This window comes from Bacillus sp. ok061, from assembly GCF_900108285.1.
In the GTDB taxonomy this organism is placed as follows: Bacteria; Bacillota; Bacilli; order Bacillales; family Bacillaceae_G; genus Bacillus_A; species Bacillus_A thuringiensis_S.
Map to the genome: position 1 here is coordinate 288,358 of NZ_FNUW01000003.1, position 44,996 is coordinate 333,353.

The window sequence follows — 44,996 nt, forward strand, 5'->3', positions numbered from 1 at the left end:
CATACCTATATGAATCTGATGCAAAAGGTAATTTAATACCGATGGATCAACTTCCAGCATTAACAAATAGCGGTTTCTCTCCTGGTATGATTGCTGTTGTTATCTCTGAAAAAAATACAGATCAATCTAACTTACAAGTCGCTTATACAAAACACGCCGACGACTACCAACTTCGTCCAGGCTACACATTCGGAACTGCAAACTGGGTTGGAAACAACGTAAAAGACGTTGATCAAAAAACATTTAATAAATTGTTCACACTAGATTGGAAGAATAAGAAATTAGTAGAGAAAAAATAAAGTAAAAAAAACGAAGGGCTATTTAAACTCTTCGTTTTTTACTTATTCATAATAAGATCCCGCGAGTAATACCGTCGCTATGAAATTCCATGATATATTTTTAGGCATCTCTTCACCTTTATTTTGAAAAGCATCCATTAAAATATCAATGCTTTCATCACTTATAATCAATTTATCCCCTTCTATTTCCTCTTTATAAAAAGACATATTTTCTCTCCTTTACTCTCTTATACATATCCCTTGAAGACTCTCTTTTTCTTTCTATCACACTAAACCACGCACCACTTCTTCTAATAATAAATTCAACCATTCATCCAATTTGTTTCAAAACACTCTAATACATTCAGCCTTCTTTCCATAGTACTATTTCAAGATCATACTCATTCTTTAGAAAAGTAAAGCCACTTCTCATAGATGCATCTACTACAATAAGGCTAGAATAAATTAATGATCTTTGAGCATCATTATATCCAATGAAATGTAATACTTCTTTTATATATAACATGAAATCTTCCAACTCTATTTGCACACCAAAGTCCCAGTTTTCATGTGCATACCATAGAATAATCTTCTTAGACAATAAACTGGTTAATTCACATTCAAATTCTTTTATTTCATTGATAGCTTGTTCAGCATTTAATTTACTCATAACTTTGATAGGATTCGGTGTTTCATCAATTAAAAAGTTTACTAATGAAGCAATTTTCTTCCCGCTAATAATCTCAAATTCTTTTATAGACGGACATAACATCAAAAACTTTTCTCTAGTAGCCTTTTCCTCGACCTTTTCTCTTAACATTGCAATTTTCTTTAAACTTTCATTCACATTTATCACCTCATACATTCAGTAAATTAACATAATAAAGCGTATCATCCGTTTGAAAATACATAACCGATCCACGGCTATAATAATTAACAAATTGAATCGGCCCTCCAAAATGTTCATAGTACTTTTTCTGAATGTCACTTAATTTATTTTTCCGAAAAAAATTCATTTATGCTCTACAACCCTCTTCCTACTATACAACTTTGTTATTAAAGATAGATTTCTTCTTTCCAACTACTAGATTTAGATTGGACTACTATTAGATTTTCACTTTCCCATTTTAATGTACCCAAAAATCTTGCATACACCATTTCATTCCCTACCTCTTCCACCAATAGTTGGTCTCGAATCTTTAATCCCTTTTCATCATACACTTCACATCGTAGTTGGAAACCTTTAACGCGATGAATCCCTTTTAGTATTGCTATTTTCTTACGGCTTGGACTTTTCTTAGGTGTCTTTCCAACTAAAAATATTCCTTCATAGTTTTGCTTCACAATTTCTTCTAAAGATTCTTCTGTATACCCTTTAACAATAGAGGGTGAAAGGATAGAGTTTTCTTCAAGTCCAGGGATAACATATTGGCGTACTAATTTACAAAACTCTTTGTATTTCTCTTCAACTGAATTTAATGCTAAAAAGTCCATAAAATCATATGGAACATATATACGAATTTCACCCAAAGCTCTATTCACTTCATATGAAATATCAGTGTTTTCGTTAGCTAAACAAAAGACAGTTACTTTTTCAATCTCTCTTAATCCCATCTCAAACTCGCTAACTTTCTTTGAGAAAATTAGCTCAAAAATTCTAATTTCATGTACAAGCAAATAATGTTTTTTAGGACGTTTTTTTTCCAATCGTAAAACTTTACTTCAAGCAATATAATTCACTCCTTTAAATTTATCACCATGCATCGAGGACCTATGATACCTTTTATTAATTTATTAAACTGTACTCCTTTTTCATTCTACCTTATCTATATTTTTCATATGCTCTACTCACAATGCATGCGGTGACATAACAGCCATAAATACATCACTTCTCTCACCTGGTGCCATATACACTCCTTCTGCATCTAAATATTCAATGGAAAAGGCTGCTAGCTCATACGCCATTTCTTGATCACATTCAAAAAGTGGATTTATAAAAACTTCATTTCCTGTAATATTTTGTAGATCTTTCAAACAGTTAGACTTACTTCTTGCATAATCAGCCACATTCTCATTAGCCCAAGACCACATCCAACTGTTACTCTTTCCAGACCAAGACCCTATAAAAACAACACTAAATTCAAGTAACACTTGACCATTTTTTTTAAACTGTAATATACATCGATCTTGATCATACCAATACTCATCAAAGTTATAGATATTATAATCCGAAATGAATTTTTGCTGTTTACTTTCTAATTTGTCATAACACATAACAAGATAATTTTCGAATTGTTCATCCGTCATTGCCAATTATCACACGCTCCCTTCATTCAAGATCTCCACTACAAACAATATATCTTATATCTTACTCTCTCAAAACCTATATAAAGTGAAACTTTAATTAGTCCTTACCAATCGGGCTTTTACCGGTAGCCCCCCGCCCACATATCATATACCTTTCTACCACTAAGATATCTTAATATATACAAAGAAAGAAGAACTTATATAAGCCCTTCTTTCCATAAATTGTTTCTTTACTCCATCTAATTTATTTTATCACGATAAATAAATTCACTATTACACAAATGCACCCCAACCGTCTGTATATCCATCAAACTCTTCACCCAGTTTATTCAATTCCTTTTGCATCTCTACAATATCCTCATAAATTAAGAACATTTCTTTAGAACAAGTACATGTCCAATCTTCAAATTCTTCATTATAATCTAATTCACAATTTAAGCCCAGCTCTTGTAGTCTGCCAATTATTTTTTCTCCATTACCTTGATCAGGAATTGCAATAAAGAAATCTACTATATGTTTTTTATTAAAATCTATACCTTGTTTATATAACATATTTAATACTTGTCCATCTTCATCTTTTGGGAATTTCATTATAATAACCTCCTATTTACCATTAAAACTCTTATTTTTATGCGAATAATGCCTCTTTTCCATAAAGCTACCAAATTCTATCCCTTTACAGACACTAAAATTATCATCTACAACATTACTTTCTGTAAAAGAGAACTACTTTAATCTACACAATGTTTCTATAAAACTTATTGTAGGTACATCCCCACAACTAAAAATATTTAGGACCTCTAAATATTACATAGCAGAAAAATCTTCACCTAGACCTTGCAGTAGCTTTAATTTTAATTCTTTTTTGTTCATATAATTCCTTCCGCTCTCTATTTTGATTTGTCCCACGAGGATTAGATACATGTCCTATCCTATATATAAAGAAAAAAGAGCCTATATTCGCTCTTCCTTCATATACACATTTAACAAATGCATCTTTCTAACCACTAACTTTTCTGGTGATATATTAATAGCCTCTAAAAGCAAACTGAATATACATGTATGTACCAACACCATAAATAACAAAAGCAACTATAGTAATTAGCCAATTTTCACGAGTTTTTTGTACATACTTCGAACATGCCCAAAAAAGAAGTAAAATAATTAATTGAATTGCAGTCACTTTTGAGACAGCAATTATAGTAGTTTCTGTAACAAATACTATCCACATTCCCATTAAAATACGTGTGACTTGAATAATTAACAAGATCCTATTATTGGTAATACTTTCTTTAATATCAAACAGATAATTTTCTTGAAAAAAAACGACCAATGTTAATATAAGACTTAAACTCAAAACTATAATAAACTCTAAAAATTCTAGAAACGCTATCCACATCAACAATTCCCTCTTTCTTTTCCTATAGCATAAGGTTCATTGTAAATTTTTAATGCAGCTATTCTATTTTCACTAGAAAGATTCGACAATCATTTTGCATCTACACCATACTAATATGTAACATTGTCATGTATCCTAAACTATCATTTAATAGCTTAGAAACTATCCTCTTGTATCTCCTTGCGCTAAAAAAATCATTTAATTACATCTTATTATTTTCATGTTGCACAAATATCAAAATTATTACTAGCAATCGTTAAAAGCGCACCATCATATTGAATAAATGCACACGCCGATGATGGAACCAATTCGATTTGTGGTACAAAACATTCTCCCATTAAACGCTCCATCAATTCACTTTGATTTATTTTCTCTAGTTTAATACCAACGCTATTTCCTAAACTGATAATAGCAAAAGTATTTTCTATACTTACACCATAAAAATACTTGATTAAATATGATACTTCTGTCCTTGGTATAGAATCAAAAACAAAGAAAATGTTCCTTCTTCCCGAATCAAAAACTGTGTAGGAAATGTTTTTAGACTCTATTTCTTCTTTCACATTTTTTTCCTCAGATTTATCTACATGTACAATAAACTGATTAATCCTCTCTTGAACAAGTAAACTTAAATTATCAACATTACGATTATCATCATCAAATAAATCTATTTCATAAATATCAGTTACATTACTAACACGATATATATTTGCATCTTCAATACATTGAACCTTTTCGAATGTAAACTCCATAATACACCTTCTTTTCTCTCAAAGTTATATTTATTCCCATCCTATTCTTACTTAATAATATTAAGTTTATTATTCCTAATTGTTTTTATAAATCAATAATAATCTAATTCTCCTCACAGAGAATCCGCTTTTCACCTTATAATACGCTACTTGTAAAGTATGCATACCGTTCCCTTTTTCATATCTGTTTCGTATAACGGATTAATGTTGTCTCCATTAAAATCAAAATTCCGAATTATAGGCATTTAAATCTCTAGCTTCTTTAAAGTAATTTCTAAATTTATCATCAATATTTATATCGTTACTTAATAACAACATCAAACTGGAATCCCAACAAACAATTTCAAGTTTTGCTTGAGGGTGCTGAATATTTGGACTTGGTACCCAGAGTTCTTCGTTTCTATTTGCATAGGGTTCTACAAGCAAATTATTAATATCAATGTTTATAGACTTATCAAACGCAGATAGTACACCCCAAATAAATTGAGGATTATATTTCTTTACGAGATTTGAAAGATCTTCACCTGCTATCCAAACTATTGGATGCGACATTTTAGGATAATCTCGGATAAGTTTCTCTTCCTGATGTGCGACAATCTCCATGTCTGTTATAAGCCAATTAAACTCTTTTTCCCTACCTTGAAATGAGTCAAAAACGGAAGCTAAAACTGTATATTTAGATCCATGTAAAATGAAGTTCATCCAATCCCTCCAATTAGTAACAATCGATAAGTTAGCCTTCTTGAACTTATTATGTGTAGATAATTAAACAAATACCAATGAATACTGTTACTATACACAATATAATAGTTGTTGCAGTATCTAGCAAAATGCTTACGACTAGGAAAATTATTGATTTAAGAGCAAAAGAAGGCCCTTTTTCTTTCCATTGACGATAGATTTGCATCATTGCATAAATTAATGGAATCATACCACCTATAATCAGAATAATCCCTATTATTTTCCCCATGTTCCCCCTCCTTTTAAAGATTCGAATCAATAGATATAATATATAATCATACGCCCTCAAAATATATCCTTATATTTTTGGAGTTATTTTACACATGCAAAACTCTCTAATCATAGCTACGCTCGTATTAAGCGCATTGTTAAAAGTTATATAATCTTTCATTCTGTAATTAACGGAACTTTCCATCTGCTAAAAACTTTGCAATACAGCTTAACATTTTCTAAGGTATTAAATTTCCTAAGATATCAATTAGCTCTTCTAATGCTCTTCCCAAATTGTTTATATTGTCTCGTTCATCAAAACCTTTCTCCATTAATTCATCTGCTATAATATCTCTCAATTTATTTATTTTTTCAGTTTCTATCATACTTAAGTCTTCATAAACATTTAACCATAGTAAATGTTTATTTTGTGATTCTAATGTCTGTTTCAATAAAATGTGCATCTCTTTATTTAATTTAAACAACCTTATTTTTTCCTTTCCTTATGTATTTTGAACCTTTAGCAAAAGTTGTAATTACTTTGCCTTTTTTATTTAAAACTACTACAGCCTGTTTACTAGTATATTTAGTTCTACCGCACTTTGTATAACTTTTTCGCCAGTTTTAACAGCATTTAAAATCACCTTAGATGATACTCCTACACCATCACGACTAATTGCCTATACCATTTCTTTTCTTTCATAAACTCACCTCGCTGAAATATTTTTCAACACAATAATGTTACATATCCAAATCTAAATAAAAAAAGAGTAAAGTAAATACAGTTTAAAAATAAATACATCTATCATAAAAAAGAAAAAACGATTTCTTATCTCATTAATGCTTGTAGTATCCCAACCCATTTAACGATTGATAAAATAAGACAAGGGCTTTTTTGGAATCATCGGTTAAACTTGCAATTTAGTTGCAAAAGGAACAAACTGATGATGCGGAAAAACGTAGTATATAGAAGACTATGTAAGGAGTTTGTCATATGATTGATAACAGAATTTCGAAAGATTATGACCATGAAATAGATGATTCTTTAAAAGAAATTACAGATACAACCATCTTACTTAATTTTCAAAAAGCGATTGTAAGTTTATATCCTCATCTAATACCAATTCATGCTTTTGCCTATGACGCATGGGATGATATTGTAATGCCATTGTTTTATGAAATGGTATATAAAACCTTTGCTTTTAAATACGGGATAGATATTAACTTTAAAGAAACTCATACCTATATGTTTTCGCTTAATAGTTATAAAGGGATACATCACATCGAGTGTGTTCCAAAGTGCACGACATTTAAGATTTATATTAACGAAGAATGGATTGAAATGGATAATAAAAGTTTGAAAGAAAATGTATTTGTATTTAAGTCATTTGGGGATGGATTGCATTTTCTAACTGGTGGAATTGAAATTGCAGATGCTTATCGTGTAGGATTTGACCTTGTTGAGGTTGATATTGTTTCTACCATAACAGGTCTTCCATCTAAAACAAGTATTTTTATTGATAAAGAGCATGTAGACTTTGTGTTTGTTGCAGAAGCATATGATACAAATATCCAAAATTAAAAATTTTATGTAAGAAAGTAGGAAGAATATCTTCATTACTACTCATATCAAATAGTTGTTCGAACACGCTCCGCTATTATATATACAAACTTCCTACTACATTTCATATGAGCAAAAGTTATTACGATAAACAAAGAAAAGGTCTCCTAAAAGATATTTTAGGAGACCTTTTCTTATTAATAGATTTTGTGATTTAAGAGTAAACACTCTTAAATTACAAAATCCTCTGGAATAAACACTTTCACTTCTTTCGGCTGTACGTATACGAAATCACCCGCTTGAATGTTCAGCTGTTTGAACTGTTCTTTCGTAATTTCTGCTTCTAAATATTCATCTGTTTCGTCTCGTTTTAATTCTACATATACGACAGGTCCGACTGCGTGAGAATAAGATACTTTTGCCGGGATTGCATCTATGCTTTGTTTCGTACGAGAGATTGATAAGTCATGTGGCCTTACGTAGGCTATTCCGTCTACGTTGGAAACGTGCTTATGCTCTGGTGCTTCTAGTTCGATAGATCCTACATTTAGCTTTCCTTTATGAACGCGGCCGTGAAATAAATTTACATTTCCTAAAAAGTCATATACAAACGGACTTGCTGGGTTTTCATATACTTCTTCTGGTGTTCCCATTTGTTCAATGCAGCCCTCATTCATTACAACGATGCGGTCTGCAACGTCTAACGCTTCTTCTTGATCATGCGTTACGAATACGCTCGTAATTTGAAATTCGTCATGTAATTTTCGGAGCCATCTGCGTAATTCTTTTCTCACCTTTGCATCAAGTGCACCGAACGGTTCATCGAGTAATAAAATTTTCGGTTCGACTGCAAGTGCCCGTGCTAGTGCAATACGTTGACGTTGTCCACCAGATAATTGCGCTGGATAACGTTTAGCAAAGCCATCCATTTTTACGAGCTTTAATAATTCTGTTACCTTTTCTTCTATCGCTTCTGCTGACGGTCTTAAGCTTTTCTTTCTTACTTTTAAACCGAAAGCGACATTCTCAAATACATTCATATGCTTAAAGAGCGCATAGTGCTGGAAGACGAAACCGACTTGCCTGTTTTTCACGTGAATGTCTGTTAAATCTTCTCCATCAAATGAAACAGAGCCTCCATCCGCTTCTTCTAATCCTGCAATAATGCGTAATAACGTCGTTTTCCCAGAACCAGACGGGCCTAATAAGGCAACAAGTTCACCTTTTGGAATATCCAAATGAATGTCTGTTAGTGCTTGAAATGTACCATATTGCTTTGATACACCTTGAATTTGAATACTCACCGTAATCCCCCTTATTGTCGTTTTTCCATTCGCCATTCAATCCAGTTTTTTATAACGAGTGTAAACACTGCAATTAATGACATTAACGTCGCTACTGCAAATGCTGCTGAAAATTGATATTCATTGTACAAAATTTCAATATGGAGCGGCATCGTGTTCGTAATGCCACGCACGTGACCTGATACGACAGAAACGGCTCCAAACTCACCGATAGCACGGGCATTACATAGAATCATGCCGTATAAAAGACCCCACTTTATATTTGGAAGCGTAACGCGCCAAAACATTTTCCAGCCACTTGCGCCAAGTGATAAAGCTGCCTCTTCTTCACTTTTCCCTTGTGCCTGCATAACCGGAATTAATTCACGTGCAACGAACGGGAAGGTTACAAAGATTGTTGCGATAATAATGCCTGGTACAGAGAAAATGAGTTTCACTCCATGTTCAAGTAACCATTCGCCAAGAGCACCCCTCGGTGTGAAAAGTAAAACGAATACTAATCCTGCGATAACTGGTGACACAGCAAACGGCAGTTCAATAAGAGAGAGTAATACTTGTTTTCCTTTAAACTGAAACTTTGTAATAAGCCACGCGGCCGCTACCCCAAATATCGTATTAAGCGGCACAACGATTAACGCAACGAGAAGCGTTAATCTAATTGCTGAAAATGCTTCTTGATCTGTAATAGCGGCAATGTATACATCCATCCCTCTTTCAAAGGCTTTTAGAAAAATAGTTATGAGTGGCAGTAATAGAAAGAGAGATAAAAATAAAACTGTAATCGTAATTAATACGCCTGGTACAAGCTTAGATTCTTTTTTAGCTGATACGCTTTTTACTATTTTCTTTTCTAACAATGTTGGTTCCATTTTCTCTCCTCCTATTCACTTTTTAGTTCATGCCTTCTACTCCAGCTTTGAATCATATTAATAAGAAGAAGGAAAAGGAGGGAAATAATAAGCATCACGGTCGCTACAGCTGTTGCCCCCGCATAGTCATATTGTTCTAGTTTCGTCATAATCATCAGTGGTGCAATTTCTGTTTTCATCGGCATATTACCTGCGATGAAAACGACAGATCCGTATTCTCCTAATGCTCTTGCAAATGCAAGTGAAAAACCGGCAAGAAGAGCGGGAAAGATTTCTGGTAAAATGATTTTCACAAATATTTGCAAGCGGGATGCACCTAAACTCGAAGCCGCCTCTTCTACTTCTTTATCAATATTTTGCAGCACTGGTTGCACCATTCGAACGACAAATGGTAAACCGATAAAAGTAAGCGCAACGATAATTCCGAGTGGTGTAAAAGCTACTTTTATATGAAACAGACTAAATATTTTCCCAATCCATCCATTTTCCGCATAAAGCGTTGTAAGTGTAATACCAGCTACAGCTGTCGGAAGTGCAAACGGTAAATCAATGAGTCCCTCTAATAGTCGTTTCCCTGGAAATTTGTAGCGTACGAGCACCCAAGCTATTAATAAACCGAAAATGGCATTTACAATAGCAGCTGCAAATGAAGTTGTAAAACTAACTTGATAGGAATGCAACACACGCTCGTTCGTTATAACCCCAGCGAACTTCTTCCAACCTAACTGTGAAGTTTGAATAAATACGATAGAAAGTGGTATAAGTACGAATAAACTCATGTACAACATTGTAAATCCAAGAGATAATCCAAACCCTGGTAAAACACGTTTCTTCCTCATCCTCTTTCACCTCATCCCCCTTTAGCAGCGTTCATTATTTTTGATAAATTTTATCGAATACGCCGCCGTCATTAAAGTGTTTCTCTTGTGCTTTTTTCCAACCACCAAATAGTTCATCTACTGTAAATAATTGAACTTTCGGAAATTGGGATGCATATTTTTCGGCTACTTTTTCATTACGCGGACGATAAAAGTTTTTCGCCGCAATTTCCTGTCCTTTTTCTGAGTACAAATATTCAAGATACCCTTCTGCTACTTTTTTCGTTCCTTTTTTATCAACGACTTTATCTACAACCGCTACTGGTGGTTCTGCAAGTACACTAATAGAAGGGGTTACAATTTCAAATTTATCTTTTCCAAGCTCTTTTTGAGATAATAACGCTTCATTTTCCCACGCGATTAATACGTCTCCAATTCCTTTTTCAACAAATGTTGTCGTTGCTCCGCGCGCTCCTGAATCTAATACTTCTACGTTTTTATAAATTTGGCTAACAAACTCTTTCGCCTTATCTTCACTATTATTATATTTTTTCAGTGCGTATCCCCACGCCGCTAAATAGTTCCAACGTGCCCCGCCTGATGTTTTCGGGTTTGGTGTAATGACAGACACACCTTTTTTCGTTAAATCATCCCAGTCTTTAATGCCTTTCGGGTTTCCTTTTCGAACAAGAAATACAATTGTTGACGTGTATGGAGTGGAATTATTCGCAAGTCGCTTCTGCCAATCTTCTGCTAGTTGTTTTTTCTTGCTAATGGCATCAATATCATAAGCAAGTGCTAGTGTAACAACGTCTGCTTCTAAACCATCAATAACAGATCGCGCCTGGCTTCCAGATCCCCCGTGTGATTGTTTTACATTTACTGTTTGCCCGTGCTTCTCTTTCCAATACTTCGCAAAATCTTTATTGAAATCTTGATATAACTCCCTCGTTGGATCATAAGAAACATTTAAAAGCTCAACTGTTTTTTTATCTCCACTTCCTTCAGAATTACTAGTGGATGTTGCCGAACCACACCCTGATAAAAGTACAACTGCTGATAATAAAACACCTGTACTTTTCATAAACGCTGTCTTGCCCCACTTTTTCATCGTTAAGCCCCCTTAGTTTATACAATAGAAAAAGGCACACAATATATTCACAAATGTGAACATTGTGCGCCTTCAGTTTATCTGATTAGCTTCTAATGTATTGTATTCGATTTCTTTTCATTTTAATTCTGTAATTCATATGTGTCAACTTGGAATTTGAATTTTCTTACTAAACTAAAATATTGGCATACTTTGAGCCCAATGATTTTTCAAATCAGCAAATTCTTTTGGTAACTTACTATTTTCATTCCATTCTAATTTATATGCATTTACTAACACCGTAGCCATTGATTCACGGTTCATTACTCCATTTGGATTAAACTTACCGTTCTTATCACTTTCAGAGTTCATTTCATCCATAATGTCATAAATAAAATATTGCACCCGCCGTAAGCGTTAATTCCTTCTGTTCTACGTATATCTCCTCCTTGTTGGTCATATGAAGGTTTAAATATATGGCACCACCACTTAATCAATACACAAAAAATGAGGCAACCACCTTCAAAGATGGTTGCCTCATTTTTACACTTGCATCGCTTTCTCTCTCAATGCTCTTCTTAACAACTTACCAGTCGTATTCTTCGGTAATTCTATTAAAAACTCAATGCTTTTCGGCACTTTATATTTCGCTAAATGTAACGTGCAGTAATGCATTAGCTCTTCTTCTGTTACGTTTGCTTGCTTCAAAACGACGTACGCTCGCACAGCTTCTCCTAAGTTTTCATCAGGAACACCGATTACGACAACTTCCGCTACTGATTCGTGCGTATATAATACTTCTTCTACTTCACGAGGGTATACGTTATAACCGCCAACTAAGACGATATCTTTTTTACGATCCACGATATAGAAGTAACCTTCTTCATCCATTTTCGCCAAGTCACCTGTATATAGCCAGCCGTCTTTCAATGTCGCAGCTGTATCTTCTGGTGCATTATAGTATCCTTTCATAACGTTAGGTCCGCGAACAATTAATTCACCGACTGCGCCGACAGGTACTTCTTCCCCAAGTTCATTTACAATTTTATTTTCTACATGCCAAATATTTGTGCCAATTGATCCTGGTTTACGAGGACGATCTAGCGGATTGAAACAAGTAACTGGTGATGCTTCTGATAAACCGTATCCTTCTGAAACAATAACGTTAAAACGTTTTTCAAAGTTTTGCAGAAGAGCAACAGGCATCGATGCACCACCGGAAATACAAAGGCGAAGCGTCTTCACATCTTCTGCACTTGCTTCTTCAAATAAATATAAATAATTGTACATCGTCGGTACGCCAGCAAAGATCGTTGGCTCGTACGTGCGACAAATACGGAATACTTCTTTCGGACTAAATTTCGGTAACATTAAAATCGTTGCCCCGTTCACAATCGGTGCATTTACCGCAACTGTTAAACAGAATACATGGAACATAGGCAGTGCCGCAACAACGCGGTCATCAGCCGTATATTGTAAATACGACGCCACATCGTTCGCATTACTATATAAATTTTTATGTGTTAACATAGCGCCTTTCGGTTTTCCAGTTGTGCCCGATGTGTATAGAATAACCGCTACATCTTCTTCATCTAGTTCAGGACCTTCGTAAGTTGTATCTCCAGTCCCCACAAAACTAGTAAACGTTTTCATTTTTTCGGTTTCTGTATGGTTAAAATCTGATGAGGTTTCGCATATGATGATGTTTTCTAATGAAGGAAGTCTTGTTGTAAGAGATTGTATAACAGGTAGAAGGACGTCGAGTACGATGATTGTTTTTACATCTCCATTTTGTAAAATATAATGCATTTCGTCTGCTGTATAAATTGGATTAACTGGAATAACAGTTGCTCCAGCTTTCATTGTTCCGTATAAACCGACCAAAAAATGTGGTGAGTTCCCAACAACTAATGCGACATTGTCCCCTTTTCCAATGCCCATTTCTGCTAAATTGCTAGAAAACCTTGTGACCATTTTGTTTAATTGGTCATATGAGACCGACTGATCCATAAATATATAAGCCGGTTTTTCCCCCTTCTTTTTTGCCGTTTCAGCCAAAGATTGAACGAGATTCACAAAAACCCCACCTTTATAAAATTTAGAATATTTAAAAATTCTAAATTAATTATATTAAAAGAAAATTAAAGTAGCAAGTGATATTCTATTAACTGCATATAGACAGATCACCTTCTCTTAGTTTACTTTGGAAAAATAAGGGGATTTTGTTTACAAGTAATTTATGAAACTAGACCAAAAATCATTTTAGGATAATATGCACTCATCTTTTCTCTAAGTTCATCAAGTTCTTCTTTATGTAACGTCGTATGCTCTCCAAACAAGTTAAGAGCATCCGCTCCCTCTTCATGAAAATAAACTGTAACATACAATGTCGGTAACTCTGTATTGTCTTCATCTATTGATAAGACGACATCTGGTGTTTTATTAACAGTGCTGAATGTTTCATTTCTTTTCCACTTCTTATTTTGAAACATGTCTTGTATATCATGTATCTTTCGTTTGTTATCTGTATGCGTAAAATATATAACATTATCCTCCGCTGGTTTTCCGATAGACAAAATTGTACGACTTGAGGGCGATTCACTGTTACACGCCGTCATTCCGACGACGAAGCTGAGTAATAATACAACGTACATTACCCTTTTCATATCAATCCGCCTCCTTTTGAATATATATATTCCTTTATAAGAGGCAGATGTCCTGTAATTTTATGTTTTGTGGTAAATGAAATTATATGAGCGATTTTTCAGTTATATCAGCGCAGCTCGATTTATATCGGCGATTTTCCAAATATATCAGCGCAACTCGGTTTATATCGGCGATTTTTCAAATATATCAGCGCAACTCAATTTATATCAGCGATTTTCCAGTTATATCGACTTACCGACAAAATCTGAAAATCTACACAAAAAGAAAGAGGCTGCCCGTGATGGCAGCCTCCCTCATTTTTAGAAGAATAAATGTAAGAAATCTTCAGTTGTAATGTTACCGAAGTAGCGTGCGATATCTACGCCTTCTAAAGCTGCAGTGAATGCATCTTTATCGAACTGAACGCCTGTTAGACGCTCTTCGATATCATGAACATCTAGTGAACCGAAGAAGTCGCCGTAAACTTTACATTCTGTTACTGTTCCTTTTTTCACTTCAAGACGAACGTCAACTTGTCCAACTGGGAAGCGGTGTGAATGTTGTAAGTTGAACTTCGGTGATTTTCCGTAGTTCCAGTCCCAATTTTGGTAGCGCTCTTCAGAAAGTTTGTGGATTTCTTTCCAATCTTCTTCTGTTAATTCGTACGTTGGAATTTCTGTTTCCCCTTCGAAAATTGTTTCTAGAAGAAGTTGTCTAAACTCTTCTGTCGTCATTTCTTCGTTTAGGAACTCTGTAATGTTCGCAACGCGGCTACGGATTGATTTAATACCTTTTGATTGAATCTTATCCATTTTTACTTTTAACGCTGATACGACGTGATCGATTTCAGAGTCAAATAGTAACGTACCGTGGCTGAACATACGACCTTTCGTTGAGAACTGCGCGTTACCTGAAATTTTTCTACCTTCAGCTAAAATGTCGTTACGACCACTTAGTTCTGCATTTACACCTAATTTACCAAGCGCTTTCGTTACAGGCTCTGTGAATTTTTTGAAATTGCTGAAACTGTCTCCATCATCTTTCGTAATAAAACTGAAGTTTAAGTTTCCTAAATCATGATATACTGCGCCTCCACCTGATAGACGACGAACGACATGAATACCTTTTTCTTTTACGTAATCTGCATTAATTTCTTCTACTGTGTTTTGGTTTTTACCAATGATAATCGAAGGCTCATTAATGTAAAACAGTAAATATGTTTCGTTAATATCTAAATTCTTCACACAATATTCTTCGATTGCTAAGTTTATTCTAGGATCTGTAATTCCTTTATTATCAATAAATAACATCGTATCACCTCATGAGTTCCATACGTAACCACTATGCGCTAGCGTAATATGGCCACTGAAAATTTGTTTTGCTTCTGTTACTAAATCAGATGGGTTGCCTGTATGTGGTAAGTGCGTTAATAAAAGTTCTTTTACATTCGCATCTTTCGCAATACTTGCTACTTCTGTACTATTCATATGCCCTGCTTTTGCAGCCTCTTGATGTGCATACATATTACACTCACAAATGAAAAGATCAGCATCTTTCGTGAATGGAATGAATTCAGGAATATAACTGGAATCAGCGCTGTATACTACAGCATCATCGCCAGCTGTAATACGCATCGCAAAGCATGTAACAGGATGAACAGTTTTTAAGAACGAAATCGAGAATGGTCCAACTTGAAGTGTTTCTTCTGGGTTGTACGCGATTCCTTTCGTATGTGGTTCATGTGTTAAAGAATGGAATCCATTCTCGTCAAACGTATGACCGTATATTGGTAATTCCGGTAGTTGCCTTGTTGTCGCACTCGTAATTAATCTCGCATATTGCAATACCCCAATGTCCGCAACATGATCGTGATGATAGTGTGACAGTACAACTGCATCTATATCAGATGGTGTTATATATTTTTGAAGCTGTGCTAGTACACCACTACCACAGTCTACAAGTAAACGAAAACCATCGTGTTCAAACAAATACCCCGACGTTGCTTCTCCCGCTTCTGGAAAGCCGCCCCAAAAGCCGACAACAGTCATTTTCATATGTATCCATCCTTTCTAAAACCGAGTAGGAATGCAGTTTTTCTCCGTACTTGAGAAAGTTTTTTACTTACATCCTACATTGTTAACTATAATCCATTTCCTAAACTTTTTCATTAATTTTCAATTTTGTTATAAAACAGTTGTTGACTTTTATTTTTTGTACTAATACAATGATAGTAAGAAATGGAAATGGAGGGATTGACATGATCGATCAACCAATGGAGTTTTTCAGAAATTTACCGACGAAAACTTGTGCGCACTGCGGGAAAGAAATTGATGAGCAACACGAAGCATACCATAACAAATGTGACGATTGCGTTCACGAAGAATAGTAGTTTGTGAACATAAAAAAACCTAGCAGACATAGTCTACTAGGCTAATAACATCTTATCCTTCATCGTTGAACCTTTCACCAAGAGCTCCAGTTCAAACTCATACAATTCTTTTTTTCGATAATTTTTCGTATGGATTTTATCCATCATCAGGTCGACAACTTTTCGGGCCATTTCATCAATTGGCTGTTCAATTGTCGTAATACCTGGTTCTGTAATCTGCGATAATATTTGATTATCAAAACCGATAACAGCGAGATCATCTGGAATGCTCCAGTTATGGTGCTTCGCCTCTGAGATAATTCCAGCTGCTACCTCATCGCCTCCTGCCAAAATCGCGGTAGGATTTTTTTTGTCCTTTAATACTTCATGGAATATTCGTTTTCCATCCTCCCAAGAGAAAGCGTTTTCAAGAAAATCAATCGCTTCTACTTGGCGGCTCTTCTCAGTTATTGCACGTAAAAAGCCCATTTTTCGCTGCTGGCTAACTAATTTGGTTTCGTTACCACGACAAAAAATAAGATTACGATACCCTTGATCTAACACATGCTTCGCAGCTATGTATGCTCCTTGCGCATGATCAAACTTCACTGTTGGAATATTTGCTTCCTCAATATATTCATTACATAACACGATTGGACCGTGCTGTAAGTATGGCTCTACATCTTCCCACGGATTTTCTAGTGAACATAGAATAATCCCATCTACTTGTTTCGTAGATAATAATTGTAAATACTCCATCTCTTTTTCCGGTAAATATCTTGTTTGACAAATAATCAGTTTATATTTATGTTCAGAAGCAGCAATCTCGATTGCTTCAATAAATCTACTGAAGAAAGGATTTGTAATCCTTGGAACTAGCACCGCAATTGTTTCCGTTTTTTGTTTACGAAGCCTTCTCGCCGCAGAATTAGGAACGAAGCCTAAATGCTTCATTGCTAATTGAACCCTTTTTTTCTTCTCATCTGAAACATATGGATGATTATTAATCACCCTAGAAACCGTTGTCCTTGATAACCCCGCTAATTTCGCCACGTCCTCTATAGTCGACACGAAATTCTCCCCCTTTGCATGAAAACGTTTTCTTAAATTGATTATATAGTATATTATTGGAAACTGCAATATCGGTTGTTATGATTTTACTATATTAATATTATACATAGAAAAAAGTCTGTTAATGCAGGGGCAATATACTACTTTTAGAAATTTACGTTATGTACATTCCTTTTCTTAATACCATATATCCTTTATTCAATATAAAACCCCATCAATACGTCATCTCCATATGATCCATCTTCATACTTTATTTGCTTTCGTTGTCTCCCTTCTTCTACAAAACCCATACGTTTGTACACTTTAATTGCCCGATCATTAACAGAAACTACACCTAAGCAAATTTTCTCTAAACCTTTCTGCCCTTTAGCCCAACTAATAAGAAATTCAATTAATTTCGTGCCGATGCCTTGATTACAATACGCCTCTTTAATCCCCATTCCCATTGTGCCTGCATGTTGTAACCGTTCTAGTTCATATCGGTTGAAAAGTAAAAAGCCTACCACCTTATAATCTACTTCATACACAATATAAAGATTACCTTTCTCATTACTTTTCCGTATCTTTTCTCTTTCTGCATCAATATCATTCGGTAATTTCTTTGGAGATACTATGAAAAACTTTGTAGTATTTTCCGATAATATAATTTCTTTTCTAATGTTCATTATTGCTTCTGCATCAGCCTCTTTTGCTAATCGTATCATTGAATCACCTCGTACTTTTTCTTTTAAAAAATAATATTAAAACTATAAAACGTCCAATATGCAATATTGCATATTGAGAATCTTTTTACTCTTGATACAATATTCATACATCAAAATAAAAGGAATGTATGCAATGAATCCAATCTTAACAGCTGCAAAACAACTATTACATAAAGAAGAAAAGATTTTATCTACTTTAAAATGTTCACTTACTGGCTATATGATTACGCATAAAGTCCCATATCCTGGCATGTTACTTGCTACTAATAAAAGACTTCTCTTTTTTAGCCAATATAAAAACACATTCATTGCCGAATTTGATTATGAAAAAATTCTATCCATAGAAACGAAGAGAAGAATCTTTGACAAAAAAATAATATTTTACTATGAAGATGAATATATAACGCTTGGATACATTACAAGTTCGAATGTTGAAGCGTTCATAGACTTACTACAAAGAAACAGCAAGACTAGCACAGGCTTATAATCAGCGGGGATCCCCTCGCTGATTCATTATTTTAACTCCTCCCACTTCGTCCAAACTTCTCTCCCGTTTATACGGTACATATTATCCTCTCTATCCATAAACCTATGTACAATAAATTCACGTCTAATTGTACAAAAATCATCGTGATATTGTTTTATAAATGTATTCATTTCTTTTTCCGTATATTGATTTTCAGCGTTTAATTTGCTAATTAAATGCTCTAACAATACTAGTTTTTTCTTCTTTTGACCTGGAATCGATTTTAAACGATCCTCTTTATCGAAAAAGTTACGAATGGTCGTATCCCTAAATTTCATGTCACTTTCAGTCATTTTATTGTCCTCCATTAATTTTTATACAACAAAACTTTATTGTTTGTCCTTACTATTCTTCTTCATTCTTTCACTTACAACATCCATAAAGTAATACCCACTAATAAGCACATAGTAAACTACAAGTATTCCTAGTGCATCTTTCATATTTATATATTTTTCTTTATGAAACAAGATAGGTGAAAGGGCGTAAACAAGAAAGATGATTAGCGGATTTAAGATAAAATAATAAGTAAGATTTCCTTTCATCATATCAACTCCTCTATTCTAGTTTTCTCTGTAAATTGTTGTAAATCCTTTTCTTTCGTCTCTATAGCTTTTAAAAAGGTTCATATATAAACTACAGAAAAGACCCCCTACATTAAAATAAAAAAGCACCAAAAAGGTGCTTTTATCTACGCTTCAACCGATTGATTTTCAGCAACATTTTTAAATTGTCGTTTGTGCATCAAAGTTAAGGAAGCGATTGTTCCAAGTGATAATACAACGATAAAGATCATGAGCATTCCTATGTTTTGCCACATGAAGTCAAAGTCTCCACTCGATACGACTGCTTTCAATCCTGATACAGAGTATGTCATCGGTAACCAAGCATTGAATGGTTGTAAAAACTTCGGAATCAACTCTAACGGGAATGTTCCAGCACTTGTTGTAAGCTGCATAATTAATGTGATGATGGCGATAAAACGGCCCGCATCACCGAATGCTGTTACTAAACATTGAATTAATGCAATAAACGCTAAACTTGTAACGATGCTAAAGAGTATGAAGTACGGAATACTTTGTACTTCTACACCTAATCCGAACAGTAATATAACATCTGCTACTATCGCTTGAATAATACCGACGGATAGTAAAACACCGAACTTACTAATAAACCAGCTAAACCCTGATTTTGGAACACCGACTGTATCGCGTAATGGGTATACGATAGATAGTAGTAATGCCCCAACGAATAAACCAAGTGATAAGAAATATGGTGTAAATCCAGTTCCATAGTTTGGAACTTCCGCTATTTTTTCCGTCTTCACTTTTACAGGACTTGCAAACATATCATACGTTTTATCCGTTCCTTTTACTTCCCCAGTTTTCTCTGCCCCTTCGCCAAGTTTCTCTGCAAGTTCACCTGAACCGTCGTTTACTTTTACGAGACCATCTGTTACTTTTCCTGAGCCATCTGCTAGTTTATTTACGCCGTCGATTAGCTGGGTTGAGCCATTTGACATTTGATTTAGGCCACCATTTAGAGTACCTAAGCCCGTTGTTACTTGACCAGATCCGTCTGCTAAGTGATTTACTCCACCTGCCATTTGATTTGCTCCTACAGATAATGTACCTAAACCGCCTGTTACTTTACTCGAGCCATCTGCTAATTGATTTACTCCACCTGCCATTTGGTTTGCTCCTGCAGATAATTGACCTAGGCCGCCTGTTACTTGACTTGAGCCATCTGCTAATTGATGTACACCACCTGCCATTTGATTTGCTCCTGCAGATAATGCACCTAAACCGCCTGTTACTTTACCCGAGCCATCTGCTAATTGATTTATCGCATCAATTAATTGACCGGATTCATTTTTAAATTTATTTGCGCCTTCTTTTGCTACATTTAAATTCTTACCAAACCCTTGGAAATTTTCAACAAATCCTTTTTGTGCACTGGCTAATTTCTCAATACCCTCTGTTAAAGAGTCCAATTTCGCTGTATTCGGTAGTTTGTTTTGTGCATCACTTGTTTTTTGATTTATTTCACCTTTTAATTGTTTTACTTCTTCATTTAATTTATTTGTTCCACCTGCTACTCCGGCAGCTTTTTGCTGAACTGTCGCTGTACTTTTTACAGCACTTGTTATGAATGGTTGTAACTGCTCTTGATATTCTTTTGGTAAACTTTCAATTTGCTTTTGTAAATTCGCTACATCTTGCGTTGCAGTTTTGGCATCTCCTGCTGTTGATTGCGTGAGTTCATTTAACTGATTTACATTCGCCCCAGCTCCATCTATTTTTTCATTTACTGTATTCAATATAGAAGGAACTTTCGACTGCATTTCCTCTAAGTCCGCAGCAGACTTTTGTACGTTACTATTTAAATCTTGCAATCCCTTTTGGATCGCTTGAGAACCTTCCTCTAATTGACTTTGCCCTTCAACAAGTTTTCCCATACCATTTGATAGATCAGTTGTTCCTGTTTTTAATTCACCGGATTTACTTACTAATTTGTTCAAACCACCGGTCACTTTCTCAGATCCATCATGTAATTCACCAATTCCTTTTTGCATTTCACCCGTTTTGCTATTTAACGTATTTAAACCGTCTGTTACTTTTCCAGATCCATCTATTAATTTTCCGATACCTGTCTGCATCTCACCTGTTTTACTATTTAACGTATTTAAACCGTTCGTTACTTTTCCAGATCCGTCTACTAATTTCCCTATACCTATCTGCATTTCACCTGTTTTGCTATTTAGCGTATTTAAACCATTTGTTACTTTGCCTGACCCATCTACTAATTTATTAGATCCATCTGCTAATTTCTGAGCTCCATCCTTCATCTCTCCAGACTTCCCTTGAAGTGTATGAAGGCCATCCGTCACTTTACTTGAACCATCATGCAGCTCACTTGATCCGTCGTGTAGTTTATTTGCTCCTTCCGCCCCATCTGCTAATCCTTTTGAGACGTCTTGAATGGAATCAAACATTTTCTCTGCATATGTTTTCGTTAACGTACTTGCTACTTCATCTTTAATTTTTTCAATGGCTGTTCCTCCAATTTGTGAAGATAAGAAGTTTAAACTTTCGTTTGGAATGTACTCTAAGTTTAATGGCTTTGGATTGTCTTTTAGTAACGTTGTAGCGTTACTTGAGAAGTCATCTGGAATGCGCACTAACATGTAATACTTTCTACCTTCCATTCCTTTCTTTGCTTCTTTTTCACTTACGAACTCCCATTTAAAACTTTTATTATCTTTTAAATTATCAACGAGCCCTTTTCCGACCTCAATTGGTTTCCCATCAAATACTGCGCCTTTATCTAAATTGACTACTGCAACTGGTAAGTCATCTAACTGCTTATACGGATCCCAAAAGGCCCACAAAAACATCCCTGCATATAAAATCGGTACGAATAAGACCGCAATAATTGGAATTAATATTTTTTTATTTTTTATAATTTCCGTGAACTCTTTCCGAAGTAACTGATTCCCTTTCATAATTTCTCCCCCTTTTATAAAATGACCAAAATGTTCATATAGTCATTTTTACCCAAACAAAAAGGCTATACTTGTTCATACATATGCCTTATCCCCGAATTTATTACTATGCAACTTTTTCTCATTATGATTATAATTTTTCTATACCCCTCCTTAACTTAAAAAATGACCATATTGTTCATTCGGTCATTTTTTTATAAAATTAAAAGGATTATCTTAGTTTGACAATCCTTTTAGTAAATAAAGTTCAAATAACTCTGCAATTTTTTCTTTTTCTAGCGGTTCGTGATTTTTTTCCCAATCAAAAATAAGCGATACATATAGACGAAGCATAATAAATGCTGTAATTTCTGGATCACATTTGCTAATTTCACCTTTTTCAATCGCAATCTTTAAATACGATTGAATAACAGAAACGATTTCCACATCAACTTGTTGCATAACTTCTTGTACTTCTTTCGTTCCCATATCGCGCTCTTCTTGAATTAATTTAATCATGAGCTGATGTTCTTTTCTAAATTCCAAGATGCTATATAATGCTCTATGTACATTTTCAAAAAATGAAACATCTGAACGAATTGCATTTTCTGCAACTTGCTTCATTTCTGTAATTAAATTAGAAATAATTTCACCAAATAGCTCTTCTTTATTTTTGAAAAAAGTATAAATCGTTCCTTTTCCTACATTCGCTAACTTCGCTACTTGATCCATCGTTGTTGCTTTATAACCGAACGCTGAAAAAGACTTTGTTGCAGCTTCAATAATAGAACGTTTTCGATCTATCGCCACATTGTCACCTCCAAAAATGACCAATTGGATAATATAGTCAATCAGTACATCTTTGATATTACCACACGCTTACATTCTATACAAGTTCTCTTTTTATTATTTCCAGTATAAAAGATTTCAGTCAAGTTATATCATACTGTCCATAGTGTATCAAAAAGTATACTTGTATGGAAAGCTAGAATATATTCATAATAATTGCTGGCTAGATCCCACTAGAAATTTAATAAAATAGACAGTGTTCTTAAAACTAAAAGTTTAAGAACACTGTCTATTATTTTGACATAGAAAGTAATATTTTCTCCATTTCTTTCTTAGTTAGCTCATCATCGATTATCTCTTCGTATATCTTTGTATCTCTTGTAAAAATATCATTCACTATGACAATCTGATACTCACTATTCTTTCCTTGTTCTGGTACAAACATTTTGAGCCCTTTTAACTTACCCTCTCCATGAGAAGATTTATTATAGACCATTCCTTTCCCGTCTAAATTATAACTTTCTAGATTCTCTTCTCCAGGCATCATGTAGTGAAGTGGATCCTTATTACCACCTGCATAAATCCTTGATTGGTAAATTGTAAAACCATATTTTCCATTTGTATATTCTGATTTAATAACTAACTCTACATCTCTTCCAAAATATGAATCAGCCCATTCTCTTTTCAACTCATAACCTTCAAGCATATAAGACGGGTGCTTAATTTGAAATGGTACATGTTCGTTTGCTTCTTCTATAGTATATGTTAAAGACTTCTCCACCCTTTCCGAAAGTGGAACTAATTTCTTCTCAATACTAGCTAATCTTTCTTGATCAGCTTTATTCAAACGTTCACGTTTAAATTCCTTTGTATCTCTATCATAATTCTCAGGTACTTTTTTATTAACCATTGCTTTTTTATGAATTTCTTTAGCTTCTTTAAATAATTGAATATACTGCTCAAATTCTTCTTTTGTAAAATTCTTTTCTGCCAAATACAAAAAATCTGTATCCCTTTTATATGACTTTATTGACATACCCCATTCTCTACTTGCATTCTCTGGTGTACCTAATACTGTTTCTATCGCTTTTTCAAAAGCTGCTTTAGATTGCTTTTTTTCTATAACCTTTTCTTCCTGTCTTTCATCTCCCTCAGTTATCTTTGCATTTAATAAAAATCCGCCTGCTATAGCTGCTATAGCAATAATCCCAAGTAAAGACAGACGATACGATTTCTTTTGGAACTTTTTAATCATAATGATTCTCCTTTTTAGTGTTCGTTTATTTCTACTTAAATTTGCTAGGCTTGGTACTTGATAGGAATAGTGTTCTAGAAGGGTAATAATTGTATGACCGTATGCAATTTGTTCCTCTTTATCCATAAAAGTAAGTGCATATGCATCACAGGCTAATTCTTGATCTTCTCGCATACAAAAATAGGCATACCAAAGAATCGGATTGAACCAATTTAATAGGATTAAACTGTACATAATCCAATTTACAGCTACGTCGTTTCTTTTAATATGAGCTAACTCATGGTAAAAGACATATTGTAATTGTTGCTCATTTAATACTTTCATATGTTTTTTTGATAGTAATACTTTTGGGCGGAAGAAACTAAACACAGTTGGGCTCGCAATCTTTCCCGCTAGACGTAACGAAACTGCCTTCTTCACTTTCATAGACTGCTTACAGCGATTAAACACTGTAATGGCCTGTTCATCCATAATATCCGGTTGTTTCTGTATGTAAGAATATAACCGTCTATTTGTAATAAACGTTATGACTGCTAATACGATTACCCCAGCTAGCCAAACATACAAAGCAATTTTGTATAAAGACAATGTAGTCTGTTGTTCCGAACTCGCGTTTACTTCAGGTTCACTATTTTTTGTCACAGTTTCAGAATTTGATTCTAATTCCACTTTACGGTCGCTTTCTATGTTCACTATATTCTCAGTAGCCGGCATATTTTTTGGAATAACTTCCGATACGCTAGAACGATAGGAAAATAATGAATAAATACTATAAGAGCTATCCGGTGACCACGGTAAAAGGAGTCTTATCATTAATACAATCCACAGGATATATTGCCACCGGGGTGTTAATTTATTTCTAAATAGAACTTTTATACATAAAATAAATCCAACTAATATGCTAGCCATAAGTGACGTTTCTATAAGCCAATCAAATAAATGAGGAAGGTATACATTTATAAGCGTGTTTATCATTTTTATCGATCCTTCCTCTTATTCTCCTCTGTCTTCTCATCTAAAATGCGTTTTAATTCATTAATATCTTCTGAAGATAATTTCTCCTCTTTTAAGAAATTAACAAGTAATTGTTTAAAAGCTGCACCGCAAAAACGCTTTAGTAAAGATTTCGTTTCCACTTGCAAATAATTATCTTGTGATACTAACGGATAATAAGCATACATCCGCCCTTTATCTTGATGGTAAGAAACGGCTTCCTTTTGCACTAATCGATTAATTAATGTGCGGATTGTTTTCGGTTTCCAGTCCATTGCATCTTCCAGTTCTTCTATAATTTCATTCGCTGTTTGCGGAGAACTCGACCAAAGTACTTTCATAATTTCTAATTCCGCTTCAGATATTTTAGGTAATTGATTTGTCATCGTATGTTTCACTCCTAAGTATTACATTTGTAATCTATAATTAAGATTACAAATGTAATACTTAATTGTCAACCATATTTTAGAAAAATTAATTTCAGCTAAACCTTACTTCACAACAACAAAATTCCTCTTTTTCAAATAATCAAATAAAAAAACAAGAAAATCTTTACAATTAATAGTAATATAGAAAATAGACAAGTTTATCAAAACAGTGGAGGCTTTTTCAGTCATGATGCGTGCACTTCGTTTAAATATAAAGCAAGCTTTTTGTAATCGTGTTTCTTTAATTATTATGTTTAGTGGACTAGCTCTTATTTTTATTTACCATTATTATTATGTAATTCGTTACATTGGGGATGGAACGGATGCCTTTGTAACAACAGCTTTTAAATGGATTGGATTTCGCGACAATGAAATGGATGTTTATTTATTATTAATGCCCGTTATTGCTAGTTTCCCCTTTAGTACAAGTTACAATTCGGATAAATCAGATGGTTTTAAACCGTTTGTAAGTAAAGGGATTTCTTTGTTCCCTTATTCAGTAACGAAATATATCGTTACATTCTTTTGTGGCGGATTTCTTTATACATTTCCATTCATCTTATCGTTATTATTTTGCAAATTAACCATTCCAGATGGAGAACCGACGGCTGGTTCAGGCATTATAAATGATAATGGGATGTTTGCAAACTTATATTACGAATCTCCCCTCACTTACATTACTGTATATATCGGAATTAATTTTTTATTTGCAGGTTTAATGGCCCTTTTAGGACTTGCAGCATCTGCGTGGTCACAAAAGGACTATATGGCGATTCTTTTCCCATTTGCAGTTGCCTCCATTCCATACGTCCTGCTAAATACGATATTCCCTACAATAGGCGGAGCGCCTTTTCATTTATATGACCCAAAACAACCGTTACATGGCATGTCGCCGTATATTTTAACGATGCAATGCACTTTCTTCCTTCTCGTTAGCTTAATTATGTATATACAAGGAGTAAAACGTGATAGAAAAAAATATAGAAGAAGGTTGCAAAAAAGGGAGCGCTGTAGAAAAGCGTTTCAAACAATTTCAGACTAAATGATTAAACGAATAAGAGCGTAATTCCCTAAGTTAGCATAGAGAATTACGCTCTTATTATCATTACATATAATCATCCTCCACTTTACGGTGTACCTGCCAATCCCCATAAGATAACGAACACCGCAAAATAAATCGCTTTAATACCTATCACTGAACATAATAAAATAATTGCATATTTACTTAATTCTCTTCTTGCACCTATTAAAGTAAAAATAACCGCCAAGCTAAAAGTTATATAAGAAGCTGTTGTATTAATTAAGTTATACGTAATATCTAGATTACTTGTAAGTCCTGTTATATCAGCTACAAACTGAAGCATGACGATTGTACTAAAGAAAATTGCAAGCTGATTCATTAACTTTCCATTTATTCGTGCTTGCATCACTGCCCTCCCGACGACTGAATATTCTATTAATTTTATCATCAGATTACAAAAAAAGGAATCATCTCTTTATACTATTGATTCAGAAACAAAAAAGAACGCTTAGTCACCTAAGCGTTCCCCACTTTAAGAAGCCTTCTTCAAATCAATTTGAGCAAGTACTGGGTCGTGGTCACTTACACGTCCGTGCTCTTTCATTATGTTTGAGTTTAAGTGCACTGGATCTACAATTGTGTGCGGTGCGATGTTGTTTGTTACTAAAATATGATCTAACACTTGTGCATTTCCTTCGTGAATGTACGTGTAACGATTCTCTTTCGGCACTGTGTTTAACATATCTTTTAAGATTGTTCCCTCTAGTGTTTTTAATGGTTTAGAGAATTCGAAATCGTTCATATCACCTAACACAACAACTGGTGCATTCGTATTCTTTTTCTGAATTCCTTGCACAAAATGATTTACTTCTTGTGCTAACTGAATTCGTTTGTCTTCACTTTTTAATACGAGCGGTTGCACTTTTCCAAATGGCGTTGCATCTCCTAGTTTTGAGTTTAAGTGATTTGCAACGACAACAATGTTTTGTCCTTGGAACGTAAATTCTGCCGCTAACGGTTTACGTGTACTTTCAAATAATGGATTTTCGTCTCCAATACGAACAACATTTTTATCAAGTAACTTCGGTACCGTCGCTAATTTCACGCGTGATGGATTATAGAAGAAGCCGACGCGAATATTCGCTCCTGGTGCTCCTCCGTCTTGATTATTGTTTGGAGCGATTTCGACATACTCATACTTCGGTCCACGAATTTCTAGAACTGCATCAATGATACGTTTTGCGCTTAATGACGCATCTGTTGTACCGTCATTAATTGATCCGTTATTATCTTGCATTTCCTCTACACCGATAATATCTGGCATTTTTAAGTTGTATTTAATAGAATACGCTAACGCTTTTACCTTTTCATCTGTTGTTTCTTTTTTATTCGCTGAGAAGTTTTCAATGTTATATGTAGCAACCGTTAACTTATCAAGACGTGGCTGAATATTTGCCCCTACTTGCTTAAATACACCATCCAATACAGCTGGCAATTCTGTTATTGGCGAAATACGGAAAGAACCGTAATCATATCCTACTACCCCTATTATATCTCCAGTGAAAGTATCTCCTACTTTTGCTACATAATCGCGAGGTACTTTTACAGAAAGACGCTCTGGGTTTAATTGATTTTCATCTAATAGAGGTGTGCCATATTGTGTTACTATTTTATCTCCACCATTTTTTACTGTTACATATAAATTTCCGTTTTTCTGAGGTGCAATAATTTTTGGTGTTGGCATCGTAACACGCATACCTTCTATACTTTCATAGAAGTCGATTGCATCTTCATTTGGATCAAATAAACCAAATGCATCATTATCAATAATCTGGTCCGGGATTTTCACACCGTTTTCCCCAAGTACAATCGGTGCCGGCAAAGATTGATCTTTTGCGATTACAGCAACGCGACTCGCCTTAATTTCTGTCGTCGTTAAGTCTGTTTCAAATCGCTCTGCATATCCTGGTCCAACATATTCTTCTACTACTCCATCAACTTGAATAAGATCTCCTACTGCTACATTCGCATCTTTTTTATATACGTACATACCTTCTGAAGTAGCTGGATCATTATCCGGCTGATTATCTTCTATATAAAAGCCGTTTTTATCAAGCGATGTGACAACGCCTTCCACATTGTTTACTTTCTTCCCGTTGTAAGAAGACATATGTGATTTCCCTTGAATGTCATGAATACGAACCTGTTCATTATTTACGATAATAAATGAAAATGTCGAAATTGCTGAAGAAGTAAGCCCTTCTTTTTCCGCGATTGCTTTCACTACACTATTTTCATTCACTACAATTTGTCCATTATAACGAACACTCTTATTAGTAGGATTAGAGCCATCTAACGTATAGTAGATTGTTGCGCCTTCTGTATTCGTCGTTAATGTTACCGCTGTTCCTCTAGCAACTTCTCCGCCGTTCGGTGAAGCTAATACATCGCTAACACGGTCTTGTCCTTCACCTTGAAACTTATAAGCTGTTACTGATTTTAGACCTGGGTTACTAAAATATAATTCAAGAGTCCCTGTTAAATTAACTTTCTTCCCGATATTTTCAGGATGATCTTTTACATTCACTGCCGTTCTCACATCACCTTTTGGCAACTGAACGGGCATGATTTTGTCTGGATTCGTTTCGTTTGGCGAATCTGCAATTGCTACGTTTGTATCATCAAACTTAGCTGGATCCTTCGTATATTTAGAAGAACTTTGCGTATATCCAACAATATATCCTTCTACTATCCCCTTCGTTTTCCCTTGCTGCTTAAATACTTGAATTGCTTTTTCTACTGACATAGAAGCAGTTTCTTCTGCTTGCGCTAAAGTTCCAGTAAATGAAAGCAATAGCAAGAATGATAAAAAGACACTTAACAATTTCTTCACAGCCATTTTCCTCTCTCTATTTCATATTTTCTCAGCATTTCTATCATAACAAATGATTCGTTATATAGAACTATATTTCGACAAATTTTACAAAAGATTTATTTAATTTACAAGCTTTCAAACTATAATACAAAATAATAATTTTACACCTTCTACAAATGCACTCTATAATGTTAGAGAGAGAAAACAGAAAATATCGACATTTAATTGGCATGTAAAATGGATTCATTTGAATAGGAGTGATTGGATGGAAGTACAAACAGAAACATACCGCGCAGCTATGAATGGAACATTAGAACGTCATTTTTCAGATATGATTGCCGTTATACCAACTAGAATTACAATTGAGCAGTTAAAACAGCGACTAGAAACTATCGCTACTAAAGTTGATGATTTAAAAATTGTTTATAGTGATAAGACAAGCCTTATTGTTGAATTACATATGGGTGAAACAGTCATACCGTATGAACTGCATATTGATGAACCGAACGATCCAGAAGGATATAAAATGTACAATAGACAAGATTCTACAATTGTAGATCGTAATTTTGAAGATGCGGCTTTCGGCACTGAAATTTTCACTCGTACGCTATTTGTAGGCGATGTACTGGACTGCTTTTTCCAGCAGTTACAGTTTTTATGGAATCTCGCCCCAGATTTGTTATTTGTAATCGATTCAAGTGCAGCAATGAAAGTGATATCTAGAAGCTATATTGAATATCACGTTGAAAATGAATTATTACCTGACATTCCTGACTTATACGTTATTCATTCCGTTTATGAAGACGATAAAGACGGTGAGCCTACGCAATATTGGTTTCATACACATGGTCTTTTAAGAGCAGGCGTAACTGAAATAGAGTTAATTATTCCAAATCGCATTTCTTCCTACTACGGCATTAGCGATCTCTTTCAAACATTTGCTAATAATGCCGTTGAGAATGGACAAGTCCCTATGAATGAGCCTATCGTTATCGCACATAGTCAGCAAGGTTCTATACATACAGTCGCTGTTCCGTGGGAAAAAGGATTATCTTATATAGGGCATAAAACGAGTATGGACCAATTATCTTCAATCGAGGATGAAGAAGTGAAACTACAACCAATAGATACACAAAATACATTCTTAGGCGGAATGGATGCCCGAGATGAATACCATCAATCTCCATCCGTTCTCTTATTCAAATTTAATACTTCAGAAAAATATATTGAAAGTTTTTTCAAAGAACACGAGGAAGCTACAGGGCTCATGTTCTATAAAACAAATAGTGAAACCAATCGTATGGCTTACAATGCGAAAAATACTTTCGGGTATTTCAGCAACATTTTTCACATTGAACAATCAAATGAAGATTTTCGTTTCCTTGCTAAGTTTGGTGTCTCCTACGAAGAAGGAAAAAGTGAACATATGTGGTTTGAAATGCAAAACATTACGGAAGATTTCATTCAAGGAATACTCATTAATGAACCATATTTTATAGAAGATATGAGTGAAGGAAATCGTTATCATTTAGATTTTGATAACTTAACAGAGTGGGTTATTTATGCAGGAGATGCCGTTATAAAGCCAAATAGCTTATATATGTTTATTGGCGAATAAGTATTTTATATAACAAACGAAATGCCTTCAATATGATTGAAGGCGTTTCTTATAGTTTATTGTGCGATTAATTCAGCATCTATTACTTTCTCCAAATGAGATAATACACGCTTTGCAGCTTCCTCACCTTGATTAATACAATCTGGAAGTCCAGCACCAGCATAGGAGCTACCTGCCAAGTATATACCAGGCAACTCTTTCTGCATAAATGTTGTGAGCTTTTTCATTCGCTCGTTATGGCCTACTGTATATTGAGGCATCGCTTCTTTCCAGCGGCTTACAATTGTAAACTCTGGATCCTCTGTAATATCCATCGTCTTTCTTAAATCTTCTAGTACGAGCTGAACGAGTTCTTCTTCAGTTTGTTCTACAACCGCTTCATCACCAGCACGTCCAACGTAACAGCGAAGGAGTGTTTTTCCTTCTGGCGTTGTATGTGGCCATTTTTTATGCGTCCACGTACATGCTGTAATCGTGTAATCGCTATTTCGTGATACGACAAATCCTGTACCATTAATATCGCGCTTGATTGCGGACTTTTGGAAAGCAAGTGCGACATTCGCAACGGATGTGGATGGAATATTACGGAAGAAACGAAACTGCTTGTACTGAGCAAACATGGACGGCAATACTTTATGCGAAGTTGCCACTACGATGGCGTCCGCTTCTATTTCTTTTCCGTTACTAAGAGTAATCGTATAACCATCACCCTGTTTTGCAACTTTTTCAATGCGAGTTCCCTTTATTATCGTACCTTCATGCATCTTTGCTTCGAGAGATTCTACGATAGATTCTAAACCTGTTTTCACTGTTTGGAAGATTCCTTTTTTCGGTTCAGCTTTCTCTTCTTTCGGAACGAGCGTACGCATACCGAGTGAAATACTGCGATGTTTCTGCTCAATCTGATACATTTGCGGGAATGTTGACATTAAGCTCATTTCATCAATATCCCCTGCATAAATACCCGATAGTAATGGTTCTATTAAGTTTTCAACCACTTCGTTTCCGAGACGGTGTCTGAAAAATTGACCGAGTGATTGATCAGATACTGGCTTTGACCTCGGCATTAATAGATCAAAACCAGCTCTTAGTTTACCAATTGGGGAGAACAGCCCGGAAAATAGAAACGGCGTAATTTGCGTTGGAATTCCCATCATTGATCCATTCGGCATTTTATGTAACCGATTGTTTACGAGGATAAATGATTGACCGGCCTGATTATTTACAAGTTCATCGCCAAGACCTAATTCTTTCACTAATCTAGCTGCACTTTCTTTTCGTGCTAAGAAAGAATCTGGCCCACGTTCAATTGTAAATCCATCTTTTCGAACGGTTTGAATTTTCCCGCCAAGTTTACCCGATGCTTCTATAAGTAATGTATCGATCGGCAAGTTTTTTTCATGAATATTTTTTTGTAAGTTATACATTGCTGTTAATCCAGTGATGCCTCCGCCGACGATCACAACTTTTTTCCTCAAGCAGGCTCCCCCTTTCTTCTTACAGTACAGATTCTTTTTTCTTTAATACAACATCTGTTAAGCAATCAATAAATGCGTCTGATGCATTTGGCATTTCTGGACGATAATATTTCGCGCCAATTTCATCCGTTACAACTTTACACTCAAAGTCATTGTCATATAAAACTTCTAAATGTTCAGCAACAAATCCAACTGGTGCATATACGAATGAAGTATAACCGTGCTTTTCATTTAGTTCCCTCGTTAAATCTTGTACATCTGGACCAATCCAAGGATCTGGTGTGTTTCCTGCACTTTGCCAGCCTACTGCATAGTTTGCTACTTCAGCTCCGCGCGCGATATAATCAGCTGTTTCACTTAATTGATCTGGATATGGATCGCCCATTGCAATAATTTTCTCTGGTAAGCTATGTGCAGATACGATTAATACTGCTTTTTCACGCTCTGCATCTGACATACCGTTATATATACCTTTCACTGCATCAACCCAGTACTGGATGAATTTCGGCTCTTTATACCAGCTATCAATGCCGTGAATTGTTAAGTTTCCAAGTTTCTCAGCTTCTTCTTGTGCTCGTCCAACGTATGATTTCACGCTAAACGTAGAATAGTGAGGTGCAAGAACAAGTGCGATTGCATCTTGTATTCCGTCGTTATGCATATCTTTCACCGCATCTTCAATAAACGGTTCAATATGTTTTAAACCAAGATACATATGGTACTCTACTTCATCTTGTACTTCATTTAAACGCTGTTCTAACTTCTTAGCTTGCTCTAATGTAATAGTAGCTAAAGGAGAAATACCACCAATTGCACGGTAACGCTCTGTTAAATCTTCCAGCATTTCAGGACTTGGCTTTCTTCCTCTACGAATATGTGTATAGTAACGTTCAATATCTTCTTCTTTATATGGCGTTCCGTATGCCATTACAAGCAAACCAATTTTCTTTTTCATACAGCAATTCTCCTTTACTTCGCTAACTGCCCTTTAGAGTATTCATGAATAAATGTAGTTAAACGTTTTAATGTATCCGGATTTACTTCTGGGAATACACCGTGACCTAAGTTAAAGATATAACCCGGCTGTTTCATCCCTTGATCTAAAATACCTTTTACATGTTCTTCAATAACAGACCATGGTGCAAGTAAGAACGAAGGGTCCATATTTCCTTGTACCGCCTTATGAACGCCGCGTGCACGTGCTTCTTCGATCGGTAAGCGCCAATCTAAGCCAACTACATCAAGCGGTAAGTCGTGCCATTCATTTACTAAGTGTGCAGCTCCTACGCCATGCATAATCATCGGTACACCCATCGTGCGAACTTCTGCAAAAATACGCTCCATTGCTGGTTTAATAAATACGCGGTAATCTGCTACGTTTACTGTTCCAACCCAAGAATCGAAAATTTGAACTGCTTTTGCTCCTGCGTTAATTTGCGCTTTTAAATATGTAATAACCATATCTGCTAGCTTATCCATTAATGCGAACCAAGCTTTCGGCTCTGCATACATAAACGCTTTCGTATTATGGTAGTTACGAGATGGACCACCTTCAATCATATAGCTCGCTAATGTAAATGGAGCTCCTGAAAAACCGATTAACGGTACGTCTAACATTTCTGTCGTTAATAAACGAATTGTATCTAGTATGTACGGTACGTCATCTTCTGGATTGATTTCCCCTAGTTTTTCTACGTCTTGTAAAGAACGGATTGGGCTATCGATAACTGGGCCAATACCAGATTTAATTTCTACATCCACACCAATTGCAGGTAGTGGTGACATAATATCTTTATAAAGAATTGCTGCGTCTACGTTATATTGATCAACCGGCAATTTTGTAACGTAAGCACATAACTCTGGATTGTGTGTAATTTCAAATAAAGAATACTTTTCTTTAATCTTTCTATATTCCGGCTGTGAACGACCTGCTTGACGCATATACCATGCTGGTACATAATCGGTACGTTCCCCCCTACATGCTTTTAAAAATGTCTCATTTATAGTTCTTACCAAGACCCTTGCTCCCTTCCTTACCAATGCTTCGAATACGTTCGATATTTATCTTTTTTTACTATACAGCTTGTAAAAACAAAATGCATAATATTATGTACGTTGTTCATTAAATTGACACAAACATTCGTAAAAACGCTTACTATTTTCACAACATTCTTATTATAACACAGAGAAAAACTATGGTTTAGCTACTTTTGACTTTTCTCCTTCACGATTCGTTTGTGTATTATATGGTACAACGTAAAAGCTCGGTTTTGAAAATATGTTAACGAACTTTTCCTCATATTCCCCAGCGCCATTTACAGTGCTAACATGCGTATGAATTCCGTTCTCCACTCTATAGATTCGGTACATAATTCTGTTATCTGGAAGTGGCGTCCAGCTTAATTTTGCTTTAAATAAACCGAAAGGGCTAAATGATAGTTTCATTTTTACATCTTCAATTTTGCGCAGCCGAATCGGAGCGCCGATTGTTTCCACACCTTCAGGCTTCATAAACTTCTCTTTATGTTCTACATTAGCCTTCGTTAAAATTTTCTTGAACAATTTTGTCGCAGATGCACTTTCTCCTTGCAACTGATGCTCCTTATCCGTACGGTCATAACCAATCCAAACAGCGCCTACTAAGTTAGGTGTATAGCCGACGAACCACATATCTCTTGCTCCCTTATCGTCATTTGGCAATGAAGTTGTACCCGTTTTTCCAGCTAACGCACCGTTATATACACCAGCTCTCGCTGTCCCTTCCTTCACAACTCCTTCTAACATTTTCGTCATATACCATGCTGTCTGCTTCGAGAAGATTTTCGTCTCTACTTTTGGAGATTCCCCAATGACTGCACCGTGTCTATTTAATACTTTATCAATAACGTGCGGCTCAATAATATTTCCATTTGCTAAAAATGAACGATACATTTTTACAAGATCAAATGTTGAAACGCCATTTTTTAGTCCCCCAAGCGCTGTACTTAAACCAGCATCTGCAATATGGACATTTCCTTTTTCTAAATATTGCTTTCCTTCTTCTACCCCTAACTCATTTAATAAAGAAACTGCCGGTACGTTTGCCGACTCTAAAATTGCATCATACATCGTCATTTCTTTTGAATACTCATGATTATAATTTCGAGGTTCATACCCTTCAAAAGAATTTCTTTCATTTGTTAATAAAGAATACGGATTATACTTTTTCGTTTCTAGTGCTGGTGCATAAACGATAAGTGGTTTTAAAACAGATCCGGGCTGCCTTTTGGCAAAAACACGATTAAATCCTCTCGGGACGTACTTTCTTCCCCCAATCGCCGCTTTAATCCCTCCCGTACGATTATCCATTAATAAGAAAGCACCCTGCGCCCCTTCTTCTTTCCCAGGAAAATTCCTTGCATCTTGAAACTGGTTATATGCTACCTTTTGAATCTTTTCATCCATAGGTACGACAAACGTATATCCTCCGCGAAGTACTTCTTGATGAGACAACCCGTATAAACGAGCGGCTTCATCTATGACCATATCAATATACGGCATATATGCAAGCTCATTCTCATCTAAATTTTTATATAGAGCAATTGTCTTCCCTTGATAACGAACGCTTTCTTCTGCAGTCAAATAGCCTTGTTTATGCATAAGTGACAATACTAGATCGCGGCGTTCCTTACTCTTCTCTGCAGAATAGTACGGTGAATATCCGTTTGGTGACTTCGGAAGGCCTGCAAGCATTGCCCCTTCCTCTACTGTTAAATCCTCAACATTTTTATTAAAATACAACTTTGCTGCCGCTTGAATACCGTAAGCCCCATGACCAAAATAAATATGATTCATATACATTTCAAGAATTTGTTGCTTCGTATATTTTTGCTCTAATTGAAGAGAAATTGCGACTTCCTTCAATTTGCGCGTAAATGTTTTTTCACGAGTTAAAAAGACGTTTTTAGCGAGTTGCTGCGTAATGGTACTACCGCCCTCTACCTTCTCTCTAGCTAACGTATCTTTATAAAGAGCACGGAATATAGACGGATAATCAATCCCTTGATGCTCATAAAAACGAGAATCTTCCACCGCAACAAACGCCTGCTGCACATACTTCGGAATTTGCTCGATCGGTACGAGGTCTCTATTTTCTACGTATAATTTCGTAATTTCTTTCCCTTTCTGGTCAACGATACGTGATGAAGAGTGGAAAACGAGCTGCTTTTCATCCATCATATAGCCACCAGCTAACACGATAAGTTTATAGAGTACAATCGCTACTACGAACGTTGCGACGCCGCCTAATAAAGTCCACTTTACTTTCTTCATACATCGTCCTTCTTTCCAAATGATGGTACATTTATTATTTGAAAAAGAAGTATCTTTATGTATATAATCTTCGAAGTTTTTTAAGAGAGTTGATATAATAGAAACAAACTAGTAAGGGGGCATTAAAATGAAGGCTATTATTTCATACGAAACACCTCTAGAACAAGCACATTTCACTGCAAAAAATGATGAGAAAAATATGTTTTATAAAGAAAATACAGAAGAATCTGTAGAAGGTTCACTTCAGTATGACGTACTAGATGCTGTCGGCGAATTTAAAGGACAACCTGGCTATATCGTTTGTAACAACATTTCTGTAACAGACGAAGGTCGCCCTGTATTTGAAAACCGCTTTAAAAACCGCGCAGGCCTTATTGAAAACGAACCAGGATTCCAAGCAATCCGTGTTCTACGCCCATTAAGTAACGATACATATGTCATCTTAACGATGTGGGAAACAGAGCAAAACTTTAAAGATTGGACAGAATCACGTTCATTCGAAAACGCTCATAAAAAACGCCCCACGCAAGCAGAAGGACAACCTCAGGCTCAAGCGCATCCACATGCAGAACAGCAAAAGAGTATTTTCTCTCGTCCTTCTTTTGTGACTACTTTTGATGTGTTAGTTTAATTAAAAAGTGATACACCACTGACAGTACGTGAAATTATATTAACGATTTTTCGAATATATCTATCATATCTTTGAATATATCAACGATTTTTTCAATTTATCTATCACATCTTGAAATATATCAACGATTCGACTAAAGATATCGATTTAATGACAAAAAGGAAACACCATTACACACCGGTGTTTCCTTTTTCTTTGTACCAATTATATATACGAAGTGAATCTTTTTTTCTCATATGCTTTACTTCATAACCGCGCCCGGCTACCGCTACAAGAGTTGTACATAATTCATCTTTTCTTTGAAAATACGATTGATCATAACCTACTACTTGAACATGTCTTCTTCGCATTATTCCTGTATATTTCGAAAAATTACGATATACAACCGTTAGTTGATTTTCTCTTAATTCATAACCGCCACTTTTATATCTAGCATACGCAAGTAACGAAAACACGATAAATAACGGTAAAATAACAAACAACGCAATATATTGTTTAAAATATATACTCACGCTGGCAATTAGAACTGTGAGTATGATACTTATTAACCAGCCCATAATGAAATAACGACGCAACGCTGTTTTTGGTAAGTGAACGATCTCCGCTTCGATTTCATAAGGTAACTCTAAATATGTGAGCAGGTGCTGTACATCTTTTTTCTTCATAAATGGATGCAACATTACTTCGTTACTTGCTGCTCCAATACTTTGAATTGCTTCCACTTCAACAGCACAATAGCCAAACGGCTGGCGAAGCATACCTTCTTTTACAGTAATCGCTTGAATGCGGTGCAATTTTAAGACAAACTCTTTCTTTTCAAATAATCCTTGAACGATACGAATCTCTTCCCCTTTTCGCTCAATTTTAAAGTTTGCATATTTCAACACATATCCAGCCGTGGAAATAATCCACGAAATTGCCATTAAAATTAATGCAATTACAATTAGTTTATAAACACCGTTTCCCATCACATACGCTTCTACTTTACTTGTGAATCCTTCAGGAAGAACAAAATCAAACTTTGTGTAAAGAAGTACTAGTCCAGAGAACACTAGTCCGAACCGACCAGATGTAATCGCTGCGGCTAAAACCTCTTTCGCTGTTAACTGATAAACCGTCTTGCTTTCTTCCTCTTCTATTTCTTCTTTTACAGTAGTTTCTTTCTTATGTAATAAAGAGATTAAATGTTTTGCCTCGTCTTCTTTAATACCAGCCAACATCACTTCTGGTTCATTACCACCACCGGCTACTTCTATATTTAACTTCATAAGTCCGAGCATTTGATAAATGATGTTAGAAGACGTACTAATATTTTGTACACGCTCTTTATTTAAATAGCTTTCCTTCTTTACAAAAACACCGTGCTTTATATGTAAAATATTATTCTCAATCCAGTACACTTTAAAATACCATTTAATTGCTGAAAAAATAGCCATGATGAATAAAACAACCAGAAGGAAAAGATAAAATAAATACCAAGGTTCCACTTGTTCATCAGGTTTAAATAAAACAAGAATAATAAGTGGCAACAAACTCGCAACCCTAATACCTAACAATATCGTGATCGGATGTTGCCTCTTATACATCCTCATCACTCACGTTCGCAAGTTCTCCAATTTGTCTTTTCAGCTGTTCTGCTTCTCCTTTCGTTAAACCTGGGATACTATGAGAAGTTGCGGCTGTTGAAATGTGTAATTCTGCTAAATTATACTTTCTCATAATTGGCCCTTGCTCAATCGTTACGTGCTGCACACGGATCATCGGAATAAGTACGCGTTTTACAACGAACATTCCCTTTTGAATCTCAATCTCTTCTTCATTTAATCTGTAACTATAATAGCGCTGACGTAAATTTGGAAACACAAAATAATCAAGTGGAATAAATATAATGGCTCCTGTTACTAATAGTCCAAACAACCAGCCCCACCAGTTAAAGTTAATCATAAAAAAGAAATACGCAATTACGACTGTTAGTATAACTGCCGCCCCAATTAAAGCGTGAATCCTCCACACTTTCAGCATATTAGAATGAATCTCCCTTTCTAACGGCTGCATCTCATCACTCCAATTCTATGAATTTATTACTTATATATTATCAAAAAATAAGGTTTTATATACAATTTTGTAAATTTATAGTCAAATAAAAATAGTTGAATCAAAAGCATGTTAAAAAACATACCTCAGTTTTTAAAATTACATATTATAAATATGAATTATATTGAAACAAATAAACCCTGCATGATTCATGCAAGGTTTATCGTTTTATACACAATATATTTCATTATTGTTGAGATATACTAGCATCGCTTTCAATTCGCTTTTCTTTTTGGCTCAGTTTTTTATCTTTAGATTTTTTTAATGTTAAAGTCATGCCAATAAAAATAAAAAGAATTCCTGTTATTTGCATTAAAGTTGGACGGAATCCAGTAAGTACAGTATCTAATAATATTGCCACTGCCGGATCTAAAAAAACTAATATTGAGATTGTTTTTGTAGATAAATGGCGTAAACTATCAAAAAACAGATAATACACTATCCCTGTGTGAATAAAACCAGTAGCTATAATATATGTCCAATTACTTTGAGTGAGGCCACTAAAAGCATCTAAATCTATAAATGGTATTAAAAGAAATATCCCCAAGAATGTTTGTAAAAATGTCATTGCATACGCACTCATTTTATTAATCCCTTTACCAAATAAAGTTGTAAATGCATAAAAGAGAGCTGCAAGAAATCCCCATATCATACCTGAAGACATTAATGAACCGAAAGAGAAGCTTCCATCGATACCAGCAATTAATAAAGCTCCTGCAAAACACACAATTATTGAAATAATAGATATTAATGTTAATTTTTCTTTAAAGACGATACTTCCAATTAACAGTACAATTACTGGTGCAAGATGATAAACTGAGATAGCAATTGTAACTGACATATTTTCAAAGGCTTTAAATAAGAAAACCCAATTAAATACTAAGAAAAAGCCACATATTAAAACTTGAATAACTTCTTTTCGTTCCCATTTATCTTGTTTATATTGCCCTGTAAGCAACCAGCATACACTTAAAAATATTGTCGCAAAAATACACCTTACAAACACTAATTCAAACGAAGGTAAGTTTGTTTGAACCGAAAAAAATCCAACTGATCCAAAGATAACCATTGATGCTATCATCTTTAAAGCCGGTACCGTTTTCTCTTGCTTAAAACTTTTTTGAAGCAAATTAATCCCCCTCCAATAAAAAATCGGTTTATAGTGAGAAAAACACCAGCCTTAAAAAAGGACAGGTGCTTTTCCTCAAAAACACTCAATTACAAGTTTTTCCCAGCGGTCCAACCACCATCAATTACAAAATTAGAACCAGTAATAAAGCGGGCCTGATCAGAAATCAAGTACTCAATACATGAAACAATATCCTGCGGCAACCCCCAAGTATCTAAAGATTGATTACTTTTTATCATAGACATCAAGGCTTTATTACTAAAGTATTCTTCTGTAAGTTCAGTTCTAATAACACCGGGAGAAATACTATTTACTCTTATATTTTGCTTCCCAAATTCCATAGCCATCTGTTTAGTCAATCCGATTAAGGCATGCTTTGATGCCACATAAGCAGCTCGCTCTGGTTCAGCCATTAATCCAGAAACCGATGCTATATTCACAATACAACCTTTTATTTTTGATTCACACCATCGCTTCGCTACTTCCCTAGAAAGGATAAATGGGGCTACTAAATTTACATCAATTACTTTTTTAAACATATCATCGGATAAATTTAAAACGGGTGTTATCTCTCGAATACCAGCAGCATTTATTAATATATCAGGAGAAAGGTTTTCTAAATCTAATTGAGTAAAAAGATTATGAATCGCTTCGCTATTACTTAAATCAATTTGCACTACTTTCAAAGGCATGTCTGTTTTCATATAATCTATTAAATTATTATTATTAATATCAAGCGCTATTACATGAAAGGATTTTTCTAAAAAGTATTTTATACAAGCATGACCTATACCACTATTGGCTCCAGAAATCATAATTATTTTATTCTCTCTCATTTTGTCTCCTTATAAGAAAATGTTACTAATAAAATATCACGAAAAGCCTCAGTACTACATTCTGTTCCAAGTGGCGTTACGGCATGGAAAACCTTTTGTCCAAATACTAAAGTTTCTAAAGGCTCCTTCAAACTTATAAACTGATTAATTTCCCTTGGAGAATTGGCTATTAAATTATCTCCGCCAATAGCTGTATTACTTAAATTCATAAGGTGTAAAAACACTACTGGTTCATCATCTTTATGTAACCAAATAGGTGAACTAAAAGATGGTCTTTCTTTAGTAGCTTTATATCTTACTTGATGTAAACCTATAATTAAATCTTTACTTGTATCTATTATATTTGTTTTAAATGCAAATTCAGTATCGAAACGCACGATATTTTGAATTAAAGGATTATATAAAAAACTATCATTTATGCTATGGAACTGTCTAACTTTACCGCCATCATCATAGTTATATTCTTTAGATTGGAAGTAATCATTACTATTATCTAAAATATAATCTGGTGAATCAACATACTTTATATACCTTGAATAAGATCTAGCACGGCATTCACCGTACGCATCATCTTCCAAATTATAATAATCTAACTGTGCTTGTGTTAATAAACGATGATTCTCTTCCTCTTGTAAAAAGATTTCATTTGAGATTTCAAGGAATCCTTTAGATTCAAATTCATGTACCTTTTCTTCTATGCTAAAGCCACTCATTTTACTAAGAACAAACGTCATTATAAAAACCTCCACACTATTGTATTTTTCTTTCTCACCCTATGTTAGAAATGCAATACGTAACCGAGATTCTTGCTTAATAAAATTAAAAATTATGATATTCAATTAATACACCAAATGAACTATATGTAATCCATTAAAACTATTTCTTAAGCAATATTATATATCCTTTTGATTATTTTTTCTAATTATCTGAAGATTTATCAATATTAGTCTTAATATTCTAAATTAAAGAAATGTATTTTTTGGAAAGAGAAAACTGCGAGTATTGCAATTATTTATGTATATAACTTTTTTTAAAATTATATTTTAAATATAGCTAGTTTTTTATAAATTTTTTGATATAATTACATACGGGAAACGGGAAGAATTTTGTCTTCCCATGTGTTTTTATTTGCATCTAGTTCTTTTGCTAGATGCTTTTTTTTATGCTAAAAAAGGTATCCTCAAATACTTTGAGGATACCTTTTCACTTTTATTATCTCTGCTGTTTTCTACCTAATACGAATAATCCAAAACTCATCATTACAAGAAGTGCTCCCATATATGGTTCCACAGGCATTTTCTGCCCTGTCTTCGGTAATTCTTTTTCCGGTTTTTCTGAATTCGGTGTTCCAGGTTTCTCTGGATTTGGTGTTCCAGGTTTTTCTGGATTCGGTGTTCCAGGTTTTTCTGGATTCGGTGTTCCAGGTTTTTCTGGATTCGGTGTTCCAGGCTTTTCTGGATCTGGTGTTCCAGGTTTTTCTGGATCTGGTGTTCCAGGTTTCTCTGGATCTGGTGTTCCAGGTTTTTCTGGATCTGGTTTTTCTGGACCTGGTGGTGCTAAATGATTCAATTTGTTTAATACTTCTAATTGAACTGCATTTATCATTCCATTTGTAATTTCAAATGGAATTGGATTAGTTAATTTTTCATATCCTTTTGGTGCTTCTACTTCTACTAGTGTGTAGTTACCTACAGATAGATCTGCGATTTTTGCCTTTCCATCTTTATCTGTTGTTACTTTCACTACTACTTTGCCCGCTTCATCATGAACTTCAAACACAGCTCCTGATAAGACTTCCTTGCTTTCAGCAGCCATTTTTGTAATCTCCACTGAACCTTTGTCTAACTGTTCATTCTCTACTTTCAATGATAAAACTTTCGTCATACCTTTTTTAATTTCGAATGATACTGGTTCCGTTAACTTTTTGTAACCTGGTAAGCTCTTCGTCTCTACTAATTTGTATTTTCCTACTGATAGATCTGAAATGTTTGCTTTTCCATCTTTATCTGTCGTTACTTCTGTTACTACTTTGCCTTGCTCATCTTGTACTTCGAAGACTACGCCTTCTAATACTTTTTGGCTATCTTTATCTACTTTTGTAATTTCTACATTTCCTACATCCACTAATTCATTTTCTACAGTCAATTGTAATGCTGTAACTCTACCTTTTTCAATTTCGAATGAAACTGGCTTTTCTAGTGGCTTGTATCCTGTCGGTGTTTCTACTTCTACTAACTCATACTTTCCAATAGATAAATCTGAAACGTTTGCTTTTCCTTCTTTATCCGTTGTTACTTTTGCAACTACTTTTCCTTTTGAGTCACGTACTTCAAATACAACATTTTCTAATGGAGCTTTACTGTCTTTATCTATTTTTGTGATTTCTACATTCCCCGTATCTACCATTTCATTTTCTACAGTGAACGTTAAAGATTTTGTCATACCTTTTGTAATTTCAAATGGTACAGGCTTTTCTAATTTTTTGTAGCCTGGTAAACTCTCTACTTCTACTAGCTTGTACTTTCCTACTGATAAATCTGAAACTGTTGCTTTTCCAGCTTTATCTGTCGTTACTTTCGTTACTACCTTGCCTTTGTCGTCTTGAACTTCAAAGACTACACCTGCTAACGGTGCCTTATTATCTTTATCTATTTTTGTAATTTCTACATTTCCCTTATCTACCATTTCATTTTCTATTTTTAATGATAGAACTTCTGTCATTCCTTTTTTGATTTCAAACGATACTGGTTCTGTTAATTGTTTGTAACCTGGTAAGCTTTCTTTCTCTACTAATTTGTACTTTCCTACAGATAAGTCTGAGATTTTTGCTTTACCATTTTTATCTGTTTTTACTTCCGTTACTACTTTGCCTTGCTCATCTTGTACTTCGAAGACTACGCCTTCTAATACTTTTTGACTATCTTTATCTACTTTTGTGATTTCTACTGAACCTTTGTCTAACTGTTCATTCTCTACTTTTAATGATAAGACTTCTGTCATACCCTTTTTAATTTCGAATGATACTGGCTCTGTTAACTTTTTGTAGCCTGGTAAACTCTCTACTTCTACTAGTTTGTAATTCCCTACAGATAGACCTGAAATTGTCGCTTTTCCTTCTTTATCTGTTTTTACTTTCGCTACTACTTTTCCTTTTTCATCTTGCACTTCGAATGTTACGCCTTCTAATGCCTTCTGGCTGTCTTTGTCCACTTTTGTAATATCTACTGAACCTTTATCTAACTGTTCATTCTCTACTTTTAATGATAAAACTTCTGTCATACCTTTTTTAATTTCAAACGATACTGGTTTTGCTAATTTTTTATATCCTGGTAAGCTTTCTACCTCTACTAGCTTATATTTTCCTACTGATAACTCTGAAACGTTTGCTTTTCCATCTTTATCTGTCGTTACTT

General features: G+C 34.8%; 46 protein-coding genes (1 of these 46 running past the window's edge). 7 read left to right on the forward strand and 39 right to left on the reverse strand.

Features of this window, described 5'->3' with window-relative positions; all coding sequences use genetic code 11:
* A protein-coding gene (gene cytK2, locus C4S65_RS06570; RefSeq protein WP_000830636.1) for a beta-channel forming cytolysin CytK2 crosses the window boundary here: on the forward strand, window positions 1-299 show its end. The gene continues 712 nt to the left of window position 1, outside the view; the window shows 299 of its 1,011 coding nt (coding positions 713-1,011); its start codon lies off the left edge, out of view; the stop codon is at window positions 297-299.
* Between the two features lie 42 nt (window positions 300-341).
* Here cytK2 and C4S65_RS34300 read toward each other — a convergent pair whose 3' ends face one another.
* From C4S65_RS34300 to C4S65_RS06615, 10 genes are all read right to left on the reverse strand, one after another.
* A complete protein-coding gene (locus C4S65_RS34300) occupies window positions 342-506 on the reverse strand; it encodes a hypothetical protein (protein ID WP_170950093.1) in 165 nt (54 codons plus the stop codon).
* Between the two features lie 136 nt (window positions 507-642).
* Window positions 643-1,125 carry a hypothetical protein gene (locus C4S65_RS06575; RefSeq protein ID WP_097888835.1) on the reverse strand — a complete coding sequence of 161 codons (483 nt, stop codon included), beginning with the start codon at window positions 1,123-1,125 and terminating at the stop codon, window positions 643-645.
* Window positions 1,126-1,334: 209 nt separating this feature from the next.
* The gene (locus tag C4S65_RS06580) at window positions 1,335-1,892 is read right to left on the reverse strand and encodes a hypothetical protein (protein ID WP_098617636.1); all 558 of its coding nucleotides are present in this window, start codon (window positions 1,890-1,892) and stop codon (window positions 1,335-1,337) included.
* Window positions 1,893-2,126: 234 nt separating this feature from the next.
* Complete coding sequence (locus tag C4S65_RS06585; protein ID WP_098617622.1) at window positions 2,127-2,591, reverse strand: DUF6882 domain-containing protein; 465 nt, start codon at window positions 2,589-2,591, stop codon at window positions 2,127-2,129.
* 267 nt (window positions 2,592-2,858) lie between these two features.
* Window positions 2,859-3,176, reverse strand: a complete 318-nt coding sequence (locus C4S65_RS06590) for a ribonuclease E inhibitor RraB (protein WP_141551077.1) — start codon at window positions 3,174-3,176, stop codon at window positions 2,859-2,861.
* A 436-nt stretch (window positions 3,177-3,612) separates the two neighbouring features.
* Window positions 3,613-3,984: a hypothetical protein gene (locus tag C4S65_RS33965; protein WP_044306664.1), complete on the reverse strand. Its 372-nt coding sequence runs from the start codon at window positions 3,982-3,984 to the stop codon at window positions 3,613-3,615.
* A 218-nt stretch (window positions 3,985-4,202) separates the two neighbouring features.
* Window positions 4,203-4,736: a hypothetical protein gene (locus C4S65_RS06600; protein ID WP_098617621.1), complete on the reverse strand. Its 534-nt coding sequence runs from the start codon at window positions 4,734-4,736 to the stop codon at window positions 4,203-4,205.
* 222 nt (window positions 4,737-4,958) lie between these two features.
* Entirely contained in the window at window positions 4,959-5,438 is a 480-nt protein-coding gene (locus tag C4S65_RS06605; protein WP_097796484.1) for a hypothetical protein, read from the reverse strand.
* 49 nt (window positions 5,439-5,487) lie between these two features.
* Window positions 5,488-5,706, reverse strand: a complete 219-nt coding sequence (locus C4S65_RS06610; RefSeq protein ID WP_000516160.1) for a hypothetical protein — start codon at window positions 5,704-5,706, stop codon at window positions 5,488-5,490.
* 220 nt (window positions 5,707-5,926) lie between these two features.
* Window positions 5,927-6,172 (reverse strand): hypothetical protein, encoded by a 246-nt coding sequence (locus C4S65_RS06615; protein ID WP_097796483.1) that lies wholly within the window; start codon window positions 6,170-6,172, stop codon window positions 5,927-5,929.
* Window positions 6,173-6,681: 509 nt separating this feature from the next.
* On the opposite strand from C4S65_RS06615, the gene C4S65_RS06620 reads away from it, so the two are divergent.
* Window positions 6,682-7,269 carry a hypothetical protein gene (locus C4S65_RS06620; protein WP_098617620.1) on the forward strand — a complete coding sequence of 196 codons (588 nt, stop codon included), beginning with the start codon at window positions 6,682-6,684 and terminating at the stop codon, window positions 7,267-7,269.
* A 209-nt stretch (window positions 7,270-7,478) separates the two neighbouring features.
* On the opposite strand, the gene C4S65_RS06630 is transcribed toward C4S65_RS06620, so the two are convergent.
* The 9 genes from C4S65_RS06630 to C4S65_RS06670 form a co-directional block, all read right to left on the reverse strand.
* Complete coding sequence (locus tag C4S65_RS06630; protein WP_000027101.1) at window positions 7,479-8,552, reverse strand: sulfate/molybdate ABC transporter ATP-binding protein; 1,074 nt, start codon at window positions 8,550-8,552, stop codon at window positions 7,479-7,481.
* 11 nt (window positions 8,553-8,563) lie between these two features.
* On the reverse strand, window positions 8,564-9,421 hold the full coding sequence (gene cysW, locus C4S65_RS06635) for a sulfate ABC transporter permease subunit CysW (protein ID WP_061655450.1): 858 nt from the start codon (window positions 9,419-9,421) through the stop codon (window positions 8,564-8,566).
* Between the two features lie 11 nt (window positions 9,422-9,432).
* Window positions 9,433-10,260, reverse strand: a complete 828-nt coding sequence (cysT, locus tag C4S65_RS06640) for a sulfate ABC transporter permease subunit CysT (protein ID WP_097960525.1) — start codon at window positions 10,258-10,260, stop codon at window positions 9,433-9,435.
* A gap of 34 nt (window positions 10,261-10,294) precedes the next feature.
* Window positions 10,295-11,350, reverse strand: a complete 1,056-nt coding sequence (locus tag C4S65_RS06645; protein WP_000758702.1) for a sulfate ABC transporter substrate-binding protein — start codon at window positions 11,348-11,350, stop codon at window positions 10,295-10,297.
* Window positions 11,351-11,524: 174 nt separating this feature from the next.
* Window positions 11,525-11,701 carry a hypothetical protein gene (locus C4S65_RS06650; protein WP_042973218.1) on the reverse strand — a complete coding sequence of 59 codons (177 nt, stop codon included), beginning with the start codon at window positions 11,699-11,701 and terminating at the stop codon, window positions 11,525-11,527.
* 171 nt (window positions 11,702-11,872) lie between these two features.
* Window positions 11,873-13,405 carry a fatty acid--CoA ligase family protein gene (locus C4S65_RS06655; RefSeq protein WP_001055200.1) on the reverse strand — a complete coding sequence of 511 codons (1,533 nt, stop codon included), beginning with the start codon at window positions 13,403-13,405 and terminating at the stop codon, window positions 11,873-11,875.
* A gap of 161 nt (window positions 13,406-13,566) precedes the next feature.
* Entirely contained in the window at window positions 13,567-13,995 is a 429-nt protein-coding gene (locus C4S65_RS06660) for a hypothetical protein (protein WP_098317880.1), read from the reverse strand.
* Window positions 13,996-14,295: 300 nt separating this feature from the next.
* Entirely contained in the window at window positions 14,296-15,285 is a 990-nt protein-coding gene (locus C4S65_RS06665) for a lipoate--protein ligase (RefSeq protein WP_061666657.1), read from the reverse strand.
* 9 nt (window positions 15,286-15,294) lie between these two features.
* Window positions 15,295-16,029, reverse strand: coding sequence for an MBL fold metallo-hydrolase (locus C4S65_RS06670; protein WP_000784671.1), 735 nt, complete (start codon window positions 16,027-16,029; stop codon window positions 15,295-15,297).
* Window positions 16,030-16,232: 203 nt separating this feature from the next.
* Here C4S65_RS06670 and yhfH point away from each other — a divergent pair, with 203 nt between their 5' ends.
* Window positions 16,233-16,361, forward strand: a complete 129-nt coding sequence (yhfH, locus tag C4S65_RS06675; protein ID WP_000567010.1) for a protein YhfH — start codon at window positions 16,233-16,235, stop codon at window positions 16,359-16,361.
* 39 nt (window positions 16,362-16,400) lie between these two features.
* Here yhfH and C4S65_RS06680 read toward each other — a convergent pair whose 3' ends face one another.
* The gene (locus tag C4S65_RS06680; protein ID WP_000103709.1) at window positions 16,401-17,414 is read right to left on the reverse strand and encodes a LacI family DNA-binding transcriptional regulator; all 1,014 of its coding nucleotides are present in this window, start codon (window positions 17,412-17,414) and stop codon (window positions 16,401-16,403) included.
* Window positions 17,415-17,608: 194 nt separating this feature from the next.
* Window positions 17,609-18,118: a GNAT family N-acetyltransferase gene (locus C4S65_RS06685; protein WP_000620017.1), complete on the reverse strand. Its 510-nt coding sequence runs from the start codon at window positions 18,116-18,118 to the stop codon at window positions 17,609-17,611.
* A 133-nt stretch (window positions 18,119-18,251) separates the two neighbouring features.
* On the opposite strand from C4S65_RS06685, the gene C4S65_RS06690 reads away from it, so the two are divergent.
* Window positions 18,252-18,605 (forward strand): PH domain-containing protein, encoded by a 354-nt coding sequence (locus C4S65_RS06690; protein ID WP_001068217.1) that lies wholly within the window; start codon window positions 18,252-18,254, stop codon window positions 18,603-18,605.
* Window positions 18,606-18,631: 26 nt separating this feature from the next.
* Here the strand turns inward: C4S65_RS06690 and C4S65_RS06695 are convergent, their stop codons facing one another.
* The 6 genes from C4S65_RS06695 to C4S65_RS06720 all read right to left on the reverse strand — a co-directional run bounded on the left by C4S65_RS06695 (window position 18,632) and on the right by C4S65_RS06720 (window position 25,548).
* Complete coding sequence (locus tag C4S65_RS06695) at window positions 18,632-18,937, reverse strand: DUF2087 domain-containing protein (RefSeq protein ID WP_140337692.1); 306 nt, start codon at window positions 18,935-18,937, stop codon at window positions 18,632-18,634.
* A 36-nt stretch (window positions 18,938-18,973) separates the two neighbouring features.
* Window positions 18,974-19,189, reverse strand: coding sequence for a hypothetical protein (locus C4S65_RS06700; RefSeq protein ID WP_001988614.1), 216 nt, complete (start codon window positions 19,187-19,189; stop codon window positions 18,974-18,976).
* Window positions 19,190-19,332: 143 nt separating this feature from the next.
* On the reverse strand, window positions 19,333-22,146 hold the full coding sequence (locus tag C4S65_RS06705) for a YhgE/Pip domain-containing protein (RefSeq protein ID WP_103945170.1): 2,814 nt from the start codon (window positions 22,144-22,146) through the stop codon (window positions 19,333-19,335).
* A 216-nt stretch (window positions 22,147-22,362) separates the two neighbouring features.
* Entirely contained in the window at window positions 22,363-22,935 is a 573-nt protein-coding gene (locus tag C4S65_RS06710; protein ID WP_000963378.1) for a TetR/AcrR family transcriptional regulator, read from the reverse strand.
* A gap of 271 nt (window positions 22,936-23,206) precedes the next feature.
* Window positions 23,207-25,144 (reverse strand): M56 family metallopeptidase, encoded by a 1,938-nt coding sequence (locus C4S65_RS06715; RefSeq protein ID WP_103945171.1) that lies wholly within the window; start codon window positions 25,142-25,144, stop codon window positions 23,207-23,209.
* Window positions 25,145-25,146: 2 nt separating this feature from the next.
* Window positions 25,147-25,548, reverse strand: coding sequence for a BlaI/MecI/CopY family transcriptional regulator (locus tag C4S65_RS06720; protein WP_098838270.1), 402 nt, complete (start codon window positions 25,546-25,548; stop codon window positions 25,147-25,149).
* 229 nt (window positions 25,549-25,777) lie between these two features.
* Here C4S65_RS06720 and C4S65_RS06725 point away from each other — a divergent pair, with 229 nt between their 5' ends.
* Window positions 25,778-26,632, forward strand: a complete 855-nt coding sequence (locus C4S65_RS06725; protein ID WP_000984161.1) for a hypothetical protein — start codon at window positions 25,778-25,780, stop codon at window positions 26,630-26,632.
* A gap of 85 nt (window positions 26,633-26,717) precedes the next feature.
* Here C4S65_RS06725 and C4S65_RS06730 read toward each other — a convergent pair whose 3' ends face one another.
* Window positions 26,718-27,017 carry a hypothetical protein gene (locus C4S65_RS06730; RefSeq protein WP_001148895.1) on the reverse strand — a complete coding sequence of 100 codons (300 nt, stop codon included), beginning with the start codon at window positions 27,015-27,017 and terminating at the stop codon, window positions 26,718-26,720.
* A gap of 126 nt (window positions 27,018-27,143) precedes the next feature.
* Window positions 27,144-29,510 carry a DUF6359 domain-containing protein gene (locus tag C4S65_RS06735; protein ID WP_098838269.1) on the reverse strand — a complete coding sequence of 789 codons (2,367 nt, stop codon included), beginning with the start codon at window positions 29,508-29,510 and terminating at the stop codon, window positions 27,144-27,146.
* Window positions 29,511-29,751: 241 nt separating this feature from the next.
* Here C4S65_RS06735 and C4S65_RS06740 point away from each other — a divergent pair, with 241 nt between their 5' ends.
* A complete protein-coding gene (locus tag C4S65_RS06740; RefSeq protein ID WP_000453724.1) occupies window positions 29,752-31,104 on the forward strand; it encodes a DUF4026 domain-containing protein in 1,353 nt (450 codons plus the stop codon).
* 56 nt (window positions 31,105-31,160) lie between these two features.
* Here C4S65_RS06740 and hemY read toward each other — a convergent pair whose 3' ends face one another.
* From hemY to C4S65_RS06760, 4 genes are all read right to left on the reverse strand, one after another.
* Entirely contained in the window at window positions 31,161-32,582 is a 1,422-nt protein-coding gene (gene hemY, locus C4S65_RS06745) for a protoporphyrinogen oxidase (protein WP_001228105.1), read from the reverse strand.
* A 19-nt stretch (window positions 32,583-32,601) separates the two neighbouring features.
* Window positions 32,602-33,537: a ferrochelatase gene (gene hemH, locus C4S65_RS06750; protein WP_061666651.1), complete on the reverse strand. Its 936-nt coding sequence runs from the start codon at window positions 33,535-33,537 to the stop codon at window positions 32,602-32,604.
* A gap of 14 nt (window positions 33,538-33,551) precedes the next feature.
* On the reverse strand, window positions 33,552-34,598 hold the full coding sequence (hemE, locus tag C4S65_RS06755; protein ID WP_098291955.1) for a uroporphyrinogen decarboxylase: 1,047 nt from the start codon (window positions 34,596-34,598) through the stop codon (window positions 33,552-33,554).
* A gap of 177 nt (window positions 34,599-34,775) precedes the next feature.
* Window positions 34,776-36,893: a PBP1A family penicillin-binding protein gene (locus C4S65_RS06760; RefSeq protein ID WP_000756294.1), complete on the reverse strand. Its 2,118-nt coding sequence runs from the start codon at window positions 36,891-36,893 to the stop codon at window positions 34,776-34,778.
* Between the two features lie 127 nt (window positions 36,894-37,020).
* On the opposite strand from C4S65_RS06760, the gene hmoB reads away from it, so the two are divergent.
* Window positions 37,021-37,524, forward strand: coding sequence for a heme-degrading monooxygenase HmoB (gene hmoB, locus C4S65_RS06765; protein ID WP_000644064.1), 504 nt, complete (start codon window positions 37,021-37,023; stop codon window positions 37,522-37,524).
* 170 nt (window positions 37,525-37,694) lie between these two features.
* On the opposite strand, the gene C4S65_RS06770 is transcribed toward hmoB, so the two are convergent.
* The 6 genes from C4S65_RS06770 to C4S65_RS06795 form a co-directional block, all read right to left on the reverse strand.
* The gene (locus C4S65_RS06770) at window positions 37,695-39,110 is read right to left on the reverse strand and encodes a PH domain-containing protein (protein ID WP_061666648.1); all 1,416 of its coding nucleotides are present in this window, start codon (window positions 39,108-39,110) and stop codon (window positions 37,695-37,697) included.
* On the reverse strand, window positions 39,103-39,579 hold the full coding sequence (locus tag C4S65_RS06775; RefSeq protein ID WP_097821132.1) for a PH domain-containing protein: 477 nt from the start codon (window positions 39,577-39,579) through the stop codon (window positions 39,103-39,105). Before C4S65_RS06775 ends, C4S65_RS06770 begins: the two co-directional genes overlap by 8 nt.
* 226 nt (window positions 39,580-39,805) lie before the next feature.
* A complete protein-coding gene (locus tag C4S65_RS06780; protein WP_000939628.1) occupies window positions 39,806-40,747 on the reverse strand; it encodes a DMT family transporter in 942 nt (313 codons plus the stop codon).
* Between the two features lie 89 nt (window positions 40,748-40,836).
* Window positions 40,837-41,583 carry an SDR family oxidoreductase gene (locus tag C4S65_RS06785; RefSeq protein WP_141526917.1) on the reverse strand — a complete coding sequence of 249 codons (747 nt, stop codon included), beginning with the start codon at window positions 41,581-41,583 and terminating at the stop codon, window positions 40,837-40,839.
* The gene (locus C4S65_RS06790; protein WP_000144818.1) at window positions 41,580-42,317 is read right to left on the reverse strand and encodes a 2OG-Fe dioxygenase family protein; all 738 of its coding nucleotides are present in this window, start codon (window positions 42,315-42,317) and stop codon (window positions 41,580-41,582) included. The genes C4S65_RS06785 and C4S65_RS06790 overlap by 4 nt, the downstream gene beginning before the upstream one ends.
* Window positions 42,318-42,795: 478 nt before the next feature.
* Window positions 42,796-44,996, reverse strand: a 2,201-nt coding sequence (locus tag C4S65_RS06795; RefSeq protein ID WP_181032128.1) for a SpaA isopeptide-forming pilin-related protein, incomplete at its 5' end; no start/stop codon positions are given.

What these genes read in the sequence shown, in the direction of transcription:
- hemH (WP_061666651.1), bottom strand. Translation starts at nt 33,537, where the DNA reads ATGAAAAAGAAAATTGGTTTGCTTGTAATGGCATACGGAACGCCATAT.
- C4S65_RS06760 (WP_000756294.1), bottom strand. Translation starts at nt 36,893, where the DNA reads ATGAAGAAAGTAAAGTGGACTTTATTAGGCGGCGTCGCAACGTTCGTA.
- C4S65_RS06740 (WP_000453724.1), top strand. Translation starts at nt 29,752, where the DNA reads ATGGAAGTACAAACAGAAACATACCGCGCAGCTATGAATGGAACATTA.
- C4S65_RS06620 (WP_098617620.1), top strand. Translation starts at nt 6,682, where the DNA reads ATGATTGATAACAGAATTTCGAAAGATTATGACCATGAAATAGATGAT.
- C4S65_RS06650 (WP_042973218.1), bottom strand. Translation starts at nt 11,701, where the DNA reads ATGAACTCTGAAAGTGATAAGAACGGTAAGTTTAATCCAAATGGAGTA.
- cysT (WP_097960525.1), bottom strand. Translation starts at nt 10,260, where the DNA reads ATGAGGAAGAAACGTGTTTTACCAGGGTTTGGATTATCTCTTGGATTT.
- C4S65_RS06590 (WP_141551077.1), bottom strand. Translation starts at nt 3,176, where the DNA reads ATGAAATTCCCAAAAGATGAAGATGGACAAGTATTAAATATGTTATAT.
- C4S65_RS06580 (WP_098617636.1), bottom strand. Translation starts at nt 1,892, where the DNA reads ATGGGATTAAGAGAGATTGAAAAAGTAACTGTCTTTTGTTTAGCTAAC.
- C4S65_RS06610 (WP_000516160.1), bottom strand. Translation starts at nt 5,706, where the DNA reads ATGGGGAAAATAATAGGGATTATTCTGATTATAGGTGGTATGATTCCA.
- C4S65_RS06785 (WP_141526917.1), bottom strand. Translation starts at nt 41,583, where the DNA reads ATGAGAGAGAATAAAATAATTATGATTTCTGGAGCCAATAGTGGTATA.
- C4S65_RS06730 (WP_001148895.1), bottom strand. Translation starts at nt 27,017, where the DNA reads ATGCAAGCACGAATAAATGGAAAGTTAATGAATCAGCTTGCAATTTTC.
- C4S65_RS06695 (WP_140337692.1), bottom strand. Translation starts at nt 18,937, where the DNA reads ATGACTGAAAGTGACATGAAATTTAGGGATACGACCATTCGTAACTTT.
- C4S65_RS06700 (WP_001988614.1), bottom strand. Translation starts at nt 19,189, where the DNA reads ATGATGAAAGGAAATCTTACTTATTATTTTATCTTAAATCCGCTAATC.
- C4S65_RS06775 (WP_097821132.1), bottom strand. Translation starts at nt 39,579, where the DNA reads ATGCAGCCGTTAGAAAGGGAGATTCATTCTAATATGCTGAAAGTGTGG.
- hmoB (WP_000644064.1), top strand. Translation starts at nt 37,021, where the DNA reads ATGAAGGCTATTATTTCATACGAAACACCTCTAGAACAAGCACATTTC.
- C4S65_RS06715 (WP_103945171.1), bottom strand. Translation starts at nt 25,144, where the DNA reads ATGATAAACACGCTTATAAATGTATACCTTCCTCATTTATTTGATTGG.
- cysW (WP_061655450.1), bottom strand. Translation starts at nt 9,421, where the DNA reads ATGGAACCAACATTGTTAGAAAAGAAAATAGTAAAAAGCGTATCAGCT.
- C4S65_RS34300 (WP_170950093.1), bottom strand. Translation starts at nt 506, where the DNA reads ATGTCTTTTTATAAAGAGGAAATAGAAGGGGATAAATTGATTATAAGT.
- C4S65_RS06770 (WP_061666648.1), bottom strand. Translation starts at nt 39,110, where the DNA reads ATGTATAAGAGGCAACATCCGATCACGATATTGTTAGGTATTAGGGTT.
- C4S65_RS06670 (WP_000784671.1), bottom strand. Translation starts at nt 16,029, where the DNA reads ATGAAAATGACTGTTGTCGGCTTTTGGGGCGGCTTTCCAGAAGCGGGA.
- C4S65_RS06790 (WP_000144818.1), bottom strand. Translation starts at nt 42,317, where the DNA reads ATGACGTTTGTTCTTAGTAAAATGAGTGGCTTTAGCATAGAAGAAAAG.
- C4S65_RS06600 (WP_098617621.1), bottom strand. Translation starts at nt 4,736, where the DNA reads ATGGAGTTTACATTCGAAAAGGTTCAATGTATTGAAGATGCAAATATA.
- C4S65_RS06735 (WP_098838269.1), bottom strand. Translation starts at nt 29,510, where the DNA reads ATGGCTGTGAAGAAATTGTTAAGTGTCTTTTTATCATTCTTGCTATTG.
- yhfH (WP_000567010.1), top strand. Translation starts at nt 16,233, where the DNA reads ATGATCGATCAACCAATGGAGTTTTTCAGAAATTTACCGACGAAAACT.
- C4S65_RS06660 (WP_098317880.1), bottom strand. Translation starts at nt 13,995, where the DNA reads ATGAAAAGGGTAATGTACGTTGTATTATTACTCAGCTTCGTCGTCGGA.
- C4S65_RS06705 (WP_103945170.1), bottom strand. Translation starts at nt 22,146, where the DNA reads ATGAAAGGGAATCAGTTACTTCGGAAAGAGTTCACGGAAATTATAAAA.
- C4S65_RS06685 (WP_000620017.1), bottom strand. Translation starts at nt 18,118, where the DNA reads ATGATACGATTAGCAAAAGAGGCTGATGCAGAAGCAATAATGAACATT.
- C4S65_RS06690 (WP_001068217.1), top strand. Translation starts at nt 18,252, where the DNA reads ATGAATCCAATCTTAACAGCTGCAAAACAACTATTACATAAAGAAGAA.
- C4S65_RS06725 (WP_000984161.1), top strand. Translation starts at nt 25,778, where the DNA reads ATGATGCGTGCACTTCGTTTAAATATAAAGCAAGCTTTTTGTAATCGT.
- C4S65_RS06665 (WP_061666657.1), bottom strand. Translation starts at nt 15,285, where the DNA reads ATGTTATTTATTGATAATAAAGGAATTACAGATCCTAGAATAAACTTA.
- C4S65_RS06720 (WP_098838270.1), bottom strand. Translation starts at nt 25,548, where the DNA reads ATGACAAATCAATTACCTAAAATATCTGAAGCGGAATTAGAAATTATG.
- C4S65_RS06645 (WP_000758702.1), bottom strand. Translation starts at nt 11,350, where the DNA reads ATGAAAAAGTGGGGCAAGACAGCGTTTATGAAAAGTACAGGTGTTTTA.
- C4S65_RS33965 (WP_044306664.1), bottom strand. Translation starts at nt 3,984, where the DNA reads ATGTGGATAGCGTTTCTAGAATTTTTAGAGTTTATTATAGTTTTGAGT.
- C4S65_RS06605 (WP_097796484.1), bottom strand. Translation starts at nt 5,438, where the DNA reads ATGAACTTCATTTTACATGGATCTAAATATACAGTTTTAGCTTCCGTT.